The organism is Bacillus cereus group sp. N6 (assembly GCF_016483705.1).
In the GTDB taxonomy this organism is placed as follows: Bacteria; Bacillota; Bacilli; order Bacillales; family Bacillaceae_G; genus Bacillus_A; species Bacillus_A wiedmannii.
This window is the reverse complement of sequence record NZ_JAEHBI010000022.1, coordinates 1-57,671: the sequence shown is the minus strand read 5'-3', so window position 1 is coordinate 57,671 and position 57,671 is coordinate 1. Positions and strand designations below refer to the sequence as shown.

Sequence of the window (57,671 nt, the reverse complement as noted above, 5' to 3'; positions counted from 1 at the left end):
TGAACCTTTGTGACTTGTGTTGCTGTATTGCATGCACTTAACAATACAACAAGAGTGAGAACCATAAATAAACGTAGTAATTTCATAAAAATTCTCCTTTTTTATGTACATGAATTAAAATTCTAACTCTAAATTTTGTCCCATCTTATTTCCCACCTCTTAAAATAGCTTTTTTTACAATAAAATACATAATAGAGAATAGTAAACAAGCTCCCATTGTACCAAAAACTACAATTGAAATTTTACCTGCTAATGTTTCATTTGGATCTAATGCATTAGGTAAGATTGTGCCAAAAATTGCAATACAGGCTAATACAACCATAAAATATTTAAATCTTTTTACTTTCTTATTCATACTAATTATCCCCTTTATTCCTTAAACCAAATCCCCATAAACCTACACCAGAACCTAATAGTACATGGAATTTGACTCTACTTTTTCTAGCTTCAAAGAATCCCCCGAGATTCCCAAATTAATATCGCCCAAGTATTATACATACCAATTCATTCATTTAGAAAAAGCCCCGCTCAAATCACACACTTAAGACCCTCTTTTTTTACAATACTCAAATAATTCTACACAAATATCTCTATCAATTCATCTTAATACCTTAATTACCTTTTAAGTATATCAATGACAAAATATATAATCTATTATTTTTTATATAATTAAAAACAAACATAATTACAACAAGAGATTGTTTGTATGCTTCTTTGTACTGTATTCCCTTATTCCATGTACTCTTAAAAAAACCTTACTTTTTAAAAGTAAGGTTTTTTTATTTATTCATTAGCAATATAAGCAGTCTTATAAGTATAAACACCACCAAATTGATGCTTCTCAATTCCTTTTACATAATCCTTTTGTACGTAAGCTGATCCCATTTGATAAAGCGGTGCAACTGCAGCATCCTCTAGCAGAATACGCTCAGCCTCTTGCAGAACTTCCCATCTTTTCTTCTGATCTAGTACTAGATCGCTTTTCGCTTTCTTTATTAATTCATCGTAGTGTCGATTAGAATAGTTCATTTTGTTATTCTGATTATCCGTCGTAAAGAGTTCTAAATAACTAATTGGGTCTTTATAATCCGGTCCCCAATTTGCCATTGATATATCGTAATCTCCTGTTTGTTCTAACTGTAATTTTTGCTTAAATGGCTGTTGTTTAATTTGGATTGCGAGTCCCTGCAAATGCTTTTCTAAGTCACCTTTTATATATTCTGCCATACGTTTTGCATTATCTTGTTCAAATGTTAAAAACTCGAGATTTACTTGTTCTACTCCAAGCTCTTTTTTCGCTTCTTCCCAAATCTTTTTCGCATTTTGCAAATCATATGGAGAAAGATCTCCATTTTCTTTTCTAAAATCTTTACCAGTCTCTTCATTTACATGACCAACTGGTACAAGTACACTTGCAGGTTTTGCTCCGTTATTAATAAAATGAGCAACGAAATCCTCTTTATTTAACGCGAATGAAATAGCTTGACGCACTTTCTTATTTGCTAACGCACTATTTTTTTCATTAAAACGTAGCATAGCAATTGCAGGTTCGCTCGACATATGTAATTCCTTACTTCCTTTATACTTGTCTACAAATTGAGAATTAATAGGCACTCGATCCAAATTACCAGCTTCGTATAAATTAACAGCGGTCATTGTATCCTTTACAATTTGAAAGTTTATCTCGTCTAATTTCACTTTCTTTTCATCCCAATATGTAGCATTCTTCTTTAATTGAAACTCTTGTTCATGCTTCCATTTCTCTAATACAAATGGGCCGTTATATATGAGATTACTAGGTTCCAATGCATAATTCTTTCCTTGTTCTTTCAAAAATGACTCATGCTGTGGCAAGTAAATCGGCAGTGCTAACAACTGTAAAAAATACGGAATTGGCTGTTCGAGTTCCACTTCTAACTTATAATCATTTATAACTTTAACCCCAAGTTCATCAAGAGGCATTGTTCCCTTATTTATCTCTTTCGCATTTTTCACATGAAAGAGCATGTACGCATATTGAGACGCTGTTTCAGGTTTAATTGCACGTTTCCACGCAAACATAAAATCATTTGCTGTCACACTGTCTCCATTTGACCATTTTGCATCTTTACGCAAATCAAATGTATATTTTTTACCATCTTCACTTCTTTTAAACGATTTTGCTACTGCTGGAATAGGCTGATCTTGATCATCTAATACATACAAACCTTCAAATATGTTTTGCATAACATGTGCTGATGTACCATCCATCGTTTTCGCAGTATCAAGAGAAGGGATTTCTTCCGATACCGTTACATGTAATACTTGTTTTTTTGCCTCTGTGTCACTTTTATTCGCTTTATTATTACAAGCTGTTAATAATAAAGATGTAACAAGTGCCATTACCATTAAATGGCTCTTTTTTAGCTTCATGAGTTGTTCTCCTTAAGTATAATATATTATAAAGCGTAATATATTATAGCAGAAATACTAACAGAAAGATGCGACATTCTTTTGAATATTTATTCGTCCAAGAAAAAAGCTATCCTTTTAAAAAAGGATAGCTTTTTCAACTACATATAATTACCTATCTTTGCAAACCTCGTTTATAACGACTCGCTTCAAATATAATACGCTCTTCATCTAACGTTTTACATTCGCCATTCCAAACGACACGTTTTCCGTTAATAATTACATCGCTTATATCTTTTCCACTAGCAGCATATACAAGGTGCGATAACACTTCATCTGCTGGTTGTAAATGCGGCTTATTAGATGGATCAATTGTGATAAAATCGGCACACTTTCCGACCTCAAGTGATCCTGTTTGTTTCATGCCGATTACTTCAGCAGCTCCTTTAGTCGCAAGTGTAAGAGTTGTTTCAACTGGTAGTGCTGTTGCATCTTGATGAATGCCTTTTTGTAATAATGTTGCTATACGCATTTCTTCAAACATATCTAAATTGTTGTTAGATGCCACACTATCTGTTGCAATTCCTACTTTCATTCCTGCTTCTAACATTGCTTTTACATTCGCTATACCAGATCCTAGTTTTAAATTACTATTCGGGTTATGAGCTACTCGAACATCATGTTCTGCTAAAAATGCACGTTCATTTTCATTTAATACTACACCGTGTGCAATAACTGTTGGGCGTTTAAACAACCCGCAACTTGCTGCATATTCTACTGGACGTTTTCCGTACTGTGCTTCAATATCACGTACTTCACGCTCTGTTTCCGAAAGATGAATATGAACCATCGTTTGATTTTCTACTGCAATTCGTGCGCATTCTTCTAACAGTTCTGTGGAACATGTATATGGACTATGCGGTGCAACCATCGTAGTTAACATACCACTTTCATTATAGTAACGCTTCACATATTTTTCAGCTTCTTCAATTGCTTTCTTTTCATCCTCTTTCGTTCCGAAGCTAAATAAAGTTCTTGAAACTGCAGCTCGAATTCCACTCTTTGATACCGTTTCCATAATTGCATCTTGATCTACTCCAATTGGATTAAACATATCAGAGAATGATGTTGTACCACTTTTCACCATTTCAAGTAATCCTAATTCCGTGCTAGCGACCGCAAGCTCTGGCGTAAACTGACTTTCAAGTGGCCAAATTCTCGTCTCAAGCCATGGCTGTAATAACATATCATCGCCAATACCTCTTAAGAGACTCATTACAACATGTGTATGTGTATTTACAAGCCCTGGTAAAACCCACTTTCCTTTCATATCAATTACTTCATCTACTTCAAAATCATTAGCGAATTCTCCGCTCTTTACATCTATAATTTGATCATTTTCTACAATGATATATCCATTTTCTATCACTTCATTTTGTTCATTCATCGTTACGATTGTAGCGTTTACATAAGTTGTTTTCAAAAGTATTTCCCCTTTCAACTCTATGAAGTTCCCTTTAATAAGTTACCACCATTATAGTAACTTATTAAAGATTAAGAGTCAAAAGATAATTTGAATTCTTTCATTATCTTTTCCTTCAAAATGCTATATTGTTTTTCATTTGTATCTGCAAATGCTTCTTCTCGATTTGATTCCACATCCAAATAATTCAATCTTCCATTGAACTGAGTCCCTGTAAAATCAAACCTTTGTCCAACTATACAGTTATAAAAATGCCACACCTCCCCTACTTTTGTCTTTTTGATTTTTCCTCCGTATATATCTTGAACGACTAAAGCCGTTATACCACACTGTCCCTTTGCCGGATTCTCAATAGTCCACTTTAAACTTGTTTCAATCGACCATGATTTTACTAGTGCTTCATATATCCTCTTTATCTTTACATCATCCATTCTAATCTTCTCCTACTATTAATTGTTTTACACATCATGTTGCAAAAGAGGCAGTAAACGATCCTCAAAAACCGTTGATGGTGTCTCTCCTATTAACTTTGCTCCCATCTTCAAGTAAAACCCTTTTGCATTCGGATCACTATCAATTGTAAAACTTTTTATTCCTAGCTCATTTGCTTTTTCTAATACATACTCCCAAAGTATTTTCCCGTACCCTTTTCCTTTGTAACGAGGATGAATGTACAAGAAATCAAGAGCGTTATCATTACGTAAAAATGAGAAAAAACCAATCTTCGTATTATCGTTTTCTAAAACATATACAAAATTATTTTTTATGTACTCATCAGTAATTGTTAAATCTTCCTTACAAGCAAGTATGAATGCTTCGCTATAGTTCCACGTTGCTTTTGAATGTAGTGCAAGTTCACTTAATTCATTTGCTTCACTTAATAACGCATTTCTTATCTTCATGATTCTTTCTCCTCACCTTTGATATATAAACTATTAAAATGATTCGAAAAGTAATTAAAAAAACCTCTTATTTCCGTAAATAAGAGATTACTTTTATAATTCCTCATAATAGGTAACAATTTTTTAAAAGAAAAAAACGCCATTCCTGAAAATTGGCGTTCTTTTTCTTTTAACCTTTATGGCATATTATATTAAGAATCATTTTTGCACTTCTAAACAGTTTCTACTACCGCTTCAAGCATTGTTCCATTTTTAGCATAGTTTGTATGCCAAGAAAAAGCTTTTTCTAAAATATGAGGAGTTTGTCCACCTCTTGTTCTTGCTTCCTCGTAATAAGCTCGTAGCTGTTCACGATACATTGGATGTACGCAATTCTCAATAATTAGTTCCACTCTTTCTCTTGGCGCAAGCCCTCTTAAGTCAGCATACCCCTGTTCAGTGACGATAACATCTACATCATGTTCAGTATGGTCTACATGAGAAACGAAAGGAACGATGCTTGATATGTTGCCACCTTTTGCAATCGATTTAGTAACAAAAATAGCTAGGCGTGCATTTCTCGCAAAATCACCCGAACCACCAATACCATTCATCATTTTTGTACCTAAAACATGAGTAGAATTAACATTTCCGTAAATATCTAATTCTAAAGCAGCATTAATCGAGATTAATCCAAGGCGACGAATGATTTCAGGATGATTAGAAATCTCTTGCGGGCGCATCATTAATTTGTCACGATATTTTTCAAAGTTAGAAAATACTTGTTGCATTTTCTCTTCAGAAAGCGTGATGGAGCAGCAGGAAGCAAAATTGACTTTCCCAGCATCCATTAGATCAAAGACCGCATCTTGTAAAACTTCAGAATATACTTCTAAATCTTCAAACTCCGAATCTAGCATGCCGTGCAATACTGCATTAGCAACTGAACCAATTCCAGATTGTAACGGTGCTAAACGATTTGTTAATCGGCCTACTTTAACCTCTTCTCGAAGGAACTCTATTAAATGCTGTGCCATAATAACAGTTTCTTCATCTGGAGGAACAATTGTCGATGGCGAATCCAGTTGATTCGTAAACACAATTCCCTTCACTTTTTCAGCATCAATTGGGATACCGATTGTTCCAATTCGATCATCCGTTTTTACGAGCGGAATAGGGAGTCTTTCCCCTTGTTTACCTGGTTCATATAAATCATGTAGCCCCTCTAATTGCGTAGATTGAGCCATATTCATTTCAATAATAATAGACTTAGCATTTAAGGAGAATGCTAAGGAATTTCCAATTGAAGTGGTTGGAATAATCATTCCATCTTCAGTAATCGCAACCGCTTCCAAGATAGCGAAATCTATATCCATAACGTCAGCACGAAGTAACTCTGCTGTATGAGATAAGTGCTGATCCACAAATAAAAAGTCTCCGTTATTAATTCCTTTTCGCATAGTTGCATCTGCTTGGAAAGGCAATCTTTTCCCTAAAATTCCTGCCTCAGCAAATAATTTATCTACATCCGAACCTAAGGAAGCCCCTGTATAAACATTTACTTTAAAAGATTTATCATTCTTAACTCGGTTTACAAGTGCAAATGGGACTGCTTTTACATCACCAGCACGTGTAAATCCACTTAATCCTAAAGTCATTCCACTTTCAATCCATGAAGCTGCTTCTTCAGGTGTAACTACTCGATCTTTTAATCGTTGATCCCTAATTCTATCTAAATTATTCTCCATATGTAATCCCTCTCCCAATGAATATTCATAATTATTTTACACATTAACACCATCAAAATAGGGATTTCCTTACACAATGCCGAAAATTCAGACAAAACAGCGAATCTAGGTTCTAAAGCAGAAAATTTTAGAATCCTAGAAGCTTACGAAAATAACTGGCGTATGATTGACTTACTGGTACCCTCTCTCCGTTATCCATAGAAAGTAAAAAAGTAGAATGGGTATCAGGATAAATTGCTTTAATATGATTAACATTTACAATAAAGGAACGGTGGCATCTAATAAACGAATCTTTCGGAAGCAAGTATTCGAATTCTTGTAGAGAGTATTTATGTGTTCCTGTTAACTCTTCTGAATTCACATATGTCTTTTTATCTTTAGCCTCTAAATACATGACCTTTGCAAAAGGAACTGGAACCCATCCGTCTGTTGTTTTTAAAGTAACGACTGACTTACCATCCGTTAAAGCGGGATAAATTGCCGTCACGCAACCTTCAATCTTTCCATTATTTGAAAATGGTACGGCCATTCCATGATAAGGAATACCGAAAACATCTCGGTTAATAAACTCAGAGGCTTTTTGCTTCGTTACCATTGCTTTATGTGCAATCGTTCCTTCCTTAATAGGATTCCCGGCGCTAATCTTTAAATCAATTCGTTTACTTGGCCGATAGTAAATATATTCTTTCGTATTCGAAACGGCGATTGATATTTCATCTGAAAATAATTCCCCAACAACATCTAGTAGTATACCTAATGTTTTATCTTCCATATTATTAACACCTCATTCACTATTATACTACTATTATGATTTGTAAAACCGTTCAACAATTTGAACGGTTTTACAAACAATTTAGTTCACCTTAGCCCCATAACATCTTGCTACTGCAACTGCCTGTGTTATATCTAATTTTACATTTTTCAAATCAAAACTTGTAAAATCAATTCTATCAACTATCGCCCCTTTTAAATTTGCACCACTAAGTTTCGCCTTACCTAATTGTGCACCGGTTAAATCCGCGTCACGTAAATCTGCTTTTTCTAAATTACATTCATATAGGTCCGCTTCAATTAAACGTATTCCCTTTAACATTTGTTTACTTAAGTTCGCGAACCTTAAATTCGTATATGACCAATCACCCGATATGATAGTTATTCCGTCTAAATTCGCTTCTTCAAAATCAGAGCCGGTCATTTTACATTCTTCAAACTTCGATACGAATAAATTCGCACCAACAAACTTACAATTCGCAAATGTAGTTCCTTTATGGATAGAAGCGTTAAAAAGAGCACCGGTAAAATCACATTCTATGAAATTACAATTTTCAGTAGAAACTTCCGATGCATCTATCCCTCTAAAACGGCATTTTATGAACGTACAATTTTTCAATTTCTCTTCTTTAATCAAAACATCTTGAAAATCTATTTCTACATATTCTTTATTTACAAATTCACACATAACTACTCCTCCATCTCCTTAAAGAAACCTCACTTCAAAAAAGTGAGGTTCCTTCTCATACAATATGTTTATCTAACCAAGAAATCAAATCTTGAAATACTTCATCTCGATTTACTTCATGGAACATTTCATGTCTTCCATTTTCATATAAACGCAGTGTTACATCTTTCACATCACATTTTTTATAGTTTTCATATACTTCTTTTACACCTTTCCCCATATCCCCAACAGGATCACGATCTCCTGAAAAAATATGTATTGGAAGGTTTTTCGGTGTTTTTTTGAACTCTTCTAGCTTATTTACTTCTAATACACCAGAAAACAATTCACGATAAAAACTCGTCGTACAAATGAATCCACATAACGGATCCGCAATATATTTATCAACTTGATTATTATCTGAAGATAACCAATCAAATTTCGTACGATTTGGTTTAAAGTGCGAATTGAAATTTCCGAATGATAAAAAGTTTAACATAGGACTTTTCGTTTTTTCTCCGCGTAATTTCATCTCAATTGTCGCTACTTTATGACCGATACTTCCTAATAACCCTGGATTTCCACCAGTTCCTGAAATAAGGAATCCATCATATAATTCACCTTTCAGTTGTACAGCACGTCTTGATAAAAAAGAACCCATGCTATGGCCAAGTAAAAATAACGGGCATGTCTGCTCTTTTCTTATCGTTTCTGATACAAAAATAACATCAGACACAGCCTCATTCCAACCTACATTTGGTTTAAAATGACCATAATCTTCTTCTCTTTTCACTGTTTTCCCATGACCTTTATGATCATGTGCATAAACACCATACCCTGCTTTTAATAACGCAGCAATAAAGTCTGTATAAACACCTGCATGTTCTGTCATACCATGTGCAATTTGAATAATCCCTCGCGGATCTCTTTCTGGTAGCCACTTACGTAAATAAATTTCCGATCCATCCAATGCCGTAACGAAACTTTCTTGTAAGTTCATTTCGTCAGCCCCCAACTCTATTATGTATATCAAAAAATGAATATCCATTCATTATTCTTATTATGTATTATATGCAATTGCCTTCATTATGACAAATGACTCACTTTTCCAATTAGCTCTTAAACTAATATATTGACGAACGGAAAATAAAATTATATAGTTACTTACATAAAGTAATTATTATATTTTTGGGAGGTTTCTATTATGATGCCATCATTATTTTTAGCACACGGCTCACCGATGCTTGCTATTCAAGATACAGACTATACAAGGTTTTTAAAAACACTTGGAGAAACATATAAACCTAAAGCAATTGTTATTTTCACTGCTCACTGGGAAAGTGAAATATTAACGATTTCTTCATCAGATAACGAATATGAAACAATTTATGATTTTGGAGGTTTTCCTCCTGAGTTATACGAAATCAAATATCGTGCGAAAGGCTCTTCTAACATTGCATCTATGTTAGAAACGAAATTTAAAAACAAAGGTATTCCAGTCCATCATAATATGACGAGAGGTTTAGATCATGGCTCATGGACACTCTTGCACCGTATGTATCCAGAAGCAAATATTCCTGTCGTCCAAATTTCAGTCAATCCATTCCTTCCTGCAAAAGAGCAATTTAAGATTGGAGAAGCACTTAAAGGACTTGGACAAGAAGATATTTTAATAATCGGGAGCGGTGTTACCGTTCATAACTTACGAGCTTTGAAATGGAATCAAACGACACCCGAACAATGGGCAATTGAATTTGATGATTGGATTATTAAACATATGCAGACTACTGATAAAGATGCATTATTTAATTGGGAGAACAACGCCCCTCATGCACAATTAGCAGTACCAAGAGCAGAGCATTTTGTTCCTTTATTTATCGCTATGGGAAGCGGTGAAAATAACGGCGAAATCATTCACCGCAGTTACGAGCTTGGTACATTAAGCTATCTTTGTCTTCAATTTTAAAGAAAAGGATGAAGCAATCATTGCTTCATCCTTTTCTTTTTCATTCACTTAGTTAACTAACTTCCAAATGTCGTTTCTCTGATACCTCTTCGTTCTTATTGTGAAAATAAACCCAAATGCACGCAATAAATAATAGTGATGAAGTAGAGAAGAAAACATATTGGAAGCCTGCATGAGCTGCAATTTGTCCACCAAGTACTGGTCCAATCATATTTCCTAAAAACTGAAACGATTGATTATACCCAAATATTCTTCCCGTTACATGGGTTGGTGTATGTTGTTTTAGTAGAGTTTGTACGGAAGGTAATAGTCCTGCTTGTGCGATACCTAATAAAAATCGAAGAATTAATAGTTGCCAAGCTGAGGTTACAAATGCTTGCGGGATAAAAATAATTCCTGCAGCAAACAACGCTACAACTAACGTTTTTTGAGGACCGATTTGATCTGATAATCTTCCTAGTCTTGGTGCTGCCAAAATAACCGCTAACCCTGTCGCTGACATAACTGCGCCTGCAACCATTTCAATATGAGCTGTTCCTGGGCCTTCTAAATTCTTTACATACAATGTAATAATAGGTTGAATTGACATGTTCGCAAGTTGAATAATAAATGTTGTTACAAACAAACTAATAATTAAATGCTTTGCTGGAACCATTGTCCATACTTTTTTCGGTTGTACTTTTTTTGCTTGAGCGAAGTGATTCTCTTCATGTAGGAAGAAAAAAACGATGAGAAAAGAAAGGAATAAAAAAGCTCCTGTAACAAGAAAAACATGGCGCATTCCAATTAACTCAGACAAGTATCCTCCAAGTAACGGGCCAAGTAAAGAACCGCTCACGCCCCCAGTTGAAATTGTGGAAATTGCCCAACCTGAATGCTCTTTCGGAGTTTCTGCTGCAATAAATGTCATCGCCGTTGAAAGGAAACCAGATACTGCTCCCATCAAAAACCTTAGTGCGACTAGTTGATACACATCCGTTACAAACCCCATAAGCGTCATAATAATCGCCATACCAAGGCTCGCACGAATCAGCATCAATTTCCGTCCATGTATATCACCAAGCTTTCCCCATATTGGTGATACGATCGCACCCATTAAAAATGTTATACCAAATGCAAGTCCCGACCACTGTGCAATACTAGAAGTGCCAGTTACTCCTAATTCCTCAATATAAAAAGATAAAAAAGGAATTACTAAACTCATACCGGCTGCAGTGGTAAAACAACCTAGCCAACAAATCATTAAATTTCGTTTCCAGCTGGCCATTTTCACACCTTCTTTCTTTAGATACCCATTCTACACCCTTTCTTGTAAAAAGTTTAGTAATTTGCTTTATTTGTAAGATTTACTACAAAACCCGCTATTTTCTAGTGAAAACCACTACATCTCTACATTATTTTCATAAAAAAACCAACTCCCACATATGGAGTTGGTTACTTATTCTCTAACGGTATTAAACGCGCATCACAATTTCGCTCATAAAACTCAATCGGACCTGCTTGTCCAATAATTGCGTATTCATATCCTTCTTGCTTCATACTATGTAAACAACGATGTAACAATTCCTTACCTACACCTTTCACGCGATTTTGTTTCGCTGTGCCCATTGGACCAAACAATCCCTTCTTTCCTCTCACTACATCATAACAAGCGAAACCTACTATCACTTCTTCTTGTTCTGCTATATAAATAGGGACATTTTCTTTATATGTACGAAATCCATACTCTATTGAATGTAACCAACGTTCACCAAATTCCTCATTAACAAAACTTGCTAATTTTTCAAAATCAGAAGGGATAGCCTTTCTAACAGCACAAATTAAATGATTATAAGTAGGAACAAAATATTTTAGATCGACCGCTAAATCTCTTGGCTCAGCTATAATACGTAATATATCTTTTTGTGTTTGTGCATTTCCAATAAACTTATCTACACGAAATAGCGCATATATAACATGCCCTTCATTTATTATTACTTGCTGGAAACGTTCCATACGTTTCTTCGCTATTTGTAAAATTTCTAGCACCTTATAAGATACCTTATATTGTCCTATTTTTTTATACTCTTGATACGGTGAATCGTATTGTTTTCGTATTGAAAATTTTTCTAAAAAATCCGTACCCACTTTACGGAATAAATACATATACAACTCGCTACAAACTCCAGTACCTTCTTTACACATACCGATAAACAGATGAGCTGGTTGAATGATATTACTTTCTGCCTCTTCTGCTGCAATCTTTAATATGTTATGAACACGTTTTGTAAATTTATACTCCTCCATACGTATCTCCATCCCCTATTACTTTACTAGTAAACCGTAACCATAAATAAGTGAAACAATTATTCCAACTACCAATATACCTGGCAGTAAATTTGCCACTTTAATTTTAATAATACCAAGTAAGTTCAATCCAATAGCGGCTATCATAATACCACCTGTAGCTGTCATTTCCACTATAAATTGATTCATTAATTCTTTCGGGACCAAACTATTAATTTGTGTTGCAAAAACCGCAATCCCTCCTTCGTATAAAATAACTGGAATCGCCGAAAATACTACACCAATTCCTAAAGTTGTCGTTAATATAATAGAAATAAATCCATCGATAATCGCCTTTGTAAATAAAATGTCATGATTGCCGCGAATCCCGCTGTCGAGTGCACCAAGTATGCCCATCGCACCAATTGCAAAAATTAAAGTAGCTGTTACAAACCCTTCTGATATGCTCCCTTTCCCTTTCGATCCAACTTTATTTTCTAGCCAATCTCCTAACAGCTTTAACTTTTCCTCTAGTTGTAGCCATTCCCCGATGACGGTACCAATAACTAAACTTAGTATGACAACAAGAAAATTTTCACTTTTCAATGCCATTTGAAGTCCAAGCACAGTAACTGCTAAACCGATTGCATGCATAATTGTTCCCTTCATACTTTCTGGAATCCTACTAAATAATTTCCCTAGTAAAGTACCAAATATAATACAAATCCCATTTACAACTGCTCCTAATATAACCATCTCTCGTTCTTCACCCTTCGAATTCTTTATTTCTATATTTTGGTTTATACATTGATTTACAGGTTATCTATATGTTAACTTAATATTGAGAATATTAACAAATGTTTTCACTACATAAACTGCATTTGTAGTTATACATAAAGTGAAACTTTAACTAGCGCGAGTTTTATTGCCCACAAATTGCGGTATAAACTCAAAAGGGAAGGTATTTATGAAAACTTTACTAAAACGATTTCTGTTAATAGCCTTTTGCATTACACCAATTGTTTTATTAGTTAACTACTCTTTTATTTCAAAAGCGAAAGACAAACCCGATTTGCAAAACAAATCTAGTAAAACAGCTTCAACAAGTGAAAAGAAAATAGAAGACAAGGAAATCACACTCACCTTCTCTGGTGATACAATGTTCGATTGGCAATTACGTCCTGTAATCGAAAAAAACGGGGCTGATTATTCATTCCAACATGTAAAAGAAGAAATAACAAAAGCTGATATTTCTTTCGTTAATTTAGAGTCAGCATTTACAACGAGAGAAAAGAAAGCTCCTGGACAACTATTTTGGATTAAAAGTGATCCATCTGCACTAAAAGCTATTAAAAACACGGGATATGACATCGTAAATATTGGGAATAACCATACACTTGATTATGGGCAAGATGGATTATTAGACACGATTTCTCACGTTGAAAAATTAAAGTTCCCTTACATTGGAGCCGGAAAGAATGCAAAGGATGCATATACTGCACGAGAAATGACTGTAAAAGGGAAAAAGTTCAAATTTCTTTCCTTCGTTCGATTTATGCCTGATACGAATTGGGTAGCTGGTGACAATAAACCTGGCGTTGCGAACGGATATGATTTAAATCTTGTAACAAAAACAATTAAAGAGCAAAAGAAAGATGCAGACTATTTAATCATCTATATGCATTGGGGCGTTGAAAAATCAAATCGTCCGGTAGAATACCAAAAACAATATGTACCTAAAATGGTTGAAGCAGGAGCTGACGCGATTGTCGGGAGTCACCCGCATTGGTTACAAGGATTTGAGTATTATAATAACGTTCCTATCGCTTATTCATTAGGTAACTTTTTATTCCCAAGTTATGTAAGCGGGAAAAGCGCCGAAACTGGCATATTAACTTTAACTTTTAAAGGAAAGGATGTCCAAATGTCATTCAATCCTTACATCATTCGCAACAACCAAATCTCCCCTGTAAATGAGGACGAAAAGAAAAAAGCTCTACAATATTTACAAACAATTTCAACTGACGTAGAAATTGATGATACAGGGAACATAAAAAACAAACGAAACTAGACAACGCAAGATTTATTTCTCTGTAACATACTTTACAGAATAGGTGATGAACATGCTGAAAGACTTATTAGAAAATGTAAGTTTGTTAGAGAATATTTATAAAATATCTATAGCCGTTCTACTTTTATGTTCATTTTTTTCTGTTAGACTTCTAAAAAAAATAAAACGTGAACGAAAACTTACTACCTTTGAATTTACTATGTATGTAATCATTCGCATTGCGATACTCTTTTGGTTAACTAGCTTTATCCTACTTGAATATGGAAAGTATATAGTGTAATTATAAAAAGATAGATACAAGCAGCATTTCCGCTGTTTGCATCTATCTTTTTTATTTGGATGCTAACTCTTTCCTTCTATTAAATAAGCAAATCAAACAAAATAGGATTTTTATTAAGCTCCATAAATTGAATATTATTTTCTTTAAAACGAGTAATTAATTGCTCATAATCTTCTTTATGTTTCAACTCTACTCCGACTAGTGCTGGGCCATTTTCTTTATTATGTTTCTTAATGTATTCAAAACGAGTAATATCATCTTCTGGCCCTAATCCCTTATCAAGAAACTCTCTTAGCGCACCTGAACGCTGCGGGAATTCAATGATAAAATAATGCTTTAACCCTTCGTAAATGAGCGAACGTTCTTTCATTTCTTGCATTCTATCAATATCATTATTTCCACCACTTAGCGTACATACAACTGTTTTACCTTTTATTTCATCTCTATATAAATCAAGCGCTGCAATAGATAGTGCACCAGCCGGTTCAGCTACAATTGCATTTTTCTTATACAGTTCTAAAATCGTCGTACAAACCTTTCCTTCTGGTACTAAAACAATATCATCAATTACATCTTTACAAGTTTCAAATGTTAACTTTCCTACCTTTTTGACAGCTGCCCCATCAACAAAACTATCTATTTTCTCTAACGCGACATTTTCGTTTTGAAGAAAAGCCTCTTTCATAGATGCAGCTCCCATTGGCTCTGCGCCAATGACCTTTGTAGCAGGACTAACACCTTTTACATATGTACCAACACCTGATGCTAACCCACCGCCTCCAATTGCTGTAAAGATATAATCCACTGGTTTCTCCATATCATGCATAATTTCAACTGCCACTGTTCCTTGACCAGCAATAACATACGGATCATCAAACGGATGAACAAACGTCATTCTATTTTCTTCACAATAGCGCTGTGCTTCTTGGAAAGAGCTATCAAATGTATCACCAACTAATACAATTTCTGCAAAATCACTACCGAAAAATTGTACTTGCGATACTTTTTGTTTAGGTGTCGTTGTTGGCATAAAGATTTTCGACGGAATCTTCAATAAATTACACGTATAAGCAACTCCTTGCGCATGATTACCAGCACTTGCACAAACAACACCGTTTTGTAATTGTTCTTTTGATAAACTTTGAATTAAATTGTACGCACCACGAATTTTGAAAGAGCGAATCAATTGTAAGTCTTCTCGTTTTACATAAACGTCACAATCATATTTCTCAGATAGAACTGTATCACGTTGTAACGGTGTTTTAATAACGATATCTTTCATGCAATTATGTGCCATTAAGATATCTTCAATTTTCACTCTCTCCTTTACCTTTTGCACCATTTCATATCATCCTTATCTCTTTTAAATTGGCTCAATCAAAATCCGGGATTTTTAGAACTGCACCTGTATTCGCCGATGTTACCATTTGTGCATAACGCCCAAGCCAGCCAGTTTTCACTTTCGGTTCTGGTCGTTTCCATTCTTTTTTACGCTGATCTAATTCTTCATCACTAACTCTTACTTCTAACAATCTTTCCTCAACATCGATACAAACGATATCCCCTTGCTTGAGAAGTGCAATCGTTCCCCCCGCAGCTGCTTCTGGCGAAATATGCCCTACCGAAATACCACGTGAAGCTCCAGAAAAACGTCCATCCGTTAATAGCGCAACATCTGCACCTAATCCCATACCAGCAATCGCTGACGTTGGTGCTAACATTTCTGGCATACCAGGACCGCCTCTTGGTCCTTCATAGCGAATAACAACTACATCGCCTTTCTTAACCTTTCCAAGCATAATGCCCGCAAGTGCCTCATCTTGTGAATTAAAAATAACGCAAGGTCCTTCAAATCGTTTTACTTCTGTTGCCCCACTTTTAATAACTGCCCCATCTTTCGCAAGGTTTCCTTTTAATATACGTAATCCCCCTTCTTCACTATGAGGGTTTTCGAGAGAATGAATAACTTCCCTATCTTTAATCTCTGCATGAGCAATGTTTTCTCTTAATGTTTGCCCAGTAGCAGTAATACGGTCTAAATGAAGCACCCCTTCTTTTCGGCTCATCTCTTTCAAAATTGCACTAATTCCGCCTGCTCGATCAATATCCTCCATATGCCAATTGGAGGCTGGACTTACTTTACATAAATGTGGTACACGTCTTGAAACGGCATCAATGCGGTTCATATCGTAATCTAAACCCGCTTCTTGTGCAAGCGCCAATGTGTGCAACACTGTATTTGTTGAACCGCCCATCGCCATATCAAGCGCGAACGCATCATCAATTGCTTCTTCCGTTACAATGTCTCTCGGTTTAATATCTCTTTCAATTAAAATCTTTAATTTCTCTGCTGCTTGTTTAATTAATTCTTCACGTCTTGGATCAATAGCTAAAATACTTCCGTTACCAGGAAGAGCTAAACCTAATACTTCACATAAACAGTTCATAGAGTTCGCTGTAAACATACCAGAACAAGAACCACAAGATGGACAGCCATGATCTTCAATATCCTTTAATTCTTCTTCTGAAATTTTCCCAGATTGATAAGCTCCTACTCCTTCGAAAACAGAACTTAAATCGACAACCTCCCCTTTAGAAGTCTTCCCAGCTGCCATCGGTCCACCTGAAACAAAAACAGTTGGAATGTTAATACGAAGTGCAGCCATCATCATACCAGGGGTAATTTTGTCACAGTTTGGAATACAAATCATGCCATCAAACCAATGTGCATTTACAACCGTTTCTACTGAATCTGCAATGATTTCACGACTCGGAAGCGAATAACGCATACCGATATGCCCCATCGCAATACCGTCATCTACTCCAATTGTATTAAATTCAAATGGAACCATACCTGCTGCACGCACTGCTTCTTTAACAAGTTTTCCAAACTCATTTAAGTGCTTATGACCTGGAATAATTTCAATAAAAGAATTACAGATAGCTATAAACGGTTTATCAAAATCTTCATCTTTCAAACCAGTTGCTTTTAATAAACTACGGTGCGGTGCTTTATCAAAACCTTTTTTAATCATGTCACTTCTCATCTTGTCAAATCCCCTCTTACGTATTTTTCACTTACAATCTCTTTCTCTATTTCTTTACTAATTCTTTCGGTGCATGAATCCAGCTCATCATTTCACGAAGCTCTGCCCCCACTTTTTCTAACTGATGATTTTTCTCTGCTTTTTTCATGGCATTATACGTTGGACGCCCAGCTTGATTTTCTAAAATCCATTTCTTCGCGAATTCACCTTGCTGAATTTCTGTAAGAACACGTTTCATTTCTTTCTTCGTTTCATCTGTAACAATTCTCGATCCTGTTACATAATCTCCAAACTCAGCCGTATCTGAAATAGAATGGCGCATGTTCGTTAAACCACCTTCGTACATTAAATCAACAATTAACTTTAATTCATGCAAACATTCAAAGTATGCAATTTCAGGACGATATCCGCCTTCTGTTAACGTTTCAAAACCAGCTTTCACAAGTGCAGTTACCCCGCCGCAAAGTACCGCTTGCTCACCAAACAAATCTGTTTCTGTTTCTTCTTGGAATGTCGTTTCAATTACACCTGCACGTGTACAACCTACACCTTTTGCATACGCAAGCGCTACACTTAATGCCGTGCCTGTTGCATCTTGATGTACAGCGACTAATGCCGGAACACCATTTCCTTCTTGAAATACACGGCGAACGAGATGACCTGGACTTTTTGGCGCGACCATTGCTACATCTACGTAACTTGGCAGATTAATTTGTCCGAAGTGAATATTAAATCCATGTGAGAAAAGTAACATTTGTCCTTCACGGAGATTCTCTTCTACTTCTGCTCTATACACATGTGCTTGCTGTTCATCCGGTAATAGCATTTGTACAACTTGCGCGGTTCGAACCGATTCTGAAACAGACATTACTTCAAACCCATCTGCTTTTGCTACTTCAAAAGACTTACCAGGTCGAACACCGACTACAACTTCCACACCAGAATCACGTAAATTTTGCGCCTGCGCATGACCTTGAGATCCATAACCAATTACCGCAACTGTTTTCCCTTGTAATAACTCTAATTTTGCGTCTTTCTCATAATACGTTTTCATATTCCATACACTCCTTATAATTTATTTACTTGCAGTACATCAATTAATTTTTTCAACTGACCGACAAGTAATGTCGCTTCATTTTCAGTACAAACTGCTGTGAGTTTCATTTCAGAAACGCCACTAGTATCTCTTTCGTTTAAATGTAAAGAAGAAATATAATAACCACGCCGAGCAAAAATCCCACTTATACGTAATAAGACGCTTGGCTCGTTATGAATAACGAGTGAAAAAGTATGACTCATTCTTCCCACCTCTTCATAATCATTTCGTTATTCCCTTTGTTTGGCGGAACCATCGGAAATACGTTTTCACCTTCTTCTACACAAAAATCAACTACGACAGGACCATCATGAGCAAATGCTTCTAACATCACTTGTTTCGCCTCTGTTGAATTTGTCGCCCTTAATCCCTTCACTCCATAAGCTTCTGCCACTTTCACAAAATCTGGTGATCCGATTTTTGACTCTGATAAACGATTTTCATAAAACATCTCTTGCCATTGCCTTACCATCCCTAAAAATTTATTATTTATAATAAATACTTTTACAGGAATATTATTTTCAGCAATTGTTTGTAATTCTTGAATGTTCATTTGAAAAGAAGCATCGCCCGCAATACAAATGACGAGTTCTTCTTCTTTCGCAAGCTGAGCACCAACTGCCGCTGGGAAACCAAATCCCATCGTTCCTAGTCCGCCAGATGTTAGAAACGTCCGTGGGTTTTTCGCTTTATAAAAATGAGCAGCCCACATTTGATGCTGTCCTACTTCTGTCGTAACAATCGCTTCACCATTCGTTAATTCACTTACTAGACTAATAACATGCTGTGGTTTTAACTCACATTCTTTTTGATTGTAGGAAAGAGGATATTCCGCTTTCCATTCCTCTATTTTCGTAAGCCATTCATTTGTTTGTGTACGAATTGGCATATGTAACAACATATGTAACGCTTTTTTCACATCTCCAACAATCGGATATTCCACAGTTACATTTTTATGGAACTCCGAAGGATCTATATCAATATGTACCTTTTTTGAATGCGGAGAAAAGAGTTCTAATTTTCCTGTTACACGATCATCAAAGCGAACACCTAACGCAAGTAATAAATCACATTCTGTTACTGCCATATTTGCAGCGTGCGTTCCATGCATGCCGAGCATTCCTAAAAATAACGAATCTCCCGGCGGATATGCACCAAGTCCCATTAAAGTGGAAACGACAGGAATACGATTTTCCCTCGCAAACTGAATAAGTTCATCAGAACCACCCGAATGAATGATCCCTCCTCCAATATAAAGAAGGGGACGTTTTGCTTCGGAAATTGCTTTAGCTACCTCTCTAAGCTTCCTACCGTCTGGCATAGGCTCTAATTTGTACCCTGGAATCTCAATTACTTCATTATAAAAACTTGTTACATTTTCATTTTGAACATCTTTTGGAATATCAATTAATACTGGTCCTGGTCGCCCGCTTTCGGCGATGTAAAAAGCTTCTTGTACAATGCGTGATAAATGATTCACATCACGAACTTGGTAATTATGCTTCGTAACAGGTACTGTAATCCCGACAACATCTGCTTCTTGAAATCCATCTTTTCCGATGAGAGGTTTTGCAACTTGCCCTGTAATGACAACTAAAGGAATCGAATCCATATAAGCATCTGCTAAACCCGTAACTAAATTTGTCGCCCCTGGGCCAGAGGTAGCAAAGACTACCCCGACCTTTCCAGAAGCTCTCGCATATCCTTCTGCCGCATGAATGGCAGCTTGTTCATGACGAGTTAAAACGTGCTTCAAACCACTTCCATATAACGCGTCGTACACTGGCAAAATCGCTCCGCCTGGATAACCGAAAACAGTCGTTACACCTATTTTTTTCAAGCATTGAATAACATGTCCGGCACCTGTCACATCTTCACACTGTAATTTCTCACGTGTTGTATGTTGTTCCATTTTAATTAACTCCTCTCCCCTACCTACAGTAAGCTCTCCGCCAGTCCTGGAACACGTACTCCTCTTTCTCTCGTTAACTTTTTAAATTCCTCTGTCAATTGTTTCGTTACACTTCCTGGTTTTCCATCTCCAATCTCTCTTGAATCAACTTTTACAACTGGAATTAATTCTGCTGCCGTTCCTGTTAAAAACACTTCATCTGCTACATATACGTCATGGCGAGTAAATGGCCTTTCCTCACATGGAATATTAAGTCGTTCACATAGCTCGATAACACTATTTCTCGTAATACCTTCTAGCGCCCCTAAGTAAGAAGGAGGTGTTAACACTTTTCCATCTTTCACAACGAAAACATTGTCTCCAGATCCTTCACAAACATATCCTTGTTGATTTAACATAAGGGCCTCTAACACTCCTGCTTGTGCCGCTTCAATTTTCACAAGTACGTTATTTAAATAGTTCATTGACTTAATACGTGGATCTAATGCATCTGGCGTATTACGTCTCGATGCAACAGATACAACGCTTAGTCCATTATCGTAAAATTCCTGTGGGAATAACTTTAATTGTTCTGCAATGATAATAACGCTCGGTTTCACACAACTTCTAGGGTCGAGCCCTAAGTCACCTTTTCCCCTTGAAACAATTAATCGAATGTAGGCATCAGCATATTCATTTTTTTGCAATGTTTGTAAAACTGCTTCTTCCATTTCGTTAACTGTCAGTGGGATTGTAAGTAGAATAGATTTTGCCGATTCGTATAATCGTTTTACATGTTCTTTTAAACAAAATACATTTCCACCGTAACTACGAATCCCTTCAAATACACCATCTCCGTATAAAAAACCGTGATCATATACTGAAACAACTGCCTTTTCTTTTTCTACAAATTCCCCATTCATATAAATATACTGGTTTCCCATCTCACATCGCTCCTCTTTTTTCTCTCTATTTTTGCAATCTATTTCTATATCGATTGCTGAGATGAGTTATTTTAACAGAATATTCAGTATATAAATCTTAAAAATATACTCGTCTCAACAATCGATTACATACATACTTGTAGCAATCCATTGCTGAGACGAGGGAATCGTGGTACCACTCAGCTTCCTTACACTTCTCACGAAATATAAGCTCTGCAAGTCCAATTAGACTTTTGTTTTTCTATCGGAAACAACTCCGCTACTTTTTACTAGTTTTCAAAAGTAGTACTCCGAGGTGATTTTCAATGATGAAATTGTTACCACCCTCACAGCTTCTGGGCAGCTCTCTGAAACAATTTTCTTCATTTACTCTCCTCTTCTACGCATTATCGTATTCTATTTTTTAAAATAAAAACTCTCGCCTCAGCAATCAACTACTACAATTTAGTAGCTTTGATTGCTGAGGCGAGAGTTTCGCGGTACCACTCAGCTTCCTTATACTTCTCGCGAAATATAAGCTTTGTAGGTCCAATTAGACCCCCGTCCTTTTACCGGAGACGATGCCGTCGCCCTCTACTCAGTTTCCCTTTCGCAAGCGATGCTCCGAGGTGATATTCAATGATTCGATTGTTACTACTCTCACAGCCTAGGAGCAGCTCTCTGAAACGATCATAACCATCTACTTTCCTCTTCTTTGCATATGTAACATATAAAGTTGAAAGATTCTTAATTAACTTTTATTTGTTAAACGTATTATAGGACGTTGTTCTTTTCATTGTCAACATGTTTTTCCGAAAAAAAAATAAAATTCAATCAATTCAAGAGAAGTCTATTTATTTTTTCTCAAAACAAAATCGGAATGAACTTCTTACACATACTCATATATTACTTAAGTATGTTCGCATTACTACATAAAGAAAAACAACTTAATAACATAAAAATTTTTTTGAGGAGATGAGAAAACTATGTTAAAAGGAAAAGTGGCATTAGTTACAGGAGCAAGCCGAGGAATTGGACGTGCTATTGCAAAACGTTTAGCGAACGACGGTGCATTAGTTGCTATTCATTACGGAAATCGAAAAGACGATGCTGAAGAAACCGTTTATGAAATTCAATCAAATGGCGGATCAGCTTTTTCTATCGGTGCAAACCTTGAATCTTTACATGGTGTAGAAACCCTTTATAGTTCTTTAGATAGCGAATTACAAAAAAGAACTGGTAGTACTAAATTTGATATTTTAATAAACAACGCTGGAATTGGTCCTGGTGCTTTTATTGAAGAAACGACTGAACAATTTTTTGATAGAATGGTTTCTGTTAATGCAAAAGCACCATTCTTTATCATCCAACAAGCTCTATCTCGTTTACGTGACAATAGCCGAATTATTAATATTTCATCCGCTGCCACTCGTATTTCTTTACCTGATTTCGTTGCATATAGTATGACGAAAGGCGCTATTAATACGATGACTTTCACGCTAGCAAAACAGCTCGGAGCACAAGGAATAACAGTGAATGCAATACTTCCTGGATTTATTAAAACCGATATGAATGCAGAACTCTTGAGCGATCCAATGATGAAACAGTATGCCACTACCATTTCCGCTTTTAATCGCTTAGGTGAAGTAGAAGATATTGCCGATACCGCGGCATTTCTCGCTTCTCCAGACAGCCGCTGGGTTACTGGACAATTAATTGATGTGAGCGGAGGATCTTGTTTGTAATTTCTTAATCTACTTACGCAAAAAAAGCCAGCATTTTTGCTGGCCTTTTTCACTGTGTAAAACGATACCCTACTCCCCAAATTGTTTCGATATATGATTTATCAAATGGATCGAGTTCAATTTTGTGACGAATATTTTTCACATGGACAGCAACCGTTGCTGCATCACCAATTACATCCATCCCCCATACAGTTTCAAAGAGACGATCTTTACTAAATACTTGATTTGGATGTTCTGCCATACAAGTTAATAAATCAAATTCTTTTCCTGTTAACATGATTTCAGTTCCATTTACAAATACACGTCGGGCCGATTTATCAATAAGTAATCCTCGAATACGAATTTCATCTTTTATTTGTTCTCGTTTTCCTGTTAAACGATCATAACGAGCTAGATGAGCATTTACACGTGTCACCATTTCACTCGGGCTAAACGGTTTTATAATATAATCATCTGCTCCAAAACCTAACCCTTTAATTTTATCGATTTCCTCTTGTTTTGCGGACACCATAAGTATTGGTATGTCCTTTTCCAATCGAACTTGTTTACAAATTTCATATCCATCTATTCCCGGTAACATTATGTCTAAAATTAACAAGTCATAATCCTCCAGCAGAACTCTTTGTAACCCTTTTTCGCCAGAGTAATCAATATCTACTGTATACCCAGCAACCTCTAAATAATCCTTTTCTAACTCTGCTATAATAGCTTCATCTTCAATAATTAAAATTCTTTTCAAGATGCTCTCCTTTTTCTAATTGATTTTTTGTAATGTAAATGCCAGCGTCGTTCCTTTACCTTTTTTGCTTTCTACCCAAATATCACCACCATGTTGTGTGATAATCTGATGTGCAATTGACAAACCAAGTCCGCTTCCACCTGTTTTAGAATTTCTAGAATGATCTGCACGATAAAACCTTTCAAATATATGAGGCAACGCCTTCTCTTCTATTCCTACCCCATTATCTTTTATGTAAATCGTTACATAATCAATAGATTCGGTCATGCGAATTCCTATATATCCTTCTTCTTTATCCATATACTTCACACTATTCCAAATGATATTTGTAATAACACGACGTAATTTTTCACGATCACCTTTTACCAAAATAGAAGTATCCTTTTGAGCATCCCATCTCACTGTAATTCCCTTATCTTGCAATTCAAGCTGTAGTTCTTCTATGCAATCAGATAAGTATTGGTTAATTTCAACCTCTTCAAATTGAAATGGTTCCTCTTTCAAATCAAGTTTTGAAAAGAGAAAAAGCTCGTCAATTAATTGATCCATATCAAACACTTTATGATAAATAATCGTTAAATATTTATCTAATTGTTCTGGAGTTCGAGCGATACCTTCTTTAATTCCTTGTACATAACCTTTAATAGCCGTTATTGGCGTCCGTAAATCATGAGAAATATTTGAAAGCAACTCTTTACGATTCTTTTCATATTGCATTTGCAACTCGACCGATTCCTTCAATCTGCCACGCATCTCTTCAAACGATAAACTTAATTCACCTATTTCATCTTTCGCAAGTGGCTTTACTTGAAAATCTAAATCACCCTTTTGAATTCTTTCCGTTGCCTGCTTTAATGAATGCAATGGTTTAATAATACTCCGTGATATAAAATATGTTAATATTCCATTCGTAATAATTAACCCAAGTATTAAAGAGAATACGAAATACGGGAAAAATTCTCTAATCATTTCTTCTAAAGGATTTACATACTCAAATACAAAAATACTGACCTTATCCTTCTCTTCATCGTAGTAATCAAATTGCTTATAGTAAAAAGAATTACCCTCTATTTTCACATCCATTCCCTTTCTTTGTCCTTCCGTTTCAAATGCGGGTAGGTATTTATCAAAAGAAGAGATTTTAAAATATGGGGATGAATATGTAAGCTCATCATTTTTTCGAATTAGTAATCCTGCTTGATTATCGTTTAATTCTTTATCAGTTTCCTTTAAAAAATGTATATCCTCCAATTTATCTGGAGCATACGATGAAAGAATTTTCAACCTACTGAAAATATCATCTTCATCTTCTTTTGTACGAATAGCTCCCTCCTGCTCTTTATCAATGAGAGAATGACTATTTTGATTAAGACCAATGATTGCTTTTGCAATACGAATATCACCAAATAAAGTAACACTAATTAACATAACTGCTATACCGCAAAAAACGATTGGAATAATTACCATCGCAACATACGACAACAGCAATCTAATACGGATTGACATTACAGAACTCCTATGAACATTATAATTTTAGCTTGTTACAGAATTCACCGGAAACGAAACTTGACTCATCCAAATACCAGCTAATAATACGAGTATAGCTAGAACCATTTCTAAGAGCAATAAACGGCGATTAACTGTTCCAATATCGATACCCCATGTTTTCGTTTGTCTCCATGCTACAATTGTAATTATACATACAGTAAGAATCTTTATATTTAAAAGGTTCGTCCATATTGAATTAAAATTAAAAAGTACCCAATGCCTTGTCTGTAGAAACACAATTAATTCCCCAGAAAGAAATGCTAGAATAAATGAAATACCAGCAATACTACTAAAATGTTTACGGAAACGCTTTTGATCAAATGTAATTTTGTATAATGTTGTCCACGCTATAACAAGAACTAAATAAATAAGTGCTCCTAGCCACACTGCAATACTCATAACATGGACCATTCTAATTATAACTGCTGCCCAATTTGGATTAGTAATCCATACATGACCTGTGAAAGAAAAACTCGCAACAAGAAATCCCCAAACTAGCGCATACCATTCGTTCCCCATATGTTGCAAAGACATAAGAACTAATAATAGCAGTTGAATCATAATAATAACTGAAAAGGGCGAATGAATAAGTAAACTTCCCTTCGGAATAACTGACTTATATACTATTAATTCAGCTATTAATCCTACTACAAGTATAGAGAAGAAAATCTTTTTCATATTCTTCATTCTTTGCAATATGGACGGTAATCTATAACGTTTAACAAACATATCGAGCCACTTTACTCCTGCTCCAATTAAAATCATTCCCTCTACAATATAGCGTAGTGTTACTATCATAACATCTGAAAATACTGAGCCACTCCCACTCGCATTTCCCTCTACCACTACATTAGTTTGTACTTCTTCTCCAATTGAAAAGGGATAGCTGCCCTCACTCGGATGTCCGTCTGCAGAAATCATAGACCACCTTACTGTGTAAGTACCATTATTTAAGTTTGGTAATTTCACTTTTATTTTTGTTGGGTTATCTAATATTTCAACCTTTGATACTTGCACTCTCTTTGCACTTGGATCTAGCAGTTCAATATTGACTACATTTCCTGTAACTGGTTCACTAAATTCAAGAATAATCTGTTCCGGTTGTACTGTAAGAACCTCCCCCTCTTTAGGGGTGGCTCCTACAACACTTGTATGAGCAAATACACTACTATGAGAAAATAAAAATATACTTACACTTGTTAAAATAAATACTATCATTCTATAAAGCATGAAAACCTCCGTATTATTATTCTGGATGATTACCTGAGTGATCTCCGGTAGAAAATGGAGTAGTTACCCCCTCATAATTCATCATCGTATGCATTCCTTTTTCCGCATGAACGAGATGATGACAATGAACCATCCATAGTCCACTATTATTTGCCTCTAAAGCAATTTCATATTCTTCTCCCGGAAAAACATTAACTGTATCTAAGTAAATCGGACTTCCCTCCATTGGTTTACCATTTTTAGAAATAACTTGGAATGTATGTCCATGCAAATGCATTGGATGAATTTCTTCTCCCTTATTTTTAAAGCGAATCTTAACTTTATCTCCTTTCTCTACTTTAATGGGTGGAATGTCAGGTGATGTCTTTCCATTAATCGTATACACCCATTTTTCTTGTCCATTTACATCTTTCACACCTTCTGCCAAATCCATATCATAGACCTTTGTAAACTTTGAATCTATCGTAAACTTGCCAACTTCTTTTTCTCCATATTTCGTAAAATCAAACCATGGATAACTCTTTATATCAATAGGTTTTTTCGGCAAAGAACCGTTCCCAATAGTCGCCGTTAACATTCGATTCATTTTCTTAGATGGATCCACATTAATAAGTTTTACACTCGTTGTTTCCGGCATTTTAAAAACAAGGTCATAACGTTGTGCAGCTCCCATCGGAAGAATTGCTTTATCTAGCTCGTCCCCACCTTTTATATCACGACCATCTAATGCGATAATTTGAAATGGCGCCCCAACTAATGTCATTAAATGCGTATTATTCCCAGCATTAATTAAGCGAAGGCGTACTGTTTCACCTGGTTTCGCATCCAATCGTAGTCCCTCACTTGTATCATTTAATGTAAATACATCGTAATCATCTCCATCAGATAAATCTTTGAGTTGATCATTACTTGGCATCATTAACGGGCCTTCTAAAGTTTGCGCCTTTTCATTTCGAATATGATTGCTAGGGTAGCTATCCCAATCTTTATCTTGTTCGCCATTATGCTTACGGGTTTTTATGGCTCCTGTTTTCCATTCATGGATCGCCACTGTATAATCCTTTTCATATTTTACAGCTGGTTTATTCGGTTCAATAACGATGGTTCCAAATAGTCCCCGCTCCGTTTGTATTGAACTTTTTTGATGTGAATGATACCAATATGTCCCCACCTGATCAGCATTAAATGCGTATGTATATGTTTCACCTGGTTTTATAGCATTTTGCGTAACACCTGGAACACCGTCTACCGCCGCAGGAACATCTAATCCGTGCCAATGGATTGTAACTGGTTCTGGCAATTCATTTTTCAAATTTACAACAATACGTTCACCTTGTTTAACTCGAATTTGAGTACCCGGTGATGTTCCATCAAAGGTCCATGCATCTACCTTTTTCCCATCTCCCAAATCTAAACTTGCTACTTTCGCCTTAATATTAAAAGTTTTTGTAACCCTTTTTTGGCATCTGAATTAGCAATAGATGTAATTGATTCTGAAGTAGATGTTGCATCTGTTAACTTCTTTTTTTCATTTGTACCTGGGTAATTATTTATTAAAAAATATCCAAAAATAACTAACCCTAATAATAAGCATGCCGCAATCAATATATTTCTTAAATCGCTTTGTATAAATTCCTTTTTCATATTAGTCTCTCTTTCATTTTTTGTTGTAAACTATTAATTTTCATACGTGGATTCATTGTCTATCACCTCACATCTTCACTTCGATTCACATCATAACACTCAGAAAAAAAGAAACTTTGAAGGAATTTTAAAGACTTTATAAAGAAATATATTTCAATTTCCCTTTACTTCTAAATCTTTTTTATTGCGTAATAAAAAAGATTGTATAATACTATATAAAACATATATATTTAGGAGGATTACAACAATGTCCGAAAAAACATACGAACTCGCAACCTTCGCAGGCGGTTGCTTTTGGTGCATGGTAAAGCCATTTGATGAACTTCCTGGTATTCATAAAGTACTTTCTGGCTATGCAGGTGGTCATGTAGAAAACCCAACATATGAACAAGTAAAAGCTGGTACATCTGGTCATTTAGAAGTTGTACAAATTACATTCGATCCTTCTATTTTTCCATATGAAAAATTACTAGATTTATATTGGCCACAAATCGATCCAACTGATGATGGCGGACAATTCTTTGACCGTGGTCCCTCTTATCGCACTGCTATTTTTTATCATAATGAAACGCAAAAAGAGCTTGCTGAAAAATCAAAACAAGCTCTTGCAGAAAGCGGTATGTTTAAAGAGCCAATCGTAACTGAAATTCGCCCGGCTGCACCTTTTTATGAGGCTGAAGAATACCATCAACATTTTTATAAAAAAAATCCGGAGAAATATGCTACTGAGCAAAAAGAATCTGGCCGTGAAGACTTTATAAAAGAAAATTGGCAAAAAAAATAATAAAAATGCATCGTACCTTTTAAGTACGATGCATTTTTATCTTTGAAAAAAGTACCATGCAATAATGAGAACAACCGCTGTTAATGTCCAAAGTGCGATTTCATTTTTCACTCTACTCTTTTTCTTATTCATTTCCTCTCCTCCTAATAGCAATACAACATATTCAAGATTTCCTCTGTTTAATTGTCCACCTTATATACGTGAATACATCCTTACAAATTTTTATAACAAGACCACCGACGATTCCGATTGCAATTGAAATTACTAACATCTGTACAAAACTAAAAGTAGTTGTGTATGTTATGTAGATAACAATGCATACAAGTAAAACATCCGGTAAAGAAAGCAAAAACTTTTTAAGCATTTCTTCAGCTCTCCTATGCTTTATTTGTAATTTATACTTTCTACTGTAGCTTTGAAATAAAGTTTGTTCAAAAATTCCATTTAGACACTCATTTTATGGAAAAGAATAAGAACCTCTTTTAAAAAGGAGTTCTTATCTACATATCCTATTCCATAATTACTCCTAAAATAGAATAATATTACTAGTGATTTGTTGTGAATTAACTATTTGCTAGGCAATCGGATGTTACGCCAGCTACCTACATCGCATTGACCGTATGTATTATCACCTACTGCTACCACCGTGCCATCTAATTTCAGACCGACCGTATGCGCACAACCCGCCGCTATCGCTACAATATCACGCCAATCGCTTACATTACATTGACCATACTCATTCCAGCCGACTGCCACCACGGTACCGTCTGATTTAAGTCCGATTGTATGATTCGTACCAGCCGCTATTGCCATAATATCTTTCCAGCTGCCTACATCGCATTGACCAAGTTTATTATTACCCACTGCCATCACTTTGCCATCCGATTTCAAACCAACAGTATGAAGATAACCTGCCGCCAACTCCACCATACCACGCCATCCACTTACATTGCATTGGCCATATCGATTATTCCCCACAGTCGTCACTGTTCCGTCCATTTTAAGACCAACTGTATGCCAGTCACCCGCCGTGACCACCACAATATCTCTCCAGCTACTTATATTACATTCTCCTTCTTTATTTCGCCCCACTGCTACTACTGTGCCATCCGGTTTAAGGCCAATGGTACAACGCCACCCCGCCGCAACCGATACAATATTATGCCAGTCGTTTACATCACATTGATCATGCTTATTCCACCCCACCGCTTCCACAGTATTATCACTTTTAAGAGCGATTGTATGAGCATTACCCGTGTTCGTCGCCATATGAACATTGCCCGCTGCCACTGCTTCAATATCACACCAACCGCTTACATTGCATTCTCCTTCTTTATTTCGCCCCACTGCCACAACTGTGCCATCCGATTTAAGAGCAACTGTATGACCACGACCTGCCGCTATCGTATCTTTAGGCCACCGTTTCACTTTTAACATTTCTTCTTTCGGTGAAATGTAATTCATGTTTTACCTCCTTGCATATAAGCAACTGTATCCAAATAGATATTTTTATCTAATTTCATTATAAATGACCCGACTTTTTTTATAAATTTACAGCTACAAAAGAAGCCTATTACTACTTCTTCAAAAAATAAAAACCTCCAGTTTAAATACTAGAGGTTCCTTCTTTATTTCTGCAATCGTTCAATAAAATCGTTCAATTTATCAAGTGATTTCATATTCTGATTACAAGCTACACCATCTTTGCAAATATAGTTTCCCTTTTTCACAAAGGTTCCTGGTACATCACCTTTAATTTCAACTAAAAACATCCCAACTTCTTCATGTCCATGACATAATGAACAAATGCTCTTTTTATTTAAGCTCTGGAACGTTCCTTGCAGACCAACAAACTTATTTTTATCATTTTTCGCTATTATAAATTTCCTGCTTGACCCTTTATCAATCCAGCTTAAATAAGATAATTCTTTCATGTTCAGTTCTTCCATATCAGGAAGTTTTAATTTTTTCGCTTTAGGAAATAATTTTTTTAATGTTTGCGCTGTAACTTCCTGAAACGGAATGACATACGGATTTATTTTCAGTAAAAACGATTCTGCATCTTCTCTATTTTGAACTGTTAATACGGTATCAATTAACTCTTTCTGTTCATCCGTTAAATTCTCAAATACATGTATTATCTTTTCAATCGCTAGTGATTTTAACGCTTGAATTACACCTCTATCATTTGCAGTTGCGTGCCCATTTGCTAAAATATAAGCTTGTGATTTTATAAAATTATATTGATCACTTCTAATAAAAGCTTCCATCTTTATCACTCCATACAAATTGTTGATCTAGTCTTATTGTATACAATGATTCAGCTTTTTGATATGTAAAAGATAACTTAGAAACGAATATTACATACATCGATTATATTTTACCGCTCCATTTCCTGACAAAAGAAACCATCGTCTGTTTTCCATTCAGCATATAATACATCCTCAAATTTAGTAATCCCTCTTTGCTTTATTTGCTTATACAGCCATCCTTCATCAAAACCAGCTTCCCTCAAATTATCTTTCACTACTTTTCCATCACTAATTAATGAAATTGGTAAGTATACAGGCTTATGTTTTAAACTTAAATCATTTATAGTAGGAGATTCATATTTGCTCTTTTTCAGAACGCTTATGTTTCCGTTAGGTTCCAAAATCATATATTCAACTTCTCGAATTGAAAAAATATCTTTTTGCTGCCTAAGCATTTGTTGTAATTGATTAATATCTAAATGATTTGAACTTAATTGTTCTCGGTCAATTTTTCCATTACGGATAATAATTGAAGGATACCCTTCAAAAAACCTTCTTGTTCCTCTTATTTTTTGTGTTATCACTTCTATTGAATAAATTAAAATTACCCAAACAAATACTGAATATAAAATAAACCACACTTTAATTTTAGGATCATATATTGAATTTCCAACGAGCTCACCAAGGACGATAGCTGAAATAAAATCAAAGGGGGTTAGCTGAGATATTTGTGTTTTCCCTAGTATTTTTGTAGCAATTAATAGAACAAAGAAACCAATTAAAAGCTCTATCGTTATTTGTCCAATATGATTCATAAATGCTCACCTTTCTGCTTTTCACTCAAATGTTCTATATTCTATTTAGTAAAAAAACGACACATTTTTCTATTATTTTGTCCATTCATACGCAATATATCCAATAGATACAAAGCAAAAAAGAGTCTAGTTCAATTTAATAATTGAACTAGACTCTTTTATTTTTATTTAGAATACACGATCTTTTTAATCGTTTCTCCGGAAAGAAAATGCTCCTCCGCAAGTTGATGAATGGAAATTCCGCTTTTAAACGCTTCTTTAATAGCTTTATTTCTTTCATCTAATTGTTTTCTTCCTCCAGATCGTGTACCCCATTTATAATGTTTCGTTTCTTGTTTTGGAATGTAAATTGTTTCACCTTGTATATATTTTTGAATTTCAATAATTAAACTTTCTGGTAAAACCGTTGCAGCTTTAACGTATTTCATTTCTGCTCGCCCCTTATTTTTTATGGTTCATTTCAATAAGGTGCAAAGCCAAATATAAAAAATGATACGAGCTCATTTAGGCGATTGTATATTACTTGTCTACCTCACGCAAAGTATCGCCATTTCCATACTTGGCTTTGCATGAGACGCTGCAGTGTCCGGCAATTGAATTGTAATCGCCATATAAACACCTCCTAATATACCTTTTGCATTTTATTATATGATAAATTCCTCCCCCTTGCATCCACATCCTTTTTAAAGCATGAAATTACTTAGTTTGATATAATACTTTTTAGTCCAATTCAAAAATATAGTGAGGTTGCTTTATGAAAAAGAAAATAAGTATTACAATCGTTACATTATTCATTATTACTGTAGCATTATTTGGAACATACAAATTAATGAACGCAAGAAGTTTTCAATTGTTTGGAGATTTAACAAACCGAGTAGAAACAAATGAAAAAGTGATTGCTTTAACTTTTGATGATGGTCCTACGAACAATGTAAAACAAATATTACCGCTACTAGATACATACAATGCAAAAGCTACTTTCTTTTTAATCGGAAATGAATTAGAAAAAAACCTATCGTTAGGAGAAGCTATCGTACAATCTGGACACCAACTTGGAAACCATACATATTCTCATAACAGAATGGTTTTTAAAACACCTTCTTTTATTAAAGAAGAAATAGAAAAAACGAATTCATTAATCCGCCAAACGGGATTTACAGACACAATTGACTTTAGACCACCAAACGGAAAAAAGCTAATTGGTCTACCCTATTATTTAAATAAAAACAATATCGAAACAATTACATGGGATCTTGAACCTGATACTTTTTATAAATCTGCTGCTGATAAAATTGAATATGTTAATAAAAATGTACAACCAGGTTCTATCATTTTACTGCACTCTATGTATGATGAGTCTAATGAAAATTTACAGACCATCGAAGGTATTTTAGATTCTTTATCTAAAAAGGGCTATCAGTTCGTAACAGTAAACGAACTGCAAAAAAGAGCAAAGTAAAAAGGTAGCGTATCATAGAGCGATACGCTACCTTTCTTTTTAAATAATGCCAAGTACATTTAAGAATACGATAATAATCGCAATTGGTGCGATAAAGCGAAGTAAGAATAACCATAATACGAACAGTTTATAGCCTTTATTTTTACTTACACCAAGCTCTTTCATTAATACATCTTTCTTCATTTTTAAAGGAACAAAGATGGAAACTAATAAAACACCAAGTGGCATTAGTACGTTACTCACTGCATAGTCCGCTAAATCAAAGATTGTCTTTCCGAAAATTTTCAGATCACTTAATATACCAAATGATAATGCTGATGGTACTCCAACAACGAAGATTAATAAACCTACGATTAAGGCCGTTTTTTCACGTTTGCCTTTACCTTTTGATGTTAACGACGCAACACTAATTTCTAGCATAGAAATAGCAGATGTAATCGTTGCGAAGAAGAACAGCAATAAGAAAATAACGAAGAATACTTTTCCGAACGCCATTTTACTGAAAATAGCAGGTAATACGATAAATAATAATCCTGGTCCTTGAGATGGTTCTAATCCAAATGCAAATACAACTGGGAAAATTGCAAGTCCTGCAAGTAATGTAATTACTAATGTTAAAGCTACGATAGAAAATGCTGAACGCGATAAACTTTCTTCCTTCGGTAAGTATGAACTATATGTTACCATTACTGCTACACCGACCGATAATGAGAAGAACGATTGACCCATCGCATATAAAATAACTTCTGATGTTACATGTGAGAAATCAGGTTGTAAGAAGAAACGAACTCCTTCTCCCGCGCCGTCTAATGTAAGGGCACGAACAATTAATACAAAGAATAAAACGAATAGCGCTGGCATGAAATATTTATTTACTTTTTCAACACCGTTTTGTACGCCTTTACTTACGATAAAAATAGTAATAAGAATGAATAATAACTGTGCTCCTACTGCTAAATAAGGATTGGAAATGATTTCACCAAACGTAGCTTCGTATGCGCCATTTCCTTCCCATAGTCTACCTGTAATTGCATTCCATAAGTATAATAAAATCCATCCCCCTACAACACTGTAGAAAGAAAGTAATATGAAACAAGTTATAATCCCTAATTTCCCTAACCATGGCCATAATGTTTTGGGTGCAATTTCTCTATATGCATCAACAGCCTCTTTTTGTGTACTTCTTCCGATAACGAATTCAGCTAATAATAGCGGTAAACCAATTAATAATGTGAAACCGATGAAAATAAGGAAGAACGCCCCGCCTCCTCCGATGCCGGCCATATATGGGAATTTCCAAATCGCCCCAAGACCAATTGCTGAACCTGCTGCAGCTAATACGAAACCTAATTTCGATGTCCATTGCTGTGAATTCATTTGTTAATCTCCTCTCTGTCTCTTTTTCTTTGTTTCAGTTCAGTATTTATATTGTTCTATCAATACTCTTTTCTAATACGTTCACTTCCTCCCTAATAATAAAAAAAACGCCCCTACGTAAATACGTAGGGACGACAAAAATATCGCGGTACCACCCTAGTTATGAAGATACAACAAAGTTAGGACCTAAATAAAAAACGTCCCTACGCAAATACGTAGGGACGATAAATTATCGCGGTACCACCCTAGTTATGAAGCCACAACAAAGTTAGGACCTAAATAAAAAACGTCCCTACGTAAATACGTAGGGACGATAAATATCGCGGTACCACCCTAGTTGTGAAACAATCTTCACCACTTTATTTGATAACGGTATAAACTACCGTCTTTCATTTCCTCACAATGTGAGATTTATGAAAGATGCTCCAGGACGAACTTCATGAATAATCTATATACTGATTCACACCAACCATCAGCTCTCTGAAATAGGGAGATATTCACTACTATACCCTTTCATTGCCCAAATATTATTTTCCGAATTGATTACTATCATTTTTATCACACATTAAAAATAGTGTCAACTTATATTTTGAATTTTTATGTATTACGTTCTATTTAAAAAATGTAAAATATGACTTTTAAATGAATAATATTAGAATATTTATGTTCCATACTATATTAACTTCTCTAACAGGTTTATAGTAGTATACGATAAATGCAAGACAGCACGAGTAGGAGGAAAGAATTTTGTCTACTTCAAAAGTTTTAAAAGGTACTGCTTTATTAAGTGGTGCAACAATGATTTCACGTATATTAGGTTTTATATACTTCTTCCCTTTTCAACTATTAGTCGGAACACAAGGGGTCGCTTTATATGGATATGCATACTCTTGGTACGGTATTTTATTAAGCTTCTCAACAGCTGGTATTCCTATTGCCGTTTCCAAATTTGTTGCAAAGCATAATGCGCTCGGTGATTATAGTACAAGCAAAAAATTATACAACTCTAGCGTAAAATTAATGTTGTTTATGGGCTTTTTAGGTTTTTTAACTTTATTTATTGGAGCACCATACATATCACAATTTATTATTCGCTCGAAAACGCCAGATCCACAATTTATCGCCGACGTAACACTTACGATGCGAGCATTAAGTTTCGCACTTATTATCGTACCAGCTATGAGTGTTACACGTGGCTATTTCCAAGGTTTTCAACATATGAAACCAAGTGCCGTTTCTCAAGTCGTAGAACAAATTGCGCGCGTGGTTTTCATTTTAGTTGGTAGTTTTATCGTTTCAAAACTATTAGGGGGTTCAGTCGCCTCTTCTGTTGCAGTTGCTACGTTTGGCGCTGTTATCGGAGCGCTTGCCAGCGTTTCGATTTTAATGCTGTACTGGAAAAAATATAATAGATTAAAGCCTCCCGAAGGAGAATTAAAGTCAAGGGCATCGAATATTCCATTAAAAAATATTTATATGGAATTACTTCGATATGCAATCCCAATTGTATTTGTCGGTATTGCAATTCCACTCTACACGTTAGTAGATCAATATACTGTAGCTGATGTCCTTAGGGCGATGGGCGAGCCGTTAGAAACAGCGAATGCAGTTTTCGCTTATATAACGAACTATGCCCAAAAGTTAATTATGATTCCAGCTTCTCTTGCAACTGGATTCTCATTAACGATCATTCCGGCTATAACGAAATCGTATACAAGCGGGAAACTAGAAGAACTACAAGAACAAATTGCAAAGATATTTCAAGTCTTATTATTCTTCACTATCCCAGCTGCATTCGGTCTTGCTAGCATCGCTTACGATGCATTCCGTATGGTTTATGTAAATCCTGAAATTGCACTTGGGGGATCACAATATTTAATTTCATTTGCACCTTCTGCTATATTAAGTGCGATTTTCACAGTTTCAGCAGCTATATTACAAGGAATCGATTATCAAAGAAAAACGATGATCGCTTTCTCAGTCGGTATTCTCGTTAAAGTTTTAGTAAATACACCGCTCTTACATTTATTTGGCGGACACGGTGCTGTACTTGGAACAATTCTTGGATACCTCGTTTCCAATGTTATTATGTTGTACTGCATCATTAAGTTTGCGAAATTTAAAATTGGTGAGACAGCAAAAACAGTACTTCTTATTACAATTTACTCCGCTGCAATGTCTGCTGTTGTAATTGCATTAAAAGCGATTTTAAAATGGATGATTCCTGGACAATCCTATATGGAATCACTTCTCATTGTCTTTATATGCGGCGCTGTAGGAGGGATTGTTTATCTTTTATTCGTCCTAACGAGCGGACTTGCTTCACATATTCTCGGTGATAGACTTCAACGATTACCCATACTAGGTAAATTAGTCAAATAAAAAGAAGGGAGGTAACTCATTGTTACATCCCTTCTTTTTTACTTCGCATATTGTATACGTTTTTGTTGTTCAGTAATATGTAATTCTGGAGCATATTGTTGTACTAAATGTAATAGCTCTTCAATTAACACTTCTAACTCCTGTACACTATACTCCGGTTTCCCTATTAACGTATTTGCCATACGCTCGTATAGATTTTCAGGCTTAATAATCATTCGTTCCACATTATGTGACATCCATTTAAATGCCGGATGATGTACATACATTTTATTCAAACCAAATAAGACCCCAAATATATTTCTTTGCACTTCACAAATAACATCATATAACATAAGCCAGTCTTTTCGTTTTAAAAGCGCCTCTCGATTATGCCAGCGATTACTTAACCAAAGATTTTCTGAAATCATCCGTTTCGCTAGGTCTTCTGGATATGCCACCACTCTATCTTTTAATTCATGTACTTTCTCTTCTCCATACAAACTAACACCATCATGAACGGATGATACGATACATTGTTTTTCATAACTTATATCATATTGATCCACCACATCCGAAATAACTTTCTCTACAGTTTCAGTTAAAAAGTTACTAATCTCTAATTTAATTCCCTCTTTTGTCAAATACGTTTCCGACCATTCTTCTTCCTCGTAAGGGTGATATGACAAAATTGTTCCACCAATATAGTTAATTGGCCCTTTGCGATCCTCATCCTCTGGTGGCATTGACCATAAAATATGCAATTCTATATCTGAATGTTCATCTTCTAGTTTTCTAGCTACTGAACCCGCTAAAATAATAGTCTCTACTTTCGGATTTCTCCTATAAATCTCCGACATTTCTATTGCTTTCTCTTTTAATCCCACTTCATTTCCCCCTATAATTGCAGTACACAGTTACCTTTTCATTTATCTATTTCGATATTATGCATTGTATTCCCTTTTCAATGTCCCACTAAATCATATTTCTATCCAATAACGCTGAACAATTTCCCCAGTATGAACAGAAACTACTTCATCTTCTAACATACCGCCAACCTTTTGAATCGTTTTAGCCGAAGCGATATTAACTTTATCGCAAGTTATTAACACTTTCTGTAACCCTAACTTTTGTGCTTCATCTAATGCAAGTTGTAGTTGTTTCGTAGCGTAACCTTGACGACGTTTATTTGGATGTACACTATAACCGATATGACCGCTTTCCAGTAATAATTCTTGGTTTAATCTATGTCTAATATTCACAAAACCTATAAGTTCCCCTTTTTCAAAACTTAAAAATTGACTAGACGGTACTCGATTACCTTGTAAGTTTTCTTCCACTTCTTGTATACTCACTTTTTCAAACCATTTATCGAGAGAATCAAAATTTTGTAAAGAACTACTACCATGTGGTTTTTCATCCGTATGTAAAAATGCCTCCCGATACTCTATAATTTGTTCGCTATATTCATTTGTTGGTTTTAATAGTTTCATTGTCATTCTCCCCCCTCTTTACAACCTAAAACAAACAGCTTAATCGTGACAATTTCACGATTAAGCTGTTTCTATCAATTTCATTCAAATAATCCCATACTCAAATAACGTTCTCCTGTATCAGGTGCAATACATAAAACTCTTTTACCAACGCCTAATCGTTTCGCTATCATAATTGCTGCGTAAACAGATGCTCCAGAAGATGGTCCAACTAATAATCCCTCTTGTCTAGCTAAGTTTCTCATTGTCGTTAAAGCCTCTTCGTCTGCAATTTGAATAATTTCGTTATACACTTCTGTATTTAAGTTTTTCGGTATAAACCCTGGACTTGTTCCTACTAGTTTATGAGGACCTGGAACACCACCTGATAAAACGGGAGATCCTTTCGGTTCTACTACTGCAATATATAAGTTTGGTAATTTCTCTTTTAGCGTTTCCCCAGTCCCTGTAATCGTCCCACCAGTTCCTGCCGTTGCTACAAATGCATCAAGCTCACCATCCATTTGTTCATAAATTTCAAGTGCAGTCGTATAACGATGAATATTCGGGTTCGCTGAATTTTCAAATTGTTGCGGAATAAAGCTATTCGGAATTTGCTTTTGTAGTTCTAACGCCTTCGCAATTGCTCCTGGCATTCTTTGTTCTGCTGGTGTTAAAACTACTTCTGCGCCGTATGCTTTCAATAAATTTATACGCTCTTTTGACATATTGTCTGGCATAATTAAAATCGCTTTATACCCTTTCGCAGCTGCATTCATCGCTAAACCTATTCCTGTATTACCACTTGTTGGCTCAATAATTGTATCTCCTGGTTTGATAAGACCATTCTCTTCTGCAACGTGCAGTAAATTATAGGCAGCACGGTCTTTCACACTGCGTGACGGGTTAAACATTTCTAGTTTTACATACACATCTGCTGCGTCTTCTGGAATAAATTTAGATAATCGGACGACAGGTGTATCTCCTATTAATTCTGTAACATTTTCACATAATTTCATAGTGCATCCCCTATTCTATCGTTTTCTTATCACTTGGTAATAACCACGAAGTAAGTCCAATTAATGGTAGGCAACTACATAGTAACATAATGAATTGTAGACTATATATGTCCGCCAATTTCCCAAGAACTACAGAACCTAAAGCACCGAGTCCAAACGCAAGACCTACAATTAATCCAGATACCATCCCTACTTTTCCAGGAACAAGCTCTTGCGCATAAACAACAATTACACTAAAACTACTTGAACTAATAAAACCGATACATAAAAATAGCGGTACGACCCACACGAGCGAAACGTGAGGTAATAAAAGAGCAAGTGGCGCCGAACCTAGCATTGAAAATACAATAATTGTTTTCTTTCCAAATCGATCTGCTAACGGTCCCCCAAAGAAAGTTCCTAATACACCGGCAATCATAAATGCGAATACGAAATACTGGGCATTTTTTATAGATAAACCGTAATGCTCAATTAAGTAAAATTGATAAAAATTCCCGATACCAGCACCGTACCAAGAACGCACAAAAGTAAGAAAAACAAGAAGTACAATAACAAATTTAATATGTGTACTTACAATCGCATTTTCTGCCTCAAGCGCAGCCCTCTTTTTCCTTCTCACAGCGCCAGTCGCTAATTCATTTCTATACCAATTTGATACGAAAATTAATAATACAATTCCTACTGCTGCAAAGGCTGTAAAACCTAAAGAACCAATTTGGCCGAGCGGAACGAAAATTAGCGCTGTAAAAATAGGAGCTAAGGAATTCCCTGTATTTCCTCCAACCTGATAAATCGCTTGTGCTAAACCTCGTTTTGCACCAGCTGCCATATAAGCAACTCGAGCACCTTCTGGATGAAAGACTGCGGAACCTAATCCGATAAATAAAACAGAAATGATAACAATAATAAAGTTCGGTGCAAATGCAAGTCCAATCATTCCAAGCATACTCGAAAACATACCGAGCGGTAATAAAAATGGTGATGGCTTCTTATCTGAATACATACCAAAAACCGGCTGCATAATCGATGACGTCATATTTAATGCAAACGCAATCCATCCTACTTGCATATAAGATAAATTCATCGTTTTTTCCAAAATAGGAAACAATGCCGGCACGACTGCTTGCATCGAGTCATTTAAAAAGTGACCGAAACTAATCGCAAATAGAATTCGATATACCGTCGGTGTTTCCATTGTATTTTTTTTCGAAACTGCCTGCATATATGTATTTCTCCTTCCTGTACAAAATATATATTTATTACAGCAAGTGTAATAAAGTAAAACTTTAACCTCGATAAATTCTGACTTTTGAAACATTTCTATTCTATACTGGTTTCATTTCTTTTTCCAGAAATATCACTTCTTACATAATATATTTTTTCTATAAGTTTTATCGGATTTATTTATAGAAATTTTCTATATTTTCTTTTATACTAGGACAGAGATGAAGGAAAGGATGACAACTATGAAGAAAAAAACTAAAGGAATCGTTGCACTCTCAATCACATTATCTATGTTTTTAACAGCATGTGGTCAAAAACAAGAGGCAACAACTACCGGAGAAAAGAAAAGAGAATCTTCAAAACAAGTATTAAACATTGTAGAAGCTGGGGAAATTTCTACACTTGATTCATCTATCGCAACTGATGGGTTTTCTTACGCTGCATTAAACAACGTAATGGAAGGATTATATATGCCTGGCCCTGACAATAAACCTGTTCCTGCAGCAGCTGAATCATACAAGCTGAGCGAAGACGGAAAAACATATACATTTACATTACACGATTCAAAATGGTCAAATGGTGATCCAGTTACTGCACATGATTTTGAATATGCATGGAAACGTGCTGTTAATCCAGAAACTGCTTCTGAATACGCACATATTATGTTCGATATTAAAAACGCAGAAAAAATAAATAAAAAAGAATTACCAATTGACTCATTTGGTGTAAAAGCAATTGACGATAAAACGCTTGAAGTACAGTTAGAACACCCTGTTCCATACTTTTTAGGGTTAATGGGATTTGCAACATTTTATCCTCAAAACAAAAAAGTTGTAGAAGCGCAAGGGAAAAATTACGGACTTGAAGCTGCAAATGTAGTTTATAACGGGCCGTTTCAATTAAGTGAATGGAAACATGATACAAGTTATAAAATGTCAAAAAACCCGAACTACTGGGATAATAAAAATGTGAAGTTAAGTGAAATTAATGTAAATATCGTAAAAGATACTTCCACAGCCGTTAATTTATTTGAAAGCAAACAAGTAGACCGAATTACGATTAATTCAGAGTTTGTTGATAAATATCAACAAGATCCGAGCTTAAAGAAAATGGAACGTCCTTCTATGACATTTTTCCGATTTAGCCAAAAGAATCCTTTATTAGCAAACAAGAATGCTCGAAAAGCTATTTCGCTCGCTTTTGATAAACAAGGAATCGCAACAACGATTTTAAATAATGGTTCTATACCTGCGAATGCATTTGTTCCGAAAGGATTCGTAAAAGGACCTGATAATAAAGATTTTCGCAGTACAAGTAATGTAAAAGTAGGAACAAATGTGAAAGAAGCTAAAACACTATGGGAAACTGCAAAAAAAGAAACAAACTTACAAAACGCTTCACTTTCAATCATAACAACTGATGAGTCTAACGATAAAAAAATTAGCGAGTTTTTAAAAGGTGAATTGGAGAAAAACTTACCTGGCTTAAAAATCACATTACAGCCCCTTCCAGTAAAAGCATTTTTAGATCGTGAAGGAAATGGTGACTATGAAATTTCACTTTCTACATGGGGACCAGATTATCCTGATCCTACAACATTCTTAAATATGTTTGTCACTGACGGACCGTTTAATAAGATGAGCTATTCAAACAAACAATACGACGAATTAATTGAGAAAACGAGCTCTACTTTAGCAACTGACTTACCAGCACGTTGGAAAGCGTTCCAAGATGCAGAGAAAGTCTTACTGGAAGATGATGCAGCTATCGCTCCAATCTTCCAATCAGGCCTGGTATATTTAGAACGTCCAACAGTAAAAGGTGTTGTTATTCGTCCATTTGCAGGAATTTATTCTTATAAGTGGGCCTCTATTACAGAATAAGAAAAAGGCGATCCTAACATATATTAGGATCGCCTTCTTTATTAAATTGCAAAACGCTTATACTTTTCGTAATCACTCGTCTTACATTCTACTTCTAGTTTTGTACCTTCGTTTTCATAACTTGTAGATAAAACGTGCGCATGATTATTGAAATAAGAAACTACCTGTCCTTGATCATACGGAATTAACATTTCACACTTCGTATACTCTTTATAGATGTGTGAACGAATCATTTCGACAAGCTCTTCTATCCCAACATGTTTCTTCGCTGATAAATAAACGCGGTCTTCTTGTACTTTCGGAATTTCAACATCTACCATATCTGATTTATTATAAGCATAAATGGTTGGAATATTTTCTACTCCAATTTTCTTTAACGTTTCATTTGTAATGTCAATTAACTGTTCGTAATTTGGGTTCGCGTAATCTACAACGTGAATAAGTAGGTCTGCTTCCGCTACTTCTTCTAACGTTGAACGGAATGCTTTCACAAGGTGATGCGGTAATTTGCTTACAAATCCAACTGTATCTGTTAATAGGAATGATTTGTTATCTGGCAAATCAATATTTCGCACAGATGTTTCTAGCGTCGCGAATAACATATCTTTTTCAAATACTTGTTTTTCTTCTGTACCATTGTAAATTTCAAGCATTGCATTCATCGTCGTTGACTTTCCGGCGTTCGTATAGCCTACTAATGCTACAACTGGTACTTCATTTTTCTTACGTTGCTTTCGCTGCGTTTGACGCTGGGCAACAAGTGCTTCTAGATCTTTATTTAAAACTGAAATCTGTTCTTCAATTTTACGACGATCTAACTCTAATTTCTTCTCACCGACACCTTTATTTTTCGTACCAACTCCGCCGCTCTGTCTTCCTAACGATTCACGAAGACCGATTAAACGTGGCATCATATACTGAAGATGCGCTACCTCTACTTGCAACTGCGCTTCTTTCGTTTTCGCACGTTGCGCAAAAATATCTAAAATTAATATGGTACGGTCAATTACTTTGCAATCTAAATCCGCTTCTAAATTTCGAATTTGAGAAGGAGATAATTCGTCATTAAAGATTACCATATTCGCATCTACTTCATTTACATAGGCTGCTACTTCTTCAATTTTTCCTTTTCCAATATAATGTGACGGATTTACTCGTTGTAAATTTTGCGTCACTTGCCCAATTACCTCTACATCACAAGCTTCTGCAAGATTTGTTAACTCTTCCATCGAATACGCAAAATCATCTTCATTACCTAAATTTACTCCAACTAAAACAGCTCTTTGTAATAATTCTTCCATATATTTATTCCTCCATTTCGATTACGTAAAATAAAAAACACAGGTTACTGCCTGTGTTTTCGTAAACGGATAAGGGTTCACCAAAGAAATAGGAGAAAGCTATACTTTCATCCTATCTCATAGTCAATAAGTCCCAAAATCATATACGCATCCACAATAAGTGTTCACCTATACGATCCCATTCTATTTATAAAGGCAAAACAAAAAGAGGGCGTATTCGTCCCTCCCTCTTTTTCACATATAAGCTTAATAAAGGGTTCCTTTAAAATAGGCAGACCAATCCCGTTCACTCTGCACACAGACAGAGCCTTTGAGCGCTATTCAATTATTGGCACAAAGTATTGAGACGTAATCTGATTAAGATCAAAGGAAGCCCTTCCGTTCATTTTAAGTTACATAAAGTGTAGCATAAGTAATTCGCTTTCACAAGATTAAACCACCTATAGAAATAGAAAGAAAATCTTTATATATTTACTTTAATCGTCATTTTTTGCGCGTTCTTCTTACAATAGAAATCACAACAGCTACTATCAATAACAGGCCTATAGAAAGAGTAACAACTTGCCACCAGCTTAAACCGTTCAACTTGCCACCTTTTAAATCGACTTTCTTCGTCGGAACAGATTCTTTTGCAATTTGACTTAAAACCACTTTGTCCGCCCCTGCCTCATCTAATCTCTTCGTTCCACTGCACATAGATGTCTCTAACTTCCCTTCTCCTCTATTAGAAGCAAAGACTAAATACTCTCCTCCCTCCCCAAAAGGAAACGTACAGCTACTAAAACTTGTATATATAATAATTTGCGAAGAGCTTGTCCCTTTCCAAATTTTCTTCACTTCAAATAACATTTCCATTTTTCCATCCTTCTCTTGAACCTCTAATACCTTACCTTCAAACACTACATCCGTTTTTTGTAACCTCTCTTCCGGTGATGCTTTCATACACTCACAAGCGTAAGACTTCTCTGGTAAAATAAAATAAATAAAGCTACAAATTAAAACTAGAGACAATACATATACGATTCTTTTCAAGAATCTCAAACCCCTTTATGATCAATTTTAGAAGCTTTCCGTATATTATTTGGACATCACTCCTCAAATCCATTTTCGTTTTATTAAAATATATCGATCTTAATAAAACGAAAAATCTTAATTGACATTTTTATAACCTGATAATAGTATCAGGTTATAAAAATAAGTTAGGAGATGTTCCTATGCATTCTAAATCTCGTATTACTGCAATTGGTACTTATGTTCCAAATCAAATATTATCTAATAACGATTTAGAGAAAATGATTGATACGAACGATGAATGGATTGTACAAAGAACAGGAATGAAGGAAAGACGAATTGCGAGCAAAGACGAATACTCTTCACACTTAGCCATTCAAGCAATTGAAAATTTATGTACAACTTTTAAAAAGAACTTAGAAGATATAGACTGTATCATCGTCGCTACAACAACCGCTGACTATGTTTTTCCTAGTGTCGCGTGTCAAATACAACAACATTTCAGCATACCTCATACAATAGCATTTGATTTAAATGCAACTTGCGCTGGTTTCACATATGGCTTGCACGTTGGGAATAGCTTAATCACTTCTGGATCACACGAAAAAGCACTTGTCGTAGCAACAGAGACATTATCTAAAGTTACTGATTACACCGATAGAACGACTTGCATTTTATTTGGCGATGGTGCTGGAGCTATTTTATTAGAAAGAGATGAAAACAAACCGAGCTTTATTGCTGCTCACATGGGAACAAATGGTGCTGGTGGCATTCATCTATACAGAACAAACTTATCTACTACTATGAATGGCACACCACTGCAAACAAATGAAAAAATCGTACAAAATGGAAGAGAAGTATATAAATGGGCAACACGCACGGTACCAGCAGGTATAAAAGAACTATTACATACTGCAAATATGCAAATGGATGATATAGACTGGTTCATTCCCCATAGCGCTAACTTACGAATGATCGAATCTATTTGTGAGAAATCTCAAATTCCAACACAAAAAACATTAACGAGTGTGGAATTTATGGGGAATACATCTTCCGTCTCTATTCCACTTGCACTAGATTTGGCTAGAAAAGAAGGAAAATTAAATAATGGAGACACACTTTTACTATACGGATTTGGCGGTGGGCTTACTCATTTAGGGCTTATTGTGGAGTGGGATTTAAACTAAAAGTTTTTTATACAATTCACTACAAAAAAGCTGCATTCAAAGATTGGTTACCTCCCTTTGAACGCAGCTTCTTTTATCTTAACTTTATTTACCTGTCCGAGCCCATATCACAACAGGAATGAGCATGAAAGCTAACACTCCTCCAGCTAATGACAATGCCGCATAACTTGAATTCGCCACTACCATACCTGACATCGCTCCACCTGAAGCTCCAGCTAGCGCAATAAACACATCTATTTTCCCTTGTGTTTTTGCACGTGTGGAAGGTATAGTTGCATCAACAATTTGAGCAGTACCACTTATTAAACCGAGGTTCCATCCTAATCCAAGTAAAGACAAAGCAACAATTAATAGTATTAAAGAATCACTCGGCGCTATTGCAGCTATGACACCTGCCGCTAGTAAAATTACTCCGCCAGCTATACTCATCGTAGTTCTTCCAATTTTATCAATTAACATTCCTGTAACGAGAGAGGGAAGATACATTGCACCTACATGAAAACCAATCACAAGCCCTACTGCACTTAATCCATGACCGTGATGCCCCATATGAACTGGAGTCATCGTCATAATTGCAACCATCACGATTTGAGTAAGTATCATTACGATTGCCCCAACTGTAATACCTCGTTTATTTTCTGTCGCTTCTTCTATTACTGGTTGCCCTTTATATATATGCTCTTGTTTATATGTTTCTATCATATTAGCAATAAGTAACGGATCTGGACGAAGCATAACAAATAGAACAAGACCCGCCAGTATAAATGCCGCTGCTGATAATATGAACGGACCAGCAAGTTCAGGAATTCCAATTGAATGAGCAAACCTTCCCATTACACCTACTAAATTTGGGCCTGCGACTGCACCAAAAGTCGTCATTACCATTGTAATACTAATAGCAGTTGCTCTTTGCTTCTTATTCGCTAAATCCGTTCCAGCATAACGCGCTTGTAAATTCGTAGCTGTGCCCGCGCCATATATAAGTAAAGAAACTAGTAAAAGAATAATACTATTTGTTAAAGCTGCCCCCACAACTCCGATAGCCCCTAGTCCGCCTACTATAAAACCTGCCGAAAGCCCTATACGGCGACCATGTTTTTGCGATAATTTTCCAACAAAGAAAGCCGCTACCGCAGATCCCATTGTAAACATAGCTGCCGGTAATCCTGCATATGCATCTGTCCCAAGCATTTGCTGCGCAAGAAGTGCACCTACTGTAATGCCAGCAGCTAACCCTGCTCCGCCGAACATTTGTGAGATGCTGACGATTATTAATGTTCGTTTGTATAATTGTTGCTGCTCGTCTTCTGTATACATACGATTACTTATTGAAACACCTGCTGTATCTATCATTTTCTCACCCTCTCTATAAAACTAATCCCCCTTGTTAATGTACTATAGAACAACAAAATCCCCAAATTTATAACTCTTAAATTTATTCATATTTTATTGCTCCTCCACTTCAAATAATAATCCCCTAATTTTTAACACTTTTCTTCTGCATTATTAAAGCTAAATAATATAATGCGAAACTACATAACATATGATTTTATATAGATACCGTAGTAAATTTATTGTTTCCAAACAATGATTAAAGTGCGATTGATTATAAATAACACTGCAAGAATAATAGCAAAGGTTATTTGATCAACAGTATATAGAGCAACAGAGCTAACTCCAAACAATATGATTTCTAACATAAACCTATATGGTTCTGTCAATTTTAATGATGCTTTAGGTGCAATGAACCGCCCCCATATTATCCCAAAAAGTAGTGGTGAACCAATACCAAAAACATATTTCCCATATACATCCCCAAAAAATTGAAAGCCCCAATAACATAGTGATGCAAGAGCAAATAATTCTATAAAAATCTTGTCACCAGATTTATATGTTTTATAGACATATTATAAAGCCCACCTTGAAAACATATGTAGAATCCTATAAAAATAATATTATGCATCCTATATTTGAACTTGATACGTACCTATTCATTGTATGTAAAAATACTTATTCATACTATTCAGTTCATCTTTGATTTTGGCTGATAATGAATGAGAGTAAATACTTAATGATAGTGACACATATGCCTATAAGCACAAAGGAAAGAACTTCGCCATTCACGTTTCGTCCGTGGAGTTCTTTCCTTTGTTAATAACCAACTTTCAATAATTAGAGTGAAATTCATATTTAGCCTATTTCCCTTACAATCCCCCTACTATCCTTTTTTCCCTTCTTTTACTTAAAGCCTTTCCTTCCCAAAATAACAAACTTACTAAAGCAAAAACTAAGATAATCGGCACACTTACTTTATATAAATCTGTAAAACTCATTGCCATCTGATTTTGAGCATAGTGATTCACATCATTCGAAAATGCGAGTACCTCTTTCTTTATATTTCCCTCTTGTTTTTCAACTTCTTTTGTCACTTGATTCATAACTTCTTCTCTTTTTACATCTCTATATTCTACTGGAATTTCTCTTAATACTTCATCCACTTTTTGGTGAATTAATGCATCTTTTTTCTCTTTATTTAACCCTACAAATGTTTTATTTTGATGCTTTTCTACACTTGGTTCTATACTTTGGTTCTCCATTTTTTCTTTTGTTACTTGTAGTATTTCAGCTTGCTGTGAGCTATCCACATGAATATTATGCACTTTTTCTTCTGCATAACGATATACATTCTCTTTATTTACAGCTAAATTATGCGTTAAGTTAGATACAAATATTGCAACTGCTAATACAATTCCTACTTGCCGCAACATCGAGACAACACTTTGAGAAGCGGTTAATAATTCCCCTTCAAACGAAGAAGCACTTAAAACTGTAATTGGACCTACTACTAAACCATACCCAACACCTAATATCATACATGGAATAATAATTTCTATATTTGTTGAATTAACATCAATCATTTGCAACCAATAATAAGATAAGCCCATAACAAGAAAGCCTGACAAAATAATAGTTACTTTTCCAAGTTTTTTAATTAAAGTTGCTGCAACTGGTGAGACAAAAAATATCATCGCTGAAATAGGTGTCACTAAAAAAGCTGCTTCAATTTCCGTTCGGCCTTGTATTTTCGTCAAGAACGTCGGAAGCAATACAGTAACTCCAATTAAAAATAAATTACTTAATATGACAACGATAGACGCTCCGACAAACATTCGATCTTGAAATAACTTTAAATTCACCATTGGATTATGAATCTTTCGTTCTACTAAAACAAATAGAATAAGAGAAATAGTGCTAATTGCATAACAAGACAAAGCAATATTACTTTGCCATCCCCATGTATTGCCTTTTACTAATATGAGAGTAAAAGAAAAAATTGCTGTGCTACTTAATAGCAATCCTATCCAATCTATTTTTGAGATAATACGTTCTTCATTTTTTATTTGTAGCATAAAGCAGCATAAAATGATTCCAAGAATACAAATTGGAACATTTACGAAGAACACCCATCTCCAACCGAAATTTTGTGTAATAATTCCACCTATTACTGGTCCCATCGCAGCTGATAGTCCTTGTGTTACGCCTAAAATTGCAAGTGCAACATGCCTCTTAGCTAATGGCATAGCTGATACACCAATTACCATACTAGTTGGAAATAAAATCGCTGCGCCTACACTTTGTACAAAGCGAGAAAAGATAAGAAAATCGCCCGTATTAGCAAAAGCACAAAGTACTGACCCGCCGCCAAAAATGATCAAACCAAGAATATACATCTTTGCTTTCCCAAAAATATCAGCTATCCGCCCTAGCGGGATAGCGAGTACTGCTATTGTCATTGTATAAACATTTAATACCCAAGACATCTTCTCTAGTGAAGTATTTACACTCGTTTGTATCGCTGGTAAAGCTATATTCATAATTGTCGTATCAATCATACAAAGAAATATACCTAAGCACATTAAAAAGACAATCTTAATACCCTTTGATTGCTCCATGTTCATCTACCCCTTTATTTATTATGAACGTGTTTTTCATTCTTCCATTTTATCGTGTTCTTTTGCTTCTAGTTGCTCTAGTTTTCTTTTCAATGTCTCTACTTGAGCACTATACGATGCAATACCTACATCGAGTGAAATTTCCTCAACAAAAGTAATACCTTCTCTCCACTTTTCATATTTCAAACGAAGATCCGCAATATATGCTTCTTTCCTTTCAATTTCGTCCGCAATCCATTTTTTTATTGCCTTGTCATCGCTATAATTACCGAAATACATCCTCATTAAAAAATCTGAACGTAAAACATCTTTCTCTACATCTGTTTGCATGTACTGATAAAACTCTTCACGCCCTTCATCTGTAATAAAGTACATTTTCTTATTCGGTTTCCCTTCTTGCATAATAACCTCTTTCTTGATTTTCCCCTCTTTTTCCAACTGTCGTAACGTTGGATAAATCATTCCAAAACTCCCATCAAAGAAATGAGTAAATACGTCTTCAAACACAATTTTAATATCATAACCAGACATTTCTTTTCCCATTAACAAGCCTAAAACAACATCTCTTCCCTTCAAAATAAAACCTCCATACTGTATATAATCAATAATCATATTAACAATGTTAATATGATTATTGATTATATACCTCATTCCGTTAATTGTAAAATGTTTCTAAATAAAAACACCCTGTAATTTTATTATCTAAAATTACAGGGTGGCTCTACTTTATATTTCATATACAAGCTTTGTACTATTTTACAACTTCATCTTGAATAGTTTCAAAGCCTTCTGTCTTTCCATCTTTTATTTCATAATAATACGAAGGTAATTCTATATTATGTTCTAAGAGGTAATCCTCAATTAATGAAATAATAACTTTCAACGTTTTCAAACGTGCGTATAATTTATCGTTACTTGCGATAATTTGCCATTTCGCATTTGGCTTATTTGTTTTTTCAAACATGTCTTCCATTGCTTCAACATACTCGGCCCACTTTTCACGATTACGCCAATCTTCGTCTGTAATTTTCCATCTTTTCAAAGGGTTTTTCTCTCTATCTTTAAACCTCTTTAATTGTTCATCTTTACTAATATGATAGAAGAACTTCCCGATTATATAATGATCATCTGTTAATAGTTTTTCAAAATCATTTATCTCATCAGACGCTCTCGTCCACTCCTCCTTTGTAGCAAAACCTTCAACACGCTCAACTAACACGCGGCCGTACCATGAGCGATCAAAAATAGTAATTTGCCCGTACTGAGGAAGTTTTCGCCAGAAACGTTGCAAGTAGTGTTACCGTTTTTCATGAGGTGCTGGTGCTCCGATTGGATTTACTTGAAACCCGCGCGGATCAAGATGTTCCGTCACTCGCTTAATTGCTCCGCCTTTTCCAGCCGCATCCCAGCCTTCCATAACGAGCATAACTGCGATTTTTTCTTCTTTTACTATTTGCTGCAATGCTAATAAGCGCCTTTGATATTTTTCAAGTTTCTTATTGTACTTAGATTTCGATTCAATTCTTTTCGTTACATCTACGTTAGCAAGATATCCATTTTCCATAAAACAAATCCCCCTTGTTGTATGACAATGATATTTTAACATAATATTGGAAAATTTTCTCATCAGAAAAAACTGTGTAGAAAAATCTCTACACAGTTTTCATAAAGAATACAGCAGTTAATTTTCGCATTTAAAATGTAAATTACATTCATGAGGGTCATAAATATCACCTTACATTATATGGTATATACTCACATAAAGAGAAGATACTAATAAATAAATCCGTTACAGAATGGGAGCTCTCTAAAAATGAAAAGAAAAATTTTCTCTCTCTTTGCACTAATCTGTTTCGCACTACCAATACAAGCAAGTGCTTACACATTTCAATCACTACCAATTGAATCAAAGTCAAAACAGTGGTATATCGAAATTGATAAATCTCATAACGCAAACAAGCAAGCAGCGCAGCCAAAAAAGGGGGTATATGATACATATAGTTTACTCATAAAAAACATCGGTAATGATGTATCAAATGTATCAGTGGAAATACTTGATAACACTCCTACCTCTAAAGCTATTTTTAATCCTACTACGTTACATAGCAACGTTTCTAAAAGTCAGACAAGCTCTGACTACATCGTATTCCCTTTAGACTTTAATAGCCATAATTTTAAAGTCGTCATTACTTGGGAAGAAAGAAATTTCTCATACAACGGTCATCCGGTAAATGAGGGGGAACAAATGAAACAAACATTTGTGTTTAATGAAGAATAAGCCCTAATTTGATTAGGGCTTATTCTTCATTTATAAAACCAGATTGAATCGCTTCCGTCACTTCTTCTGTAATTTCTAGTTCTGTTGCTTCCGTACTAATTTTCTTGTCCCAAATATGTACGGAAGGCTTTTCGTTACAAAGATGTTTTACTAATACTAGTTGATTATATGTTAGCTTATTTTCTCTATGGGTGGCGATATAGACTGTGAAATTTTTTGCTTCAAAGACCTTTTCATGCAAAGTGTATTGGCTGGCCAATTCCTTTATTACTATATCTTTCAAGTTTCCTATAATCATATAAGTCGTTCCCCTTTCCCTTATATCATTAATCAAATCGTCGAATACGTGGTACACATAACGCTATTCCAATTGTTACAAGTACTAAAATAGCTAGTGTTATAATCGTTATCTCGCACCTATGACAGTAGCTAACCATCTTTATCGAACTACCTAAAGTCGAAAGTAATTGCCCAATCCACAAAAATTTAAAATGTGGTGACGCTTTAACCGGCAATATCAATTTACCAACATGACTTACATTTTTCTCTGTTCATATTTCTCCTTGCATACCTCTCTCCTCTTTTCAAATTTAGTTAACGGAAAATTCAAACTTTAATACCTTTAATTATATATGAAACTGTTAAATTATTGGCAAAAATATAAAAAGGTGTTTTCATAAATGAAAACACCTTTTTTGTCTATAATTTTAAGTTCTTCTTCAATGTCCAATATTTTTCTTGAGTATTTTCAAGTGAAAATTCTACCCAACCGTTTGGATCTTCACGATATACAGTTACTTTCTTACCATTTTCTAATTTTCCAACTTCATTTTGTATAATATTTGGTACACTCTTAATTGTATAACCAAATGGATATGGCACTTGATAGTAAGAACCTACTAATTGAACCGTAGCCGTTGCATCTTTTGCATAATCTTTATATGGGATGTCTTTTCCTAATGCCTCTACATTTAATGTATTAGGATTTTTCGGTAATCGTTTTACATTTTCATAATCTTTCTTGTTAAACGGTTTAATACGCTCCATAATATTAGCGATTTTGCCAGCCCATTCTTTATCTGTTGCATACTTTTCATTCATAGCAGGTAATGTGTAACCATTAAAATGATTAGCACCTTCTTCTAAGTAGTTCTTCCTTACATAATCAGCATTGTAAGAAATACTTTCCTTGTATGACGGTAAATATTTTGCATATGCAAATGGGTCACGGTCATATGCTCTTAAGCCAAATAAATTATGTTTACGATATGCAATTTCTGATTTACCGTACGCTGATTCTAAGATTGCATGTGCAGCTAAATATAGTGCGCTCACACCATACTCATTTTGTGCTTGAATAAAATCTTTACCAGTTCCAATAAGTGGACTATCCGAATGAGATTTTTTAATGAAATTATCAATCTCTAGTGCCGTTACGTTAGATGGCAAAGTTACGTCTAGATTAATATACGATGGCTGTTCAACAGGAACATCATTTTTAATTTTCATCGCTTTATATAATAATTGCGCATAGCTTTCACGTGTTAATATACCTGATGGATCAAATCCTCCCAGTCCATTTCCTACCGATACACCATTGGATTGCAATGCACTAATTGCTTCTTTTGCCCACCAGTGTGTTGCATCTATATCATTAAATGTATGTGGTGCTTTTACTTCTAATTTAAATGCTCTTTGCAAAATAACAGACATTTCAGCACGAGTTAATGATTCTTTCGGTCTAAACGTCCCTTTACCATCACCTATGAAAATCCCCATATCTGTTAATACCAAAATTTCTTTTGGGAACATCGTCGTTCCTGCGCTAATATCAGAGTATGGATTTTTATAATCGCTTTTTAATTCTGGTTTTAATGCGCGATACATTAATGCTGCTACTTGCTCACGAGTTACAACATCTCCAAAGCCAAATTTACCATTATCGTAACCTGCAATAACCCCTTTTGACGTTAAATCAGTAATCGCTTCAAGTGCCCAATGATTTTTCGGAACGTCTGGAAATTCTTTTGTAGATGCAAACGAAGTTGCTGGAGCCAGTACTACTTGAAGTGCGACTGTCACTGCTAACACATTAGAAATAACTTTTTTCATAAATTGTTTAACACGTTTTCTATATGCTTATACCGTGTTAACTTGCCTCCCTTTATCGTATAATTTTCCCTATTAAACTAACAAACTCTTAATTAGTCAACAGTAAAAGTATACGTGATAAAAATAAACTAATCTACCATTATTTTATTCATAATCAGCATAATACGATATATCTTTCTATTTCGATATAAAATTACAAAAACTTACATAAAAAGCCCACCTCTATATAGACGATGGACTTAACAATCAACATTGTTATTTCGTTAAACGAGATTTTGAAACATCAAAACCTTTCCACTCATAATAATCTAAAATACCCGCATAAATTGCCTCAGCAGCTATTTGTCTTCCAGATTCTGAAGCTAACTTCTCATAATCCGCGCTGTTATCTAAAAATGCTAGCTCCGTTAGTACTGCTGGCATCTCATTTTCTCTTAGTACATAAAAGTCTTCTGGTTTCACACCACGATCTCTTGTATCTAGAGCTTTAACTAATCGCTTTTGTATTTTATCAGCTAACATATAACTATCTTTTTCACGCTCAGTTAATTCTTTCTTTTCAGATCCTTTATAATAAAAAGTTTCTGTTCCATGTCCATCATGTTTTTGAGAAGCATTTGCATGGATACTTACAAAAATATCTCCATTATGTTCTTTCGCGAAATCCACACGATTTTTAAGGTCTTCTCCTTGTTTTTCACCAAGACGAATATCTGTTTCACGTGTTAACATCACACGGAATGGAGTATGTTTCTCTATTAAACTTTGTAATCTTTTAGATGTATCTAATACAATATCACTCTCATGTAATCCTTGTGTTGCTTTCCCAGGATCTGTTCCTCCATGACCTGGATCAATAATAATCATCTGTTCTACTAAAGGATTGCCTATTTTAAGTGAATCAGCCTTTGCAATAAACTGTGCTGCTTCTGCTTTCGTTACAGTTTTCTTAGGCTCCCACTTCTCACCAGTACCAAGAGAGATGCCTAATTCAACTAGGATGTTCGCTTTTTCTTTACCCCAATTTAATGTTTCTAAATCTTTGAATTTAGTTGCTGGAGTACCATTTACTTTAGAATCTAATTTGTAAGCTTCTACAAGAAGAGAGGCCATTGAAACTCGGTCAATTTTCCCAGTTGGGTCAAAGACGCCTGGGCCTTTCCCTTTAACAACACCAGCTTTTTCTACAGCTGCGATGAATGGAGTGTACCAATCGTTTTGAGAATCACCGAAAGATGGTTTAGCATTTTTATCGATTGGTAAGTTTAAGATTTTAGCCATCATTGTAGCTGCTTCGGCACGAGTGATTTCTTTTCCAGGCTCGAACATTCCTTTATCGTTACCTGTAACTGCACCTTTCTCTACTAAATAGTAAATAGAATCTTCTGCCCAATGTTTAGCTATGACATCTGGAAATTTTTTTGTTTGTGCGAAACTACTAGATGAATAAGATAATATACTAGCTGCGATTAATCCTGCTGCGATTATTCTATTTTTCATAGAATATATTCCCCTCTCAAGTACAATGTTTTTATGTAACAGACTCATTATAGTTCTGAAAATTAGTAATAGTCAATTGTAATTTGTATAATTTTGTATTATTATTGTATTTTTTGTCATATTTAACTATAATTAAAAACTATACGGTTTTATAAGAGGAGAGATTCATATGAGCAACAATTGGAAAGATATAGAACACCGTATGTATACAATGTGTATGATTCAGCGGAATAACGAAGTATTGCTAATACAGCGCCCCGATCATCTAGGATTCCCTGGTTACATCGCTCCTGGCGGAAAAGTAAATTTCCCAGAAAGTATCGTTCACGCTGCTAAACGAGAAGTAAAAGAAGAAACTGGATTACTTGTTTCAAATTTAACTTTTAAGGGATTAGATGAATACGTAAATCCGAAAGAAAACGTTCGATATATGGTATTTAATTATTGGACAGACTCATTTGAAGGCGAACTTCTTATGAATCCTCCTGAGGGCGAATTATTATGGGTGCCAATTGATACAGCATTAAATCTTCCTATGCAAGATTGGTTTAAAGAGAGATTCCCATTATTTTTTGAAAAAGGTACGTTTGAAATTCAACGTGTTTGGGACCGAGACTTAGATAAACAAGTTGCTATGACAATTACGCATACGTAAAAAAGCTTAGTATCTCTCCAAGCTTTTCTTACTTCTCCTCTATTTTCTTAATTTCATAATCAATTTCTAAAAACTTAACTCCAAATATCCACATTCTATGATTAGCTTCTAGTATATGATCCGTGCGCTCTTTTATAATAAAAGTCTCTGCTAACGGTAAACGTATTGTAAAGAAACGAGTATGCAAATAAATCCCCTCATCTCCCTTACCATTGCTTCTCAGCTTACTAGTAATGATTAAATCATTACTCTTATTACATAATTTCAAAATCCCTGTCATATTCGAATATGGTAAAGGTAATGTAATATTCATATATGTCTCGTTCATATATGTATGCTTTGAGTAAAGAGCTACAAAAATAGATTCTCCTGCTTCATTTTTTCTTAGCCAAGCCCTTACATTCTCCCTTCCATCTTTCTCATCTATTATCCCAACGATAGAGCCATGCATCGTTTCCCACTTACCGCCCATTCCTAAATGTATTTGTCCTACACACTTACTCATTTTCTCATAGCAAAATGCAACCGGACGAAACCAACGAGCCCACTTAATATGCGATTGTAACTCTGATGCTAGTCTAAATGATAGACACACCGAACAGAGAGTTTATACTAAAAACAAATAAACAAGTTCGAGGTGTCTTA

General features: G+C 35.2%; 53 protein-coding genes, 4 pseudogenes and 3 other annotated features (1 of these 60 running past the window's edge). Of the genes and pseudogenes, 11 read left to right on the top strand and 46 right to left on the bottom strand.

Annotation, left to right across the window (positions count from 1 at the left end; all coding sequences use genetic code 11):
- From JDS99_RS16620 to JDS99_RS16575, 10 genes are all read right to left on the bottom strand, one after another.
- On the bottom strand, positions 1-86 hold the 5' end (the start) of the coding sequence (locus JDS99_RS16620) for a BA_1872 family lipoprotein (RefSeq protein WP_088063002.1). The gene continues 295 nt to the left of window position 1, outside the view; the window shows 86 of its 381 coding nt (coding positions 1-86); the start codon lies at positions 84-86; the stop codon falls past the left edge of the window.
- 59 nt (positions 87-145) lie between these two features.
- Positions 146-355: a hypothetical protein gene (locus tag JDS99_RS16615; RefSeq protein ID WP_087983012.1), complete on the bottom strand. Its 210-nt coding sequence runs from the start codon at positions 353-355 to the stop codon at positions 146-148.
- 428 nt (positions 356-783) lie between these two features.
- The gene (locus JDS99_RS16610; protein ID WP_088063001.1) at positions 784-2,412 is read right to left on the bottom strand and encodes a peptide ABC transporter substrate-binding protein; all 1,629 of its coding nucleotides are present in this window, start codon (positions 2,410-2,412) and stop codon (positions 784-786) included.
- 154 nt (positions 2,413-2,566) lie between these two features.
- Entirely contained in the window at positions 2,567-3,892 is a 1,326-nt protein-coding gene (locus JDS99_RS16605; RefSeq protein ID WP_199695389.1) for a bifunctional S-methyl-5'-thioadenosine deaminase/S-adenosylhomocysteine deaminase, read from the bottom strand.
- A 53-nt stretch (positions 3,893-3,945) separates the two neighbouring features.
- Positions 3,946-4,305: a YunG family protein gene (locus JDS99_RS16600; RefSeq protein ID WP_088062999.1), complete on the bottom strand. Its 360-nt coding sequence runs from the start codon at positions 4,303-4,305 to the stop codon at positions 3,946-3,948.
- A gap of 27 nt (positions 4,306-4,332) precedes the next feature.
- A complete protein-coding gene (locus tag JDS99_RS16595) occupies positions 4,333-4,776 on the bottom strand; it encodes a GNAT family N-acetyltransferase (RefSeq protein ID WP_088608672.1) in 444 nt (147 codons plus the stop codon).
- A gap of 212 nt (positions 4,777-4,988) precedes the next feature.
- Positions 4,989-6,503, bottom strand: coding sequence for an acetyl-CoA hydrolase/transferase family protein (locus tag JDS99_RS16590; protein WP_199695388.1), 1,515 nt, complete (start codon positions 6,501-6,503; stop codon positions 4,989-4,991).
- 127 nt (positions 6,504-6,630) lie between these two features.
- Positions 6,631-7,275: a LytTR family DNA-binding domain-containing protein gene (locus JDS99_RS16585; protein ID WP_087983018.1), complete on the bottom strand. Its 645-nt coding sequence runs from the start codon at positions 7,273-7,275 to the stop codon at positions 6,631-6,633.
- An 81-nt stretch (positions 7,276-7,356) separates the two neighbouring features.
- Positions 7,357-7,962 (bottom strand): pentapeptide repeat-containing protein, encoded by a 606-nt coding sequence (locus tag JDS99_RS16580; protein WP_088062996.1) that lies wholly within the window; start codon positions 7,960-7,962, stop codon positions 7,357-7,359.
- 55 nt (positions 7,963-8,017) lie between these two features.
- Positions 8,018-8,941, bottom strand: a complete 924-nt coding sequence (locus JDS99_RS16575) for an alpha/beta hydrolase (RefSeq protein ID WP_199695387.1) — start codon at positions 8,939-8,941, stop codon at positions 8,018-8,020.
- A gap of 204 nt (positions 8,942-9,145) precedes the next feature.
- Between JDS99_RS16575 and JDS99_RS16570 the strand changes: the two genes are divergently transcribed.
- On the top strand, positions 9,146-9,907 hold the full coding sequence (locus tag JDS99_RS16570) for a DODA-type extradiol aromatic ring-opening family dioxygenase (protein ID WP_097889371.1): 762 nt from the start codon (positions 9,146-9,148) through the stop codon (positions 9,905-9,907).
- Between the two features lie 52 nt (positions 9,908-9,959).
- On the opposite strand, the gene JDS99_RS16565 is transcribed toward JDS99_RS16570, so the two are convergent.
- From JDS99_RS16565 to JDS99_RS16555, 3 genes are all read right to left on the bottom strand, one after another.
- Entirely contained in the window at positions 9,960-11,174 is a 1,215-nt protein-coding gene (locus JDS99_RS16565) for a multidrug efflux MFS transporter (protein ID WP_199695386.1), read from the bottom strand.
- Positions 11,175-11,341: 167 nt separating this feature from the next.
- Complete coding sequence (locus tag JDS99_RS16560; RefSeq protein WP_199695385.1) at positions 11,342-12,193, bottom strand: GNAT family N-acetyltransferase; 852 nt, start codon at positions 12,191-12,193, stop codon at positions 11,342-11,344.
- An 18-nt stretch (positions 12,194-12,211) separates the two neighbouring features.
- The gene (locus JDS99_RS16555; RefSeq protein WP_199695384.1) at positions 12,212-12,928 is read right to left on the bottom strand and encodes a DUF554 domain-containing protein; all 717 of its coding nucleotides are present in this window, start codon (positions 12,926-12,928) and stop codon (positions 12,212-12,214) included.
- A gap of 211 nt (positions 12,929-13,139) precedes the next feature.
- Between JDS99_RS16555 and JDS99_RS16550 the strand changes: the two genes are divergently transcribed.
- Both JDS99_RS16550 and JDS99_RS16545 read left to right on the top strand, forming a co-directional pair.
- Entirely contained in the window at positions 13,140-14,243 is a 1,104-nt protein-coding gene (locus JDS99_RS16550) for a CapA family protein (protein ID WP_199695383.1), read from the top strand.
- 52 nt (positions 14,244-14,295) lie between these two features.
- Positions 14,296-14,523: a hypothetical protein gene (locus tag JDS99_RS16545; RefSeq protein ID WP_000910223.1), complete on the top strand. Its 228-nt coding sequence runs from the start codon at positions 14,296-14,298 to the stop codon at positions 14,521-14,523.
- A 79-nt stretch (positions 14,524-14,602) separates the two neighbouring features.
- On the opposite strand, the gene ilvA is transcribed toward JDS99_RS16545, so the two are convergent.
- From ilvA to ilvE, 6 genes are read right to left on the bottom strand one after another with little or no spacing between them, the layout of a single operon-like run.
- Positions 14,603-15,865: a threonine ammonia-lyase IlvA gene (gene ilvA, locus JDS99_RS16540; protein ID WP_199695382.1), complete on the bottom strand. Its 1,263-nt coding sequence runs from the start codon at positions 15,863-15,865 to the stop codon at positions 14,603-14,605.
- Between the two features lie 31 nt (positions 15,866-15,896).
- Complete coding sequence (gene ilvD / locus JDS99_RS16535; RefSeq protein ID WP_199695381.1) at positions 15,897-17,570, bottom strand: dihydroxy-acid dehydratase; 1,674 nt, start codon at positions 17,568-17,570, stop codon at positions 15,897-15,899.
- Between the two features lie 46 nt (positions 17,571-17,616).
- The gene (gene ilvC, locus JDS99_RS16530) at positions 17,617-18,624 is read right to left on the bottom strand and encodes a ketol-acid reductoisomerase (protein ID WP_199695380.1); all 1,008 of its coding nucleotides are present in this window, start codon (positions 18,622-18,624) and stop codon (positions 17,617-17,619) included.
- A gap of 14 nt (positions 18,625-18,638) precedes the next feature.
- Entirely contained in the window at positions 18,639-18,869 is a 231-nt protein-coding gene (locus tag JDS99_RS16525) for an ACT domain-containing protein (protein WP_000019914.1), read from the bottom strand.
- A complete protein-coding gene (ilvB, locus tag JDS99_RS16520; RefSeq protein WP_199695379.1) occupies positions 18,866-20,578 on the bottom strand; it encodes an acetolactate synthase large subunit in 1,713 nt (570 codons plus the stop codon). The genes JDS99_RS16525 and ilvB overlap by 4 nt, the downstream gene beginning before the upstream one ends.
- 23 nt (positions 20,579-20,601) lie before the next feature.
- The gene (gene ilvE, locus JDS99_RS16515; RefSeq protein ID WP_000528141.1) at positions 20,602-21,501 is read right to left on the bottom strand and encodes a branched-chain-amino-acid transaminase; all 900 of its coding nucleotides are present in this window, start codon (positions 21,499-21,501) and stop codon (positions 20,602-20,604) included.
- Positions 21,502-21,652: 151 nt separating this feature from the next.
- Positions 21,653-21,892, bottom strand: a binding site (T-box leader).
- Positions 21,893-21,959: 67 nt separating this feature from the next.
- Positions 21,960-22,205 (bottom strand) — a binding site (T-box leader).
- Positions 22,206-22,466: 261 nt separating this feature from the next.
- Here ilvE and JDS99_RS16510 point away from each other — a divergent pair.
- Positions 22,467-23,225 carry an SDR family oxidoreductase gene (locus JDS99_RS16510; RefSeq protein ID WP_199695378.1) on the top strand — a complete coding sequence of 253 codons (759 nt, stop codon included), beginning with the start codon at positions 22,467-22,469 and terminating at the stop codon, positions 23,223-23,225.
- Positions 23,226-23,274: 49 nt separating this feature from the next.
- Here the strand turns inward: JDS99_RS16510 and JDS99_RS16505 are convergent, their stop codons facing one another.
- Genes JDS99_RS16505 through JDS99_RS32030 form a run of 5 tightly spaced genes read right to left on the bottom strand, consistent with a single transcriptional unit; the run spans position 23,275 to position 28,386 of the window.
- Entirely contained in the window at positions 23,275-23,964 is a 690-nt protein-coding gene (locus JDS99_RS16505; protein ID WP_199695377.1) for a response regulator transcription factor, read from the bottom strand.
- A gap of 15 nt (positions 23,965-23,979) precedes the next feature.
- A complete protein-coding gene (locus JDS99_RS16500) occupies positions 23,980-25,470 on the bottom strand; it encodes a sensor histidine kinase (RefSeq protein ID WP_087983038.1) in 1,491 nt (496 codons plus the stop codon).
- Between the two features lie 27 nt (positions 25,471-25,497).
- Positions 25,498-26,742 (bottom strand): copper resistance CopC/CopD family protein, encoded by a 1,245-nt coding sequence (locus JDS99_RS16495; protein WP_199695376.1) that lies wholly within the window; start codon positions 26,740-26,742, stop codon positions 25,498-25,500.
- Positions 26,743-26,758: 16 nt separating this feature from the next.
- Positions 26,759-28,150 (bottom strand): multicopper oxidase family protein, encoded by a 1,392-nt coding sequence (locus JDS99_RS16490; protein WP_242475740.1) that lies wholly within the window; start codon positions 28,148-28,150, stop codon positions 26,759-26,761.
- Between the two features lie 11 nt (positions 28,151-28,161).
- Positions 28,162-28,386 carry a hypothetical protein gene (locus tag JDS99_RS32030; RefSeq protein WP_242475739.1) on the bottom strand — a complete coding sequence of 75 codons (225 nt, stop codon included), beginning with the start codon at positions 28,384-28,386 and terminating at the stop codon, positions 28,162-28,164.
- Positions 28,387-28,633: 247 nt separating this feature from the next.
- Between JDS99_RS32030 and msrA the strand changes: the two genes are divergently transcribed.
- Positions 28,634-29,170 (top strand): peptide-methionine (S)-S-oxide reductase MsrA, encoded by a 537-nt coding sequence (msrA, locus tag JDS99_RS16485; RefSeq protein ID WP_001291868.1) that lies wholly within the window; start codon positions 28,634-28,636, stop codon positions 29,168-29,170.
- A gap of 163 nt (positions 29,171-29,333) precedes the next feature.
- Here the strand turns inward: msrA and JDS99_RS16480 are convergent, their stop codons facing one another.
- The 5 genes from JDS99_RS16480 to JDS99_RS16460 all read right to left on the bottom strand — a co-directional run bounded on the left by JDS99_RS16480 (position 29,334) and on the right by JDS99_RS16460 (position 32,665).
- On the bottom strand, positions 29,334-29,534 hold the full coding sequence (locus JDS99_RS16480; protein ID WP_088062987.1) for a hypothetical protein: 201 nt from the start codon (positions 29,532-29,534) through the stop codon (positions 29,334-29,336).
- 203 nt (positions 29,535-29,737) lie between these two features.
- Complete coding sequence (locus JDS99_RS16475) at positions 29,738-30,634, bottom strand: RCC1 domain-containing protein (protein WP_199695375.1); 897 nt, start codon at positions 30,632-30,634, stop codon at positions 29,738-29,740.
- A 164-nt stretch (positions 30,635-30,798) separates the two neighbouring features.
- The gene (locus JDS99_RS16470; RefSeq protein ID WP_199695374.1) at positions 30,799-31,440 is read right to left on the bottom strand and encodes a FusB/FusC family EF-G-binding protein; all 642 of its coding nucleotides are present in this window, start codon (positions 31,438-31,440) and stop codon (positions 30,799-30,801) included.
- A 110-nt stretch (positions 31,441-31,550) separates the two neighbouring features.
- Positions 31,551-32,237, bottom strand: a complete 687-nt coding sequence (locus JDS99_RS16465) for a DUF421 domain-containing protein (RefSeq protein ID WP_199695373.1) — start codon at positions 32,235-32,237, stop codon at positions 31,551-31,553.
- Between the two features lie 164 nt (positions 32,238-32,401).
- Entirely contained in the window at positions 32,402-32,665 is a 264-nt protein-coding gene (locus tag JDS99_RS16460) for a CD3324 family protein (RefSeq protein WP_087983052.1), read from the bottom strand.
- Between the two features lie 326 nt (positions 32,666-32,991).
- On the opposite strand from JDS99_RS16460, the gene JDS99_RS16455 reads away from it, so the two are divergent.
- Entirely contained in the window at positions 32,992-33,696 is a 705-nt protein-coding gene (locus JDS99_RS16455) for a polysaccharide deacetylase family protein (protein ID WP_199695372.1), read from the top strand.
- 39 nt (positions 33,697-33,735) lie between these two features.
- On the opposite strand, the gene JDS99_RS16450 is transcribed toward JDS99_RS16455, so the two are convergent.
- A complete protein-coding gene (locus JDS99_RS16450) occupies positions 33,736-35,073 on the bottom strand; it encodes a sodium-dependent transporter (protein ID WP_199695371.1) in 1,338 nt (445 codons plus the stop codon).
- 303 nt (positions 35,074-35,376) lie between these two features.
- Positions 35,377-35,599 (bottom strand) — a binding site (T-box leader).
- A gap of 221 nt (positions 35,600-35,820) precedes the next feature.
- On the opposite strand from JDS99_RS16450, the gene JDS99_RS16445 reads away from it, so the two are divergent.
- Positions 35,821-37,455: a putative polysaccharide biosynthesis protein gene (locus tag JDS99_RS16445; RefSeq protein WP_088062983.1), complete on the top strand. Its 1,635-nt coding sequence runs from the start codon at positions 35,821-35,823 to the stop codon at positions 37,453-37,455.
- Positions 37,456-37,493: 38 nt separating this feature from the next.
- Here the strand turns inward: JDS99_RS16445 and JDS99_RS16440 are convergent, their stop codons facing one another.
- From JDS99_RS16440 to JDS99_RS16425, 4 genes are all read right to left on the bottom strand, one after another.
- The gene (locus JDS99_RS16440; RefSeq protein WP_199695370.1) at positions 37,494-38,318 is read right to left on the bottom strand and encodes a DUF4037 domain-containing protein; all 825 of its coding nucleotides are present in this window, start codon (positions 38,316-38,318) and stop codon (positions 37,494-37,496) included.
- 93 nt (positions 38,319-38,411) lie between these two features.
- Positions 38,412-38,924, bottom strand: coding sequence for a GNAT family N-acetyltransferase (locus JDS99_RS16435; protein ID WP_087983247.1), 513 nt, complete (start codon positions 38,922-38,924; stop codon positions 38,412-38,414).
- An 80-nt stretch (positions 38,925-39,004) separates the two neighbouring features.
- A complete protein-coding gene (gene cysK, locus JDS99_RS16430; RefSeq protein WP_088062980.1) occupies positions 39,005-39,922 on the bottom strand; it encodes a cysteine synthase A in 918 nt (305 codons plus the stop codon).
- 10 nt (positions 39,923-39,932) lie between these two features.
- Entirely contained in the window at positions 39,933-41,144 is a 1,212-nt protein-coding gene (locus tag JDS99_RS16425) for an MFS transporter (RefSeq protein WP_199695369.1), read from the bottom strand.
- Positions 41,145-41,388: 244 nt separating this feature from the next.
- Here JDS99_RS16425 and JDS99_RS16420 point away from each other — a divergent pair, with 244 nt between their 5' ends.
- A complete protein-coding gene (locus JDS99_RS16420; protein ID WP_199695368.1) occupies positions 41,389-43,029 on the top strand; it encodes a peptide ABC transporter substrate-binding protein in 1,641 nt (546 codons plus the stop codon).
- A 41-nt stretch (positions 43,030-43,070) separates the two neighbouring features.
- Here JDS99_RS16420 and hflX read toward each other — a convergent pair whose 3' ends face one another.
- Both hflX and JDS99_RS16410 read right to left on the bottom strand, forming a co-directional pair.
- The gene (hflX, locus tag JDS99_RS16415; RefSeq protein ID WP_061673188.1) at positions 43,071-44,330 is read right to left on the bottom strand and encodes a GTPase HflX; all 1,260 of its coding nucleotides are present in this window, start codon (positions 44,328-44,330) and stop codon (positions 43,071-43,073) included.
- A 483-nt stretch (positions 44,331-44,813) separates the two neighbouring features.
- The gene (locus JDS99_RS16410; protein WP_141542719.1) at positions 44,814-45,362 is read right to left on the bottom strand and encodes a cobalamin biosynthesis protein CbiN; all 549 of its coding nucleotides are present in this window, start codon (positions 45,360-45,362) and stop codon (positions 44,814-44,816) included.
- Between the two features lie 182 nt (positions 45,363-45,544).
- On the opposite strand from JDS99_RS16410, the gene JDS99_RS16405 reads away from it, so the two are divergent.
- Complete coding sequence (locus JDS99_RS16405; RefSeq protein ID WP_199695367.1) at positions 45,545-46,528, top strand: ketoacyl-ACP synthase III; 984 nt, start codon at positions 45,545-45,547, stop codon at positions 46,526-46,528.
- Positions 46,529-46,612: 84 nt separating this feature from the next.
- On the opposite strand, the gene JDS99_RS16400 is transcribed toward JDS99_RS16405, so the two are convergent.
- The 5 genes and pseudogenes from JDS99_RS16400 to JDS99_RS16380 all read right to left on the bottom strand — a co-directional run bounded on the left by JDS99_RS16400 (position 46,613) and on the right by JDS99_RS16380 (position 52,045).
- The gene (locus tag JDS99_RS16400) at positions 46,613-47,881 is read right to left on the bottom strand and encodes an MFS transporter (RefSeq protein WP_199695366.1); all 1,269 of its coding nucleotides are present in this window, start codon (positions 47,879-47,881) and stop codon (positions 46,613-46,615) included.
- A 218-nt stretch (positions 47,882-48,099) separates the two neighbouring features.
- Positions 48,100-48,434, bottom strand: a pseudogene (locus tag JDS99_RS16395) (YrdB family protein).
- 298 nt (positions 48,435-48,732) lie between these two features.
- Positions 48,733-50,481 carry an MFS transporter gene (locus JDS99_RS16390; RefSeq protein ID WP_088062973.1) on the bottom strand — a complete coding sequence of 583 codons (1,749 nt, stop codon included), beginning with the start codon at positions 50,479-50,481 and terminating at the stop codon, positions 48,733-48,735.
- A 36-nt stretch (positions 50,482-50,517) separates the two neighbouring features.
- Positions 50,518-51,057 carry a PadR family transcriptional regulator gene (locus JDS99_RS16385; RefSeq protein WP_088062972.1) on the bottom strand — a complete coding sequence of 180 codons (540 nt, stop codon included), beginning with the start codon at positions 51,055-51,057 and terminating at the stop codon, positions 50,518-50,520.
- Positions 51,058-51,232: 175 nt separating this feature from the next.
- A pseudogene (locus JDS99_RS16380) lies at positions 51,233-52,045 on the bottom strand (polyphosphate kinase 2 family protein).
- Positions 52,046-52,294: 249 nt separating this feature from the next.
- Here JDS99_RS16380 and JDS99_RS16375 point away from each other — a divergent pair.
- Entirely contained in the window at positions 52,295-52,759 is a 465-nt protein-coding gene (locus JDS99_RS16375) for a hypothetical protein (protein WP_088062970.1), read from the top strand.
- A gap of 19 nt (positions 52,760-52,778) precedes the next feature.
- On the opposite strand, the gene JDS99_RS16370 is transcribed toward JDS99_RS16375, so the two are convergent.
- The 4 genes and pseudogenes from JDS99_RS16370 to JDS99_RS16355 form a co-directional block, all read right to left on the bottom strand.
- Positions 52,779-53,057 carry a hypothetical protein gene (locus tag JDS99_RS16370; protein WP_088062969.1) on the bottom strand — a complete coding sequence of 93 codons (279 nt, stop codon included), beginning with the start codon at positions 53,055-53,057 and terminating at the stop codon, positions 52,779-52,781.
- A gap of 133 nt (positions 53,058-53,190) precedes the next feature.
- Positions 53,191-53,328: pseudogene (locus JDS99_RS32025) on the bottom strand (MFS transporter); the annotation flags it as partial.
- Between the two features lie 130 nt (positions 53,329-53,458).
- A complete protein-coding gene (locus tag JDS99_RS16360) occupies positions 53,459-54,871 on the bottom strand; it encodes an S-layer homology domain-containing protein (RefSeq protein ID WP_199695365.1) in 1,413 nt (470 codons plus the stop codon).
- A gap of 255 nt (positions 54,872-55,126) precedes the next feature.
- Positions 55,127-56,371, bottom strand: coding sequence for an N-acetylmuramoyl-L-alanine amidase (locus tag JDS99_RS16355; protein ID WP_088062968.1), 1,245 nt, complete (start codon positions 56,369-56,371; stop codon positions 55,127-55,129).
- A 169-nt stretch (positions 56,372-56,540) separates the two neighbouring features.
- On the opposite strand from JDS99_RS16355, the gene JDS99_RS16350 reads away from it, so the two are divergent.
- Positions 56,541-57,026, top strand: coding sequence for an 8-oxo-dGTP diphosphatase (locus JDS99_RS16350; RefSeq protein ID WP_088062967.1), 486 nt, complete (start codon positions 56,541-56,543; stop codon positions 57,024-57,026).
- A gap of 28 nt (positions 57,027-57,054) precedes the next feature.
- On the opposite strand, the pseudogene JDS99_RS16345 reads toward JDS99_RS16350, so the two are convergent.
- A pseudogene (locus JDS99_RS16345) lies at positions 57,055-57,594 on the bottom strand (YndJ family protein); the annotation flags it as partial.
- Positions 57,595-57,671 lie beyond the last annotated feature (77 nt).

Bases quoted from the DNA above. Each gene is read 5' to 3' on its own strand.
- JDS99_RS16610 (WP_088063001.1), bottom strand. From the start codon at position 2,412: ATGAAGCTAAAAAAGAGCCATTTAATGGTAATGGCACTTGTTACATCT.
- JDS99_RS16585 (WP_087983018.1), bottom strand. From the start codon at position 7,275: ATGGAAGATAAAACATTAGGTATACTACTAGATGTTGTTGGGGAATTA.
- JDS99_RS16555 (WP_199695384.1), bottom strand. From the start codon at position 12,928: ATGGTTATATTAGGAGCAGTTGTAAATGGGATTTGTATTATATTTGGT.
- JDS99_RS16565 (WP_199695386.1), bottom strand. From the start codon at position 11,174: ATGGCCAGCTGGAAACGAAATTTAATGATTTGTTGGCTAGGTTGTTTT.
- ilvA (WP_199695382.1), bottom strand. From the start codon at position 15,865: ATGGTGCAAAAGGTAAAGGAGAGAGTGAAAATTGAAGATATCTTAATG.
- JDS99_RS16470 (WP_199695374.1), bottom strand. From the start codon at position 31,440: ATGGAAGCTTTTATTAGAAGTGATCAATATAATTTTATAAAATCACAA.
- msrA (WP_001291868.1), top strand. From the start codon at position 28,634: ATGTCCGAAAAAACATACGAACTCGCAACCTTCGCAGGCGGTTGCTTT.
- JDS99_RS16425 (WP_199695369.1), bottom strand. From the start codon at position 41,144: ATGCAGGCAGTTTCGAAAAAAAATACAATGGAAACACCGACGGTATAT.
- JDS99_RS32030 (WP_242475739.1), bottom strand. From the start codon at position 28,386: ATGAAAAAGGAATTTATACAAAGCGATTTAAGAAATATATTGATTGCG.
- JDS99_RS16525 (WP_000019914.1), bottom strand. From the start codon at position 18,869: ATGAGTCATACTTTTTCACTCGTTATTCATAACGAGCCAAGCGTCTTA.
- JDS99_RS16355 (WP_088062968.1), bottom strand. From the start codon at position 56,371: ATGAAAAATAGAATAATCGCAGCAGGATTAATCGCAGCTAGTATATTA.
- JDS99_RS16545 (WP_000910223.1), top strand. From the start codon at position 14,296: ATGCTGAAAGACTTATTAGAAAATGTAAGTTTGTTAGAGAATATTTAT.
- hflX (WP_061673188.1), bottom strand. From the start codon at position 44,330: ATGGAAGAATTATTACAAAGAGCTGTTTTAGTTGGAGTAAATTTAGGT.
- JDS99_RS16570 (WP_097889371.1), top strand. From the start codon at position 9,146: ATGATGCCATCATTATTTTTAGCACACGGCTCACCGATGCTTGCTATT.
- JDS99_RS16590 (WP_199695388.1), bottom strand. From the start codon at position 6,503: ATGGAGAATAATTTAGATAGAATTAGGGATCAACGATTAAAAGATCGA.
- JDS99_RS16390 (WP_088062973.1), bottom strand. From the start codon at position 50,481: ATGGAGCAATCAAAGGGTATTAAGATTGTCTTTTTAATGTGCTTAGGT.
- JDS99_RS16560 (WP_199695385.1), bottom strand. From the start codon at position 12,193: ATGGAGGAGTATAAATTTACAAAACGTGTTCATAACATATTAAAGATT.
- JDS99_RS16600 (WP_088062999.1), bottom strand. From the start codon at position 4,305: ATGGATGATGTAAAGATAAAGAGGATATATGAAGCACTAGTAAAATCA.
- JDS99_RS16580 (WP_088062996.1), bottom strand. From the start codon at position 7,962: ATGTGTGAATTTGTAAATAAAGAATATGTAGAAATAGATTTTCAAGAT.
- cysK (WP_088062980.1), bottom strand. From the start codon at position 39,922: ATGAAATTATGTGAAAATGTTACAGAATTAATAGGAGATACACCTGTC.
- JDS99_RS16450 (WP_199695371.1), bottom strand. From the start codon at position 35,073: ATGAATTCACAGCAATGGACATCGAAATTAGGTTTCGTATTAGCTGCA.
- JDS99_RS16460 (WP_087983052.1), bottom strand. From the start codon at position 32,665: ATGAAATACGTTAAAGCTGCAACGGTTTTACCAGAAAGTTTAATTATT.
- JDS99_RS16475 (WP_199695375.1), bottom strand. From the start codon at position 30,634: ATGAATTACATTTCACCGAAAGAAGAAATGTTAAAAGTGAAACGGTGG.
- JDS99_RS16550 (WP_199695383.1), top strand. From the start codon at position 13,140: ATGAAAACTTTACTAAAACGATTTCTGTTAATAGCCTTTTGCATTACA.
- ilvE (WP_000528141.1), bottom strand. From the start codon at position 21,501: ATGGGAAACCAGTATATTTATATGAATGGGGAATTTGTAGAAAAAGAA.
- JDS99_RS16455 (WP_199695372.1), top strand. From the start codon at position 32,992: ATGAAAAAGAAAATAAGTATTACAATCGTTACATTATTCATTATTACT.
- JDS99_RS16510 (WP_199695378.1), top strand. From the start codon at position 22,467: ATGTTAAAAGGAAAAGTGGCATTAGTTACAGGAGCAAGCCGAGGAATT.
- JDS99_RS16435 (WP_087983247.1), bottom strand. From the start codon at position 38,924: ATGAAACTATTAAAACCAACAAATGAATATAGCGAACAAATTATAGAG.
- JDS99_RS16595 (WP_088608672.1), bottom strand. From the start codon at position 4,776: ATGAAGATAAGAAATGCGTTATTAAGTGAAGCAAATGAATTAAGTGAA.
- ilvB (WP_199695379.1), bottom strand. From the start codon at position 20,578: ATGGAACAACATACAACACGTGAGAAATTACAGTGTGAAGATGTGACA.
- JDS99_RS16375 (WP_088062970.1), top strand. From the start codon at position 52,295: ATGAAAAGAAAAATTTTCTCTCTCTTTGCACTAATCTGTTTCGCACTA.
- JDS99_RS16500 (WP_087983038.1), bottom strand. From the start codon at position 25,470: ATGTCAATCCGTATTAGATTGCTGTTGTCGTATGTTGCGATGGTAATT.
- ilvC (WP_199695380.1), bottom strand. From the start codon at position 18,624: ATGAAAACGTATTATGAGAAAGACGCAAAATTAGAGTTATTACAAGGG.
- JDS99_RS16420 (WP_199695368.1), top strand. From the start codon at position 41,389: ATGAAGAAAAAAACTAAAGGAATCGTTGCACTCTCAATCACATTATCT.
- JDS99_RS16370 (WP_088062969.1), bottom strand. From the start codon at position 53,057: ATGATTATAGGAAACTTGAAAGATATAGTAATAAAGGAATTGGCCAGC.
- JDS99_RS16495 (WP_199695376.1), bottom strand. From the start codon at position 26,742: ATGCTTTATAGAATGATAGTATTTATTTTAACAAGTGTAAGTATATTT.
- JDS99_RS16400 (WP_199695366.1), bottom strand. From the start codon at position 47,881: ATGATAGATACAGCAGGTGTTTCAATAAGTAATCGTATGTATACAGAA.
- JDS99_RS16360 (WP_199695365.1), bottom strand. From the start codon at position 54,871: ATGAAAAAAGTTATTTCTAATGTGTTAGCAGTGACAGTCGCACTTCAA.
- JDS99_RS16405 (WP_199695367.1), top strand. From the start codon at position 45,545: ATGCATTCTAAATCTCGTATTACTGCAATTGGTACTTATGTTCCAAAT.
- JDS99_RS16465 (WP_199695373.1), bottom strand. From the start codon at position 32,237: ATGAATCATATTGGACAAATAACGATAGAGCTTTTAATTGGTTTCTTT.
- JDS99_RS16575 (WP_199695387.1), bottom strand. From the start codon at position 8,941: ATGAACTTACAAGAAAGTTTCGTTACGGCATTGGATGGATCGGAAATT.
- JDS99_RS16615 (WP_087983012.1), bottom strand. From the start codon at position 355: ATGAATAAGAAAGTAAAAAGATTTAAATATTTTATGGTTGTATTAGCC.
- ilvD (WP_199695381.1), bottom strand. From the start codon at position 17,570: ATGAGAAGTGACATGATTAAAAAAGGTTTTGATAAAGCACCGCACCGT.
- JDS99_RS16480 (WP_088062987.1), bottom strand. From the start codon at position 29,534: ATGCTTAAAAAGTTTTTGCTTTCTTTACCGGATGTTTTACTTGTATGC.
- JDS99_RS16350 (WP_088062967.1), top strand. From the start codon at position 56,541: ATGAGCAACAATTGGAAAGATATAGAACACCGTATGTATACAATGTGT.